Consider the following 57,671-nt stretch of genomic DNA (forward strand, 5'->3'; position numbering starts at 1 on the left):
GCTCAAAGTACTCGATCGTGAACAACGGGTCATTTATGTCGGATCGTTCTCACAAACGATGGTTGCATCCTTCCGGCTTGGTTACGCGGTTCTGCCACCCAGTCTGGTGCAGCCACTGATCGCTGCAAAAGCACTGTACGAACCCGTACCTCCTGCCCTTCTGGAGCAGCGTGCACTTGCGAAGTTTATGGCCCGAGGAGGGTATTTGCGCCATCTAAGACGGTTAACCCGTCTCTATGGGGAACGGCATGCTTTTTTTGTCAGTGAGATGAAGCGGGAATTACCGGAACCTTTCATCATGCAGCCTGGGGATGCTGGATTGCATATTTATGCTACGTGGAAAGGGGATATTGACAGTTACGAGCGGTTCAAGGCACTGGCTCAGGAAGAAGGTGTCGTATTCCGTGATGCGGTTCGTTATTGGCTGACTCCAGGTCCGCCGGCTGTGTGTTTTGGCTTTGCACATCTGGAGAAAGAGGAGATTGAAGAGGGGATAAGGCGAATGCGGTTAGCATGGGAGAAGTGCACATTTTCGTTTCGGTGAATTCCGCTGTATAATGGAATAAGACGTTTCGCTCCAGCAGGAGCAGAAATATATAAACACATATCGCATCATTTTTGATGCAGTATGCAAAAGAGATTAACTTTCAAGGGGGAGTGGCGACATGCTGCAGGCATCGCCGTCATCTTTTGTTATTTTGCCCGCCGTCGCCAAAATTGTCTGCGAACCGGGATGGAAGTGGCAGAAGCGGGAAAAACCGATGCAAAACTATGACTTATTTTATGTATGGAGTGGTGAAGGGACCGTTGTGCTGAATGACCGATCGTATGAAGTTGGCAAGGGTAGTTGTTTTCTGTTCAGGCCAGGCGATCATCCTACTGCAACACATAATAAGCAAAAACCGTTGGTACTAACGTATATTCATTTTGATGTAGATATACCCGTTAATGATGTTCCCCAGTCCTATCGTGAGGTACTGGAAACGGTGGAATTCGAGCACTTGCTGGCTCGTTATGTAAGACTGTTCCTATCCGATGTATATGGGCGGGATGAAGAGAGCCGACTGATTCTGAAACAGCTGATGATTCATTTGCTGCGCGCGGACACGGAAGCTCCTGTGGAGAAAAAGGTAAGCAACCAGTTGTCCGATGTCATCCAGGAGGTTGCTAACTATGTCCGTCAGCATCCGGGGATAACACATCGCGTGGAAGATCTTGCTGCAAGGGCTGGATTATCGCCGCGATACTTCTCGATCAAGTTCAAGGAATTGATTGGTTCGTCCGTGCAATCCTATATCATCCGCATGCGCATTGAGCGGGCTGAGCATCTGTTGGTGCATACCGGCATGAATGTGACCGAAGTGGCAGATGCCCTGGGGTACCGCGATATCTTTTTCTTCAGTCGTCAGTTCAAGCAGTATACCGGCAAAAGTCCGTCCGAGATTCGTTAGGGCCTCTCTGGCCGGTAGAATATGGTAACGTTTCAATTCTGGGAAGCAGGGGTAAGTATGTAGCATTCCAGACGATCGAAAGGGGGAACTTGTGATGAACGGAAAACGTCGGGTCCGCAACCGGGGATGCTCTATCAGGGGCTTTAATATTTTCCGGAACCGCCTGCGCCGCTCCAAACCGGCAGAGGAAATGCAGGACGTATGGTTTTAAGGAATGGTCAGAAAACCAATATGACGAAGCTTAGCTTCGTATTGCATGTATACATGGAATGGGAACGGTAATCATCCTGACTTCTACATAGCTCTGAAGCGGATAATCGGATTCTCTGATCGGCAAAAGGTACTCATAGCCTGGACACTTTACCCTTAAAAGGTGTTCCGGCTGTGAGTACCTTTTTATATTTATTTTTTTATATAGGCCAAAGTTCTGTGTAATCTGTTTCTTGAGATCAGAAATTAAAAAAGATGACTCCTGTTATTCAGGAATCATCTGCGTATTGCTCAATGGATTGGTTTTAACCGACCGAGCAATTCTCCCATTTTGACGGAGTCGCCAGGCTGCAAGCCTGGGTCCGGTTCGAATGTACCGCTCTGTGTTAACAGTACGACGGTGGAACCGAATTCAAAATATGCGAGATCATCGCCTTGTGCCCATGAACTTACATCCGCACCAGCGTACTGTATGCTGCTCACATTCATTGCGCCTACTTTCACGACAGCAACTTCTCCATAATCATGAGCAATATACGTAATGAGCCGTTCGTTCCGACTCAGCACCGATTTCATATGGGTCAGACCAAAATCATTTACGGGATAAACCTTGCCCTTAATATGTTCACTCTCAATGCGGCGACCGCTAACAGGAGCATGAATGCGGTGATAGTCGCGTGGGCTGAGATACAGGACAAAGGCATAACCGTGCTTGTACTTCTCCAGATGTGGTGAGTGGTTTAATAATTCAGCAAGTGTATAATTTTGTCCCTTAACATTCAGGAGCGTTCCAGCAGATACAGGACCGGCTGCCGTGATTTTGGCATCGACCGGACTGATCAGTGCATGTTCTGAAAGTTCAAGCGGGCGCATGCCCGGTTTAAGTTTACGGGTAAAGAAATCATTCAAAGAACGATATTCCTTCCAGTCTTTCTCAGCTTCCTGAACAGGGATGTCGTAGGTCCGGACAAAATAAGGGATAAATGCCTTGCTTCCCCGGCTCTTGGAGAAGGCTCCCACAGTCCGGGAGATCCATTTGCGAGAAGAAAGCTCGGTCATTAACCGCAACAGCGTTTTTGCCATGAATATCCCCCTTAGGGTTAGTGCGAACTTCAAGGCCGGCAGGGCCGGCCGTTCTGCATAATATTGACACAGAATGCCCACGAAATCAATATAGGCCACGATCATACGTCTGGGGCTGCCTTGGTATGCGCGAATTCTGCTCCAGCAGCAGACGTCCGTAAGCCATCGGCTGCCGGTAGCTGGCTTTCCAAGTCTCCGTCATTCCGGCCTTGCGGAAACCGTAGCGCTGATCCCTTCCGTTGCATTCGATAAAATAAATCTGGCCCTTCTCTGTGATCCCCAAATCAAGTCCGAGGTCCGCAAGATGAGGCAGGCTCGAAGCCAGCGTCCGTGCGATTCGGAGCCCGACAGACCGGATTCTGGCCTCCAGTTCAAGTGCATGCCAGTCGGTTGCCTGCAAGTCAAGAGCTTCAGCCAGCGTCATGACTTTGCTGCCTTGGGCGATATTCGTGACAAACGTATGCGCCGGAGCCACCTTGGCGAATATGCCTGTGATCGCCCACAAACCGTCACTTCCTCGTTGCACGGATACCCGCAGATCTACAGGTCTTCCCTCAAAACGAACCAGAGGTATGCGCTCTTCAATGAGATAGGCATGCCGGAAAATACGGCGCAGTGTGGCTGATGGCAGTTGTCCCTTATTCAGTCGAAAAGTGGCCCATCCCTTGCGTGAAGTCCTTGTCTCACATGTCAGTTTCCATTGACCGTCCTTTTGGAATATCCGCATAATGCCGTGACCGATGCTTCCGCTGCATGGCTTGATCACCAGATCATCGTAATGTTCCATCATATATGCCAAAGAATCAGGTGTAGCTTTGACCGCACGGGGGAGATGTTGCCTGAGACCGGGGTCCTGATAAAGCATCTCGTGAATGTGGTCTTTGCGGTATCGATTGCGTACATTGTATACCTGTATGCCCTGCAACAGCAGTTTGGTCACCTGATGCTGCTCCGAACGGCGAAGCTGGAGAGCCCGGTTATGAATAACGGAGGGCAATGGCATCCTTTGACGAACGTATATACCCTCTTTTTTTACATAAGCCATACAGGTTTTGTTGTCCGAATCCACGTCTTCCAGCCGCAAAAAACAAGGAGTTAATCCATAACAGGCCGCTGCCTGTTCAACATTCGCGAGTGATTCCTGACCCGTCCTTCCAGCCGGTATCCCCCGGTACATGCGTGAATCGAACAGAATACCGATCGTTTCTTGTAGCATGACCGTTCCTCCTTCAATGTTATCGCGACCATGGATCGTCCATCCATGGAATGCCGGCCTGTCACCGCATGGCTCTGACATCACGATAACGCAGACCGGATTCATGATGCTTCGATATGCATCAACGAGTTCTCCTAGCAGCTCCTTTGCATCATATGGATTTATGCAAATGGCTTACATGATATCGTATGACATCTCGGGAGCAGGGGCGTGGACAGCCGCCTTACATAAGTGAACGGGTACAGCCTATTTCAATAGGGACAGCTCGATCATTCATACCTTGAAGCTTGTGCAGAGATGAAATGCAACCCACTAAAGTCATGAATTACAGTGGCAGATGCCCATACTGACGCATATGATGCCGGAGACGAACGTTAGAGGAAGGAGCTAGCTGCATGAGTAAAAAAGGCAATAAGAAGGTTCCTACGCCAAAACTGCGGCATGTGAGTCCTAAATTTAAGGAACTGGATCTGACCAATCGACGGTCAGACACAATGGACTCAGGTTTCACTTCGAATAGGGAAGAACGCTTGAATACAAATAAACGGAATTCGAAGGCCATTCAGGCATCAGAAGAATTCCTATCCGAATCAATGGAGCTACCTGCTTCAACGAACGAGCTGGAAGACCTGGAGATCGTAACCAAAGCCATCAAACCGGAACCCGTAGAGTCTGATAGCGAGAAAGTCGTCGAGACGCAAGATATCCTGGAAAAGCAGATTCAGGTTAGCAGCGTGGCTCCGCTTGTTCTGGAAGAAGAGCTGGGTATCAACAAGCAAGAAACAGCAAGCAGGGACCGGTTGCAGATCCTGAACCAGAACCAGATGCCTGGTCATACCGGACACTATATCTACACGGACGACTTGAGTGAATTTGCTGTTACGGAGAGCAAACTGGCTCCTTTCTCTGTGGATGCCTCCAAGCTGAAACCGGATGCGGTCGGCAGTGAAGCATTGCAGGATTATGCGGTGACCAGCATTCACATAGCAGACGGGGCCATTGTTTCAGCGAAACTTGCGGAAGCGTCTGTATCTGAGGAGCACCTGATTGACGGCTCTGTGTCTGGTCATAAAATACGAAATGCTTCTATTGCAGGTGAGAAAATCAGAGATGGCAGCATTACTTCTCAGAAGCTTGGCAACCAGGTCATCGATTCGGCCAAAATTGCCGACGGTTCCATCGGCACAAGACATCTCAGCCGCATGCTGGTAACGGAAGAATTAATCAAGAATCATGCCGTAACTGGAGACAAGATTGCGATTAGCGGGGTGGATACAAGACATCTCACGGGGGGAGCTGTGAATACCTCCAAACTGGCTGACGATGCAGTGACTACATCCAAAATTCGGGAAGCTGCTGTCACAGGCAGCAAAATCGAAGAACTATCCATCGAGTCTCACCATATTCAGGCAGGTGCTGTTAAACAGACACATCTGGCAGAAGGGTCTGTCGGTCGTTCACAACTATTAAATGGCAGTATTGGAAGTGACCAGATAGAGGATGGGTCCATACAAACAAGACATTTAGCTGAGGGTTCACTAAGTGGAAGACATCTCTTGGACGGTTCAATCGGATCAAGCCAGATTCGCGCTCATTCCGTTGGCAAGGAGCAGATTGGCAATGGAGAAGTGGGCAGTGAGCATTTGACGGAAGGTGCAGTAACCAGCAGCAAACTGGCAGACCAGTCTGTGGGAACAGCAAAATTGCTGGAGCAGTCCATTACGGCATCCAAGATCTCTGATCAGAGCGTCATTTCTTCCAAAATTGCGGATGAAGCCGTACAAGGTAAACATCTTGCCAAAGGGTCCATTCGTGCGGAACACATTGCGAATCGGGGAATTACACCGGTACATGTGGACAATTCCGCAATTCACTCCATTCACATTGCAAGTGGGAGCATCGAGGCAACTCATCTATCTACCGCAAGTGTGTCCGGAGATGCTCTCGCAGACGACGTGGTGTGTGAGCGGCATCTTGCAGAGTCGGCCGTGGGTACGTATGAATTGCAGGATGCTGCCGTTACAGACGTTAAACTCGCGGATGGAAGTGTGACAACAGAAAAGCTTGGAACGGCATCGGTGAGTAGCAGAGCGCTTGCCCCGGGAAGTGTTATATCCTCGCATCTTGCGAGTGGTGGAGTCACAGGTACACATCTGGCTCCAGGCAGCGTGGGTTCCGAGGCCCTGAGACCTTATGCAGTGAAATCGGAACATCTGACAGAACATGCCGTAGGTGTACCTCATCTTCAGCCAGGCAGTGTTGAAACGGATGCGATTGCACGGGCCGCGGTCACAACAGATAAATTGGCTATTGATAGTGTAACTTCAGCCCAGCTGGCTGGCGGGTCCATTTTTCCGCCTCATCTAACAGATCATGCGGTTACCTCCCCCAAGCTTTCACCAGAGAGTGTTGCCACAGATAAACTGGCGGATTTTGCTGTCACGTCAGCTAAACTGGCAGACGGCAGCGTGACTTCTTCCAAGATTATGGCAGAGAGCATTAACGCCAAACATATTCCATCAGGAACCATTCGCGGATATCACCTGAAGCAGCATGCCGTTTCCTTGGAACATTTGTCGGAAGAAATACGCTCGCCGGAATTATTCGCTGATGGCAGTATTACCGGCAACAAACTTCGGCATGGCTCCATAAGTGGGGACCATTTGACAGCAGACTCGGTATCGGGGACAGAACTACAACAGGCTGCTGTAGGTAGCGAGCACTTGCAGCCATCCGTTGTACAATCTGTCCATCTGGCTGAAGGCAGCGTGAAATCTGACCATTTGGGAACTCAAGTAGTGAGCTCACAGCATCTGAAGGCAGACATCATTCATGAGGAGCATATTGCTGAACAGGTGGTCACATCGCATCACTTGGCACCTGGATCTGTTGAAACAGACCATCTGGCACCTTTATCCATTACAGCGGCTCATCTTCAGCCAGGTTTAATTAGTGGTTTGCATCTTCAGGCAGAGTCGACAAGTGCTGTTCACCTGCAGCAAGGAGCTGTGCATTCCCGTCATATTCAAGATGGTGAAATTCTTCCTCATCATATCCATGAACGCAGCATCGGAACGTCTCATCTGGAAGAAGAAGCGGTAAGTACGATTATATTGCAGGATGAATCTGTAACACGCTCCAAACTAGCAACTGGTAGTGTGGATGGCAGTAAATTAGCCGCAGGAACCGTATCGGCTACTCACATTGCCAATGAAAGTGTGCAGACCCGTCATATCCAAGAAGGAGCAATCCTTGCTGATCATATTCAAGAGTGCAGTATTGGCTCAGTTCATCTGGATGAGGAGTCTGTAAGTGCGGTTCATTTGCAAAATGGATCTGTAACAAGTGCCAAACTGGCGGATGGCAGTATAAACGGCAGCAAATTGCTTGAAGGAACCGTATCGGGGATTCATATTGCGTCCGAAAGCGTGCAATCCGAGCATATTCAGGCAGACGCCATTCATGCTGACCATATTCAGGAGCGGAGCATCGGCACAACCCATCTGGAGGAGGAAGCAGTAAGTGCGATTCACCTGCAAAATGGGTCTGTCATCAGTGCCAAACTGGCCGACGGCAGTGTAACCGGCAGCAAGTTGATCGAAGATGCGGTGTCGGGAATCCATATCGCCTCTGAAAGTGTGCAATCCCGCCATATCCAGGCAGGAGTAATCTTTGCTGACCATATTCAGGAGCACAGCATTGGCATGCTTCACTTGGAACAGGAAGCAGTAAGTGCCATTCATCTGCAAAATGGATCTGTAACAAGTACCAAGTTGGCCGACGGCAGTGTAACCGGCAGCAAGCTACTTGAAGGAGCAGTATCGGATATCCACATTGCAGACGATAGTGTGCAATCCCGTCATATTCAAGAGGGAACAATCCTTGCTAATCATATTCAAGAGCGGAGCATCGGCACAGCACATTTGGAAGAGGAATCGGTAAGTGCCATTCATTTGCAAAATGGATCTGTAACGAGTGCCAAACTGGCGGATAGCAGTATAACCGGCAGCAAGTTACTCGAAGGTACGGTATCCGGGATTCATATCGCCTCGGAAAGTGTGCAATCCGAGCATATTCAGGCAGGAGCCATTCAAGCTGATCATATTCAGGAGCGAAGCATAGGCACAACCCATCTGGAAGAGGAAGCAGTAAGTGCGGTTCATCTGCAAAATGGGTCCGTAACGAGTGCTAAATTAGCTGACGGTAGCATTAGCGGCAGCAAATTGCTCGAAGATGCTGTATTGGGGAGCCATATCGCGTCGGAAAGTGTGCAAACTCGCCATATCCAGGCAGGAGCGATCCTTGCTGATCATATTCAGGAGCATAGCATTGGTACGTCCCATCTGGAGGAGGAAGTAATAAGTGCGGTTCATCTGCAAAATGGGTCCGTAACGAGTGCCAAACTGGCCGATGGCAGTGTGAGCAGCAGCAAACTGCTTGAAGATGCGGTGTCGGATGTCCATATTGCCAATGGAAGTGTGCAATCCAGTCATATCCAAGAGAGAGCCATCCATGCTGACCATATTCAAGAGCGAAGCATTGGAATCTCCCACCTCAAAGCGGAATCGGTCAGTTCGATTCATCTGCACAATGGTTCCATAACAAGTGCCAAAATGGCTGACGGCAGTGTAAACGGTAATAAATTGCTTGAAGGTGCGGTATCGGCTATCCACATAGCAGACAAAAGTGTGCAATCTCGGCATATTCAGGATGGAACGATTCTTGCTGATCATATTCAGGAACGCAGTATTCGCACAACCCATCTGGAAGAGGAAGCAGTAAGCGGGATCCATCTACAGAATGGGTCCGTCACAAGTGCCAAATTGGCCGATGGCAGCGTGAACGGCAGCAAACTGAGTGAGCAGAGTATTACCTCTAATCATTTGAATGCGGGGATTGTAGGTCCGGCGCATTTGAGCGAAGAGATATGGAATGCGATTCGTCAGTTCAGTGGAGAAACGCTGGAACAACTGGCAGCTATCAAAAGACAAGAGGGATTGCTTCAAACAGAAAATGAGGCAGTACCGCCATCACAGCCGGCAATTGTCGTGGAACCCTCAAGTGTCGATCTGAAGGAAACGCAGTTTATCCAGACGTCGGGTCAGGAGCTGGGGCAACAACAAGAGCATCCATCGCAAGCTAACCAGTTTGGAGATTCATTGACGACAGCTGGCACGGTCCAGCCACAGCTACCGCTACCACAGCCTGAATTTTCACATGAGATCGATGGAATTAAGGAGTTCAAGCTGAGGGAGCAGGCAGTTAAGCAGGAGCATTTGAGTGATGGAGCTGTTGGAAGCAGCCAGTTGCAGCATGGAGCTGTGGGTCCTGAACACCTGTCATTCCAGCCCGTACGAAGTGTCGGCCGTCAACCTGTGGTGCAGCAGTTCGGTATGGAGGCCTTTATATTGCCTGAGGATGAACAGTGCGTGGAAGTAACGGTAGCCTTTGAGGAGTCGTTTATATCGGAGCATTATGTGATTGTAGCCATGTGTAATGATCGGGGATTCCAGGTGTCGCTCCTCTCCCAGAGTGAGGATGAAGCCGTACTGGAAGTGTCACGAACTACGGGCTCCACACACACCTATGGATTGTTGTCATGGATTGCCGCTGGGCCTTCCGTGTAAGAGTGCGAGATCATGTGTCCTCATTCAAGACATCTGTAGACGAATGATTTCACATGTTTAAATAGACAAAAGCGGTTCCCGGATATGTCCGGGACACCGCTTTTTTTCATATATAAGCTTGCTCCGTTCGGACGATGAGGGGTGCCTGAACGATTTAATATGAGTTCAATAACGAATGATTCTTACAGTCCTACAGCTTGATAAGCTTTGGTAATTGCAGTAGCTTCAGCAGAAGTCGCTCCGTACAGATCTTTGGCTGCTTGGATTGTCGCTGTTTTGGCAGCAGCAAATTTGGATGTAGGTGTCAGATAGTTCACGAGTGTGCTGTAGAAAATCTGAATGGCTTTATCACGCCCGATTCCTGTTACTGTCACACCATTATGTGTGCCGCCTTGGGCTGCAAGATAGTACGCTTTGTTAATGATACCGCTGTTGGTATGAACGCCTCCGTTGTCCGCTGTTCCAGTATAACGGTCAGCGTATTTGTCAGGTTGTCCATACAATGTAGGGTTGGATAGGGAGCGCAGTGCATCACCTGCAATGTTAGGGGTGTAGACATCGTCGCCAAGCAACCAGTTTTTGCTTTGGATCGTATTTCCGAAAATATCAGCGAAGGCTTCATTTAATGCACCTGGCTCATTGCGGTACTCCAGATTGGCTGTATACTCAATGACACCGTGAGTCAATTCGTGGCCTACTACATCCAGATCACCAGATAGTGAACGGAAAGTCGTTCCATCACCGTCACCAAATACAATCTGTACTCCGTTCCAGAATGCATTATTGTAGTTAGAGCCATAATGCACAGTGGATTTAATGAGCAAACCGTTGCCATTAATACCGTTGCGGTTGAATTTGTTTTTGTAGAAATCATACGTGGCAGCAGCATGGGCGTGGGCATCTACGCCTGCACGATCAGTCCATACGTTATCGGAATCTGTCAGGAGTGCACCTGGAATGGAGGAACCATTGTTTGCAGTGTAAGTTTCAATCCCATTGCCGCGAGTGGTATCTTTCAGTTGGAAGGTACTGCCGGATTGGGTGGTTGTAAGGGTTTTGGTATCACCAAGTACACCTGTACCTGTTCCTGTTGCGAAGTTGATGAGGTCATATTGAGATACGATACTGCCGTCAACGGCATTCACGAAATATTTGGTACGTAATGGGGCGGGATCCAGCACATTGACTTCCGTAATGTAAACAAGGTAGGTTTGGTCATCTTCCTCGTTGTGGTAAATGTTTAGTTCCGCTTCAGGGGTTTTCTGTGGTTCGCCAAGCTCTCCAACGCGGGAAGTGGCTTCTTCCGATGCAATCTTGATCGCATCTTCTGCACTGATTTCAGCGACACCGTCATTAGGAATGGCTTGTTCTTCAACCGGTGGGAGATCTCCGAGTGCGGATGAAACCTGGCCTGTTTTGTCTAGATGGATCGTTTGCTCGGCACCGTAGACTGGAATGCCCTTAATGTACTGCTTCAGGCGGAAGTGTCTTACACCAGAGGTGTCCGTAGTTCTTTTAATAATTTTGAGTTGGGATTTCACGTCGGAATTCAGGAATTGTTCCTGTTGTCCAAGGAAATTAAAGATTGTTTCGTCAGAACCGCTGTTCAACTGGATACCCTCCTCAGAGGCATAAGGGGCCTGCAATGGAATGGACTGATCAGACAATGGAGCTGCAGCAGCAGAAGATACGGAAGCGAGCAAAAGAGCTCCTCCAAGAATTGTTGGCATAACTTTAGCAAATTTCATAGTAAACTCTCCCATTCTCAATATGATTTTTTTGGAAAATACATAATTATGCCAATCTCGGTTGGAGTTCCGTCTGCAACTTGGGCAGCGCGGAGTGTGGGGCTGAATCTGAAACGTGGAATATGACAAGAAACGATAAGGAACAAAGTCGGCAGAGCCTGTATGCCTGTGGTTGGGCGTGTCAAAGGAGTACCGTTTATCCGGTTCAGCCATGAGGCTTAATCGTTCATTGTGGTTCCTCTTTCAGAAGCCAGGGGTCTTGTCCACTTGCGAAGCAGAAGATGTTCTTACGGAGCCGGGGTGTTCGTTCCGGGTTCACATAATAGAGCCTGAACTACGTATTGAACGGCATCACTCCTCTCAAGGTACATGCAACAGAGCAAAAACAGCCTCTTGTATCATTCTGTACGCATAATTAACCCCAGGTCAATTAACAGGAATGAAAAAAGATTACTAAGGAACGTTTGTTCCTCGTTAGGATTTTTTTGTCAATCCACTGCTTGCAACGTATATTATCACAATGTAAAAGTTTGGAAAAGATGCAATTTTAAATTTTTTTTAAAATTGTGTCTGAAGTAGGGGAGCCGTAGCATATTTCGCATATTTTGACGAATTCTGTCTAAATAAATGGATTGACTGAGCCGGGTGGCAGACAGAACCTGCTCGGTTCAAGGACATACGCCGTTTCCACTGCTCCATGAATACATAGAATAACGTGTACTCCCTTTGCATGCCGATGATGTACACCCGGGAGGTGACTGTGTTGCAAAAACGCGGCAATACAGCTTTTTATGCAGCCAAATCGAATCTGGCTCCAAGAAAAGCGCAATTAAAGAAGCGTCGTTTGAAATCTGCTTACAAAAAGGGTACAAAGGCCTACAAGTACGTAATTCCACCCGTGGAGCAAACGGAATTGCCAGCATTCGGAGCTGAGCATGCGATGAGAGAGACACTTGCACAGGATTCGACGTACTCGCATAAACCACTGCTTTCGGTCATTATACCTGCCATGAATGAAGAGCGAACCATTGGTGCAGTCGTGCGTCAGTCGCTGCGGATATGCCGTGATGCTGAAGTGCTTGTTATTGTGAATGGTTCAACGGATGGGACGGCAGCAGCGGCAAAAAGGGCAGGGGCACAGGTGCTTCGTTATGCCGAAGCTTTGGGACATGATGGAGGAAGAAGAATCGGTGCAGCGGCAGCTCGTGGCAGGGTGCTGTTGTTCACGGATGCAGACATTCCAATTCCGGCAGAACATCTCGCGCCTTATGTGCGAGCGGTTCTGGACGGGACAGATGTGGCGCTGAATGATTATAACGGACCGGTGGCGCGTATCCCTGTTCACCCTGTGGTAGAGGCCAAACATGCGCTGAACAGCATGCTCGCGAGACCTGATCTGCAAGGGGCTTCCATGACAGCCATTCCGCATGCATTAAGTCGCAGGGCACTTGAAGTGATTGGGACGGACACACTGGAGATTCCACCGTTGGCACATGCAAAGGCGGTTACCAACGGGTTGAAGGTGCGTGCCGTCCATCATGTGCCTGTAGGCAAAATGAACGCAGTTCGAGTCAAGAAACGAAGCGGACCTGACCCGCTCAGTCAAGTGGTCTGGAATGATCATCTGACAGCGATCAGGTGGATAACCGATACACTTGGCCCACGCGGAGGACATTCCGATCTGCAGCGTGTTCGTAGCCTGACGAGGTGAGCATGTTGCCTAAAACAAGAAAGAAACCTCGTCAAAAGATGCAGCATGCTGGAGGTGAGGAAATGAAGGAGCGTTCAGGGGGTGTCCGTCGTCAACGGACAGCAGGCAGACGAACACCAAGGAACAGAACCAGAACCATTGGCAGGAAGAGCCTGACTAAATCGCCGCTAAAGAGTTCAGCATCGAGCAGGTCGGCAATGAACAAGTCCGTATTGCATGAAGCATTCAGCGCAGGGCAACGGACAGGACGCATGACGTTGGAAAATGAACAATCAATTGAACAACATGCGCGTTCAACATGGCAGGAGCATGGGGCTGCGATCTCAGCGGAGCTAAGGAGTTATTCTGCTGCAATGCAGGCAGGGAAAGCATTCATGCAGGGTTATGCTCAAGCTGCGGGACGCTCATTGAATATTATTCCACTTGCCCTGAATAAACCTGCCGCTGCAGTCGTCTGTGCCTGCAATGAGGAACTTACGCTGGGGCAAGTACTTGTACAACTGAAACGTTTACCGCTGACAGATATCGTTGTGGTATTGAATGGAACAACGGACAACAGTCTGACACAGGTGCTTGAACAGTCTGGCATCACGCTGGTCTATGAACCTGACCGGGCGGGACATGATGTAGGCCGCGCCTTGGGGGCCAAAATGACGGAGGCGGAGACCCTTCTCTTTGTGGATGGGGATATGGTCGTCCCGGCAGAGCAACTCGCCCCGTTTCTGTATGCGGTCGACCGGGGAGATGATGTGGCACTGAACAATCTTTCATCGCTGTTGCCTCCATTTGCCCGCCAGGATGAAGTGAGCCGGATCAAGGCATATCTCAACCGTGTGCTTAATCGTTCGGATCTGGGTTCCAATTCGTTGACGGCTGTACCTCATGCCCTCTCACGTAAGATGATCCAGATCGTAAAACCGGAGGCGCTGGCCGTTCCTCCCAAAGCGCAAAGTCTAGCCATTCAGCATGGATTAAAAGTGACTGCACCCAGTCAAGTGGATGTCATTCGTTCCAATCGCCTGCGTTCCACCAATACGGGCAGCGGCAACGAAGTCGCCCGATTGATCATTGGCGACCATCTGGAGGCGATTGCAACCTGGCTGGATATGGGCGGCAATAAGTCACAAGCCCGATCCATTTCTCGTGCTGAAGTGGCCTACAGGAGGAACGCCAGATGACACTGACGAGTATTATTATTCCGACGTACAACGGGCTGGAACTGCTGAAGCCGTGTATCGATGCCATTAGAAAATATACCGATTCTCATACACCTTATGAAATCATCGTTGTGGATAATGGTTCGGTTGACGGAACAGCAGCGTATTGTGCACGGGAACGAATTCGTTTTGTTCGGTTGCCGGACAATCGGGGTTTCCCGGCGGCTTGCAATGCCGGGCTACGTGCAGCCTGTGGTGATGAGCTATTGCTGCTGAATAACGATGTTACAGTTACCATTCGCTGGCTCGAAAATCTGCGGGCAGCCCTCTACAGTGAAGCAAACATTGGCATTACAGGTCCGGTGACCAACTATGCAAGTGGTATCCAGCAGGTAGAGCTTGAGTTCCGGGACATGGTACATTTTCAGGAACTGGCTGCTGCCAACAATATAGTCGATTCTTCCAGATGGAAGGAAGTCAGACGAATTGTCGGCTTATGTATGCTCATGCGGCGAAGTGTGATGGAGGACATTGGTGTGCTTGACGAAGTCTATTCGCCGGGACACTATGAAGATGACGATTATTGCTACAGGGCCTGCCAGAATGGGTATCGTTTGCTGGTATGCGGGGATGTCCTGGTACATCATCGCGGCAGCGCGAGTTTCCTGAAGACCGATCCTGTAGCATGGAAACAGTTGCTTGAGCGCAATCGATCCATTTTTATCAACAAATGGCATGTCGATCCCCTTAAATATATTGAGACATCCGATGAAGGAGGGATAGTGGAATGAAAGGTGTAATTCTTGCTGGCGGAACAGGAACACGACTGTATCCTCTCACCCGGCTGATTAACAAGCATCTGATTCCAGTCGGCAAGCATCCGATGATTATGTATGGCATCGACAGACTCCGCCAGGCAGGCATTGAAGAGATATTGATAGTGATCAACAAACATTCCGCTGGGTTATACACGGAGTATTTGGGTGGTGGAGCAGATCATGGCGTCAAGCTGACGTATCGGATTCAGGAAAAGGCAGGCGGGATTGCCGAAGCATTGGATCTGGCGACATCGTTTATCCTTCCTGGAGAGAAATTCGTTGTGCTGCTGGGAGACAATCTGTTTAGCGACGATTTGAAGCCTTTTGTGGATAAGTATATGCAGCAGCCTGCGGGTACAGCTCGTGTCTTGCTCAAAGAAGTGGACGATGCACGGCGGTATGGGGTGCCGGTGTTTGATCCACAGCATCCGGAACGAATCTCATACATTGAGGAAAAACCGAGTGATCCCAAGACCTCTTATTGTGTTACTGGCATATATATGTATGATGACCATGTATTCAACCTCATTCAGAACATTACACCTTCTGCACGCGGCGAACTCGAAATTACGGACGTGAACAATCATTATGCAGCAGCTGGAGGACTGGAATACGATATTTTGCAAAAATATTGGAGTGATGCCGGGACGTTCCAATCGCTTCAGGAAGCAGCCATCCGCATGAAGGGTCAACTGCCCTAAAATATATGCGCCTGATGCTGCCGCTGTGAGAGGTCCCATGAGAGCAGAACAACCTGCGCCGGAGCCGGAAGAATGCTCCGGCGCTTTGTGCAGCGGCGGCACTCCTCGTGCATGCCAAGGGAGGGAATGCCGTGAGAGTAGCAAAACGCAGCGACTTGGGCAGGAAGAAGACACTGGGCGGTCATGCCGGCTCCTTGTACGTATCTGTGGGAGTGCAGCCCAAAGCAAGTTCGAATCACGAATGGGGAAACCAAGGCGCGAAGCAGGGGAATGTGGAACTCGCAGGAATAGAGCGCAAGCTTCTTGCAGAACCGAAAGGCAAAGCCAGCGGGCGCACCGGTGCAAGACGTGGTAGTAGCGCAGGAGCACGAACCAAAACAGGGGCAAAAACAGCTGAAGGGCGAGGCAGTGCAGGCACCCGCGTAAAATCAGGCGAGCGTGCAGGCGTGAGCCGTGGCCGTAAAGGGGCGCGAGCCAAAAAGGGCAAGCGCGCAGCGGCAGGCCGCGGGCATGCTGCGCCGCGGGGCGGGCGGGCCGCAGGCGCCCGCGCCAAACAGCGCACGGCTGCGCAGCGTGCGCCCGGGCCAGCACCGCAAGCCAGCACGCCAAAGGCGCTGCCTGCCAGCGGTGCTGGCCCCGCCCCGCCGCAAGCGACACACCGACACGGTGGTGTCGCTCCCGCGGGGCGGGAAAGCGCTGCCGCGCATGCTGGCAGCACAAGGGCAATGGCGCCTGCGCAGCCGGCAGCAGCGCCCGAGAGCGGCTACGCCGAGGGCTTCCGCGACGGCGTGTTCACGGGCGGGGAGGCGCTGGTGGCGCAGCACATCCCGCCTGATCATATTCTGCCTGCCGTGGCGGCGGCAGATCTGATCGAGGCGGGATTCCGCCAATATGCGCCCACCCTAACCCGGCTGGCCAGCCCTCATGAGATGGCTGTCCATATCCAGGGGGCGCTGGATGCGCAGCGCCCCCTGTCTGTCGTTCGCCTCGGAGATGGCGAACTGCTGACCCTGGCAGCTGATACGGTGCTGCCAGGCGAGCAAGTGCAGGAGCTGGCACCGTTTCTGCCTTATGCAGGTGTGCCACGCTCCACCCCGGACATCCGCGCTGAGCTCGCGGAAGCCATTCGCGGCGCGGATTGGATCGGTGTCCCCATCTCGCGTGCGCCTACTTTTCAGGGACTTTTATTTCCAGTATTGCGCCATTTCGGCATTGACTGGTCCCGTCTGAATCTGACCAGTTCCACGATTAACTACAGCCTGCATCATTCGGGTCTGTTGTTGCCTGTAGTACAGGGGCGACGGGTGCTGCTGATTGGAAGCCAAGCTGCAGAGCTTGGGGCATTGTTGAACGGCCACGGGGTACAAGTGACAGGCATCATAGGTACAGTGGAGGGCGTTGCGGATATCCCGAGGGTGATGCAGCAAACTGCGGAGCATTCGTTCGATATCGCTCTTGTAGCAGCGGGAATTCCGGCCGTCATTCTATGCCGCCGAATCGCTGGTGAGCTGGGGCGGGTTGCCATAGATTTTGGACATTTGGCTGACAAATTGGTTACAGGAGAGCTTCATCTCTAATGGACGGTCTGGTGCGACGTTCATCGTAACGTGCATCCAGACGAGGGGAAATGGAGGAAGCAACATGAGCACATCAGGCAGAAGTTCAAGACAGCGGAAAGCATCGCAATCCGAAACCGTTGTTTTGCATGCAGCTCGAAGCCGGAGTGGAGGGAAGATGAGACGCCAAGGCTCAGGTAAACGGGCAGCCAAGAACGCAAAACTGTATAAGCAGGGCTACCATAGAGGCTATGATGAGGGCGTACGGCAGGGGGAAAGCTCATTCGGGCTGGTATTCGAAGGCGTAAGCATTATTATTCCGACGTATAACCAGCGCGAATATGTTCTGCAATGTGTGTCCAGTATTGAAAAGCATACACCGGCCCCCTTTGAAATTATTGTTGTGGATAACGCATCCAAGGATGGCACGGCGGAAGCCATGCTTCGCAAAGGTGGCATGGTAAGGGTCGCTGCACTCGATAAGAATCGTGGTTTTGCCGGCGGTGTCAATCATGGACTGATGATGGCGAGGGGGCGACATATCGTCGTGCTGAACAACGATACACTGGTCACCCCGGGCTGGCTGGAAAACATGATGACCTGTCTTGACAGTCATCCCGAGATGGGAGTTGTGGGTCCGGTTACGAATTACATCGGCGGAGATCAGCAGATTGAAGTCCCGTACAGTGATGTGGAGGACATGTGGTCTTTTGCTGCCCGACATAATCGTCCGGATACCACGAAACATCAGGAGACCGAAAGACTGGTCGGATTTTGCTGGCTGTTCTCACGGGAATTGCTGGAGCGGGTAGGTTATCTTGATGAAGGTTACGCTGTGGGCAATTTTGAAGATGACGACTGGATCATCCGGGCGAAGCTGGCGGGATACAGGCTGGGGGTAGCCGGGGATGCCTTCATACATCACTACGGAAGTGTTAGCATGAAGGCGCTGGGAGAACAGGATTATGAAGTCGTGAATAAGGATAACGAACAGTTTTATACTCAAAAATGGGGAGATCCCCATGCGTTGGTTGCCGATACTTCCCGGCTCTCGCTGCGTGCCAAGGTGTCGACCAGTCAGCAGGAGAACAAGACGCCCCTGGGCAAGACAGACACCCCTGACCTGCGACAGCGCATTTCCACTAAGGGCAGCAGCGATGTAACTCATAAGCTGAGACGCAGTACGGACTTTTACCCGGAGGGTTGTTTCATCTCTGATATCAAGGGCGATGTTTATCGACTGATGCGTGGACAGCGACGTAAGCTGAATATCCCGGTTCCACGCGGCATTTCTCCTGTTTTGGTTTCGAAACCGGATCTGCTCGGCGTACCCGCAGGTGAGCCGCTGGTATCTGCGGGTGAGGTACAGGGCTGGCCCCTGGAAAGAAGTCATGTTCATGCCCAACCCGTTCAGAGCAACCGGGATGCGCTGGAGGAAGGCATGATTGTGGCCGCGACGAATGAAAGGGATACATGGTACCAGATTAGTGGCAATAAACGCAGGAGGTTTGCAACCCCTTATGCTGCGGAACGGTGGGGGGTGCAATTCGGGCATATTGTTCATGTATCTGCGAACCAATTGCGTACGATCGAAGAAGGCTGGCCCATTATTGCTCCTCCTCAGCTCTTGAACGAAGATTTGTAATGACCGGGTTCGGCTGCCTTGTATATCGGCACGACAGCTTGATGCGGAATGTGATGTACAGCGTATCGTATTGCTATACATCTATCCGCATCCGAACTGTACATATATCACGAATCACGAAATGTAACGATAGAGAGATTAGCAAATTACTTTTACAAGAGCATTTTGTATAAACTCCCAGAGCGTCTTCCGAACATTTTTAACATGGTTAGGGATGCGTTTAAGGGATAATGGGGGCTCTTGCAGAGCTCTTTTCAAATTTAAAATTTAATCTTTCTATCCTCTTATAGGTTTATTCTATTGGCAGATCCATTGACGCTTGAAGAGGTGAGGAGTACATTTATAGCCATAATTCTTATTTAACAGATAGGAATTAATGGTCTGGGTGGTGATCCATCCCTGATCTGACAATGAATCAATCAGGAGGTATGCCGATGTCTTCTACATCGAAAAAAGTAGTGCTCTGGAGCAAAACAGGCTGTCATTTCTGCGGGGAGGTTAAGGCGTTCCTAACGGCCCGCAACCAGCCTTTTGAGAACATTGAAGTGCAAGGCAACGATGTGCTGAGGGACGTGCTTGAAGCTAAATATGGCATTCGACATGTACCTGTCATTGAGGTGGGTGGAGACGGCAAGTATGAAGCATTGCTGGAGCCCGATCTGGAGAAACTGGTGGAACTTCTCGCCCAGCCCGATGAAGCAGCAGTCTGACCGGACGTGGCGGATCTCTTGATAAAGCAGTTTCCGGCTGCTAAAGGCTGACATATCAGTGTGCAGCAGTCGGGGACTTTTATAAGCTCTAATCCATCCTCTTATTCAGATATCCAATCCTTATATAGAAAAGTTCTATAAGCAACGCTGTTGACCGATGTGCGGGGCAGTGATAAGATTTGTGAAATTAAAGCTGACCAAACTCATAGGAATAGTTAACTTTTGAATTTTCTTCATTCGTAATCCATATCAGATCGGACTTTAGAAATTTCTTGATATATCCTAATCCAAGGAAGGCGGAATGTAATATGACGGCTCAGCGCAGTTTGAAATTTGGAGCGATTGTCCACGGTGTCGGAGGTAGCATGACGACTTGGAGACACCCGGAGATTCAATCGGATGCCAGTGTGAATTTTGAATTTTACAAACGCCAAACGTTGAAGGCAGAAGAAGGCAAATTCGATCTCGTTTTTATCGCTGACGGTCTTTATATTACCGAGAAATCCATACCTCACTTCTTGAATCGATTTGAGCCAATCAGCTTGTTGTCCGCCCTGGCCGCCATTACGTCACGAATCGGTCTGGTTGGAACACTTTCCACCTCCTATAGTGATCCATTCACAGTTGCCAGACAGTTCGGTTCCCTTGATCTGATCAGTAATGGCCGCGCTGGTTGGAACGTGGTTACATCCCCGCTTGAAGGCTCAGCCAAAAACTACAGTAAAAGCAACCATCCTACCCACCCGGAACGTTACCGGATTGCAACCGAATATTTGCAGGTGACTAAGGGCTTGTGGGATTCGTGGGAAGACGATGCTTTTGTAAGAGACAAAGAAAGCGGCGTTTTCTTCGATCCATCCAAGCTACACACACTCAATCATGAAGGAGAGTTCTTCTCCGTACAGGGTCCACTTAACATTGCACGTTCAAAGCAGGGGCAGCCGGTTATTTTCCAGGCAGGTTCTTCAGAAGATGGCAAGACCCTTGCTGCCAAAGAAGCGGATGCTGTTTTTACAGGACATGATTCAATTGAGGATGCACAGGCCTTCTACAAAGATGTCAAAACCCGCGCAACAACCTACGGACGTTCCACACAGGATATCGTCATTTTGCCAGGGATCAATCCAATCATTGGACGGACAGAAGAAGAAGCAGAACAGAAATATCAGGAGATTGCCAGCCTGGTCACTATCGATAAAGCGCTGGACTACCTGGGACGTTTCTTCGAGCATCATGACTTCTCCCAATATCCGCTGGATGAACCATTCCCTGAATTGAATGGCATTGGAAGCAACAGTTTCCGCAGTGGTACGGACAAAATCAAGCGGGATGCCAAAGAGCAAGGGTTGACGCTGCGTGAAGTAGCCCTGCGTGCAGCTACACCGAAGAGCAAATTCCTTGGCACACCGGAGCAGGTGGCTGACAAGATCCAGGAATGGTTTGAAGCCGAAGCGGCGGATGGATTCATTATTCATTCCGAACTACCAAGTGGATTGGCCGATTTTGTGGAACTGGTTGTTCCGATTCTGCAAGAGCGCGGCATCTATCGCACCGAATACGAGCATGACACATTGCGTGGCAATCTCGGTGTGCAAATTCCCGTGAATCGTTACACGGCTGCTCGGGAGCAAGTTGGAACCGAGGCTTAAGAAACTGTAGTCTAGGAATGAGGTATCCGGATGAAATATTCGGATTGCATATGCGGAAGGTGCCGAATGATGACCTAAAACCAAGTTAACGGATAGGTTATGTTGATAAAAAATCTATAATTCATTAATTCAATGAATCAATGACACCTGTATACACAGAGGGGGAAGCTATATGAACAGGTCTATCTCATGGATGAAATATATGGCATTGGCGGCAGTATTGGTGCTGGTATTATCCGGTTGCGGAGCGGCAGGTAACTCGAACGGTGCAGTTCAGGCTTCTGGTGGGGAGCAGGCGGCTGGGCAAGCAGAAGGGGGAAACCTGACCTACGCACTCGCCACATCGCCGGATACGCTGGACCCGCATCGCAGTGGCCTTGCCGTAACTGTACGTGCGATCCGAACGATCTATGACAATCTGGTGGTACAGTTGCCGGATGGTTCCATCAAACCTTGGCTTGCCAAGGAGTGGAGTGTATCGGAGGATGGCAAAAGTTATACGTTTAAACTGCGTGAAGATGTGAAGTTCCATGATGGCACACCATTTAACGCGGAAGCCGTGAAGTTCAATCTGGATCGGGTGATCGATCCGGCTACCAAGGCCGCCAATTCCCTTGCCCTGATTAGACCTTATAGCTCCTCGGAGGTCATTGATGAATACACCATTAAGGTGAATCTGGAACAACCTTCGCAAGCTTTTCTCGGTAACTTGAGTCAGGCCCTGCTGGGAATCGTATCACCTGCAGCAGCCAAGAAATATGGGGATCAACTGGGTAAAAATCCGGTGGGGACCGGTCCGTATACCTTTGTGAAATGGGATGAAAATGCGGATATCGTTGTCGCCAAGAACAAGGATTACAACTGGGCTCCCGCAACCGTTGAAAATGAAGGTGCCCCTCACATTGATACGATTACATTCAAAATTGTACCGGAAGAAGCAACACGCATCGGCAGTGTACAGAGTAAGCAGGTACTCGCCGCCGAGACCGTTCCGCCGCAAAATATTGCTGCGTTGAAGAACGATCCGAACCAGCAATTGCTGCAGGCCAATACCGTTGGTTTGCCATATACGCTCTTCTTCAATCTGCGCAAAGCGCCTTGGGATGATGTGAAAGTCAGACAGGCGGTGCAATCTGCAGTTGATGTGGAATCCATCGTGAAGACATTGTATCTGGGCAACTACGAACGAGCTTGGTCTGCACTGTCTCCGGGAATCCTCGGTTATAATGCTTCTCTTGAAGGAAGTATCAATCCTGATATCAACAAGGCGAATCAGCTGCTTGATGAGCAAGGTTGGATCAAGGGAGCAGATGGCATTCGTGAAAAAGATGGCAAGAAGCTGACCCTGCATTATGTGGATGGTTCGCCGAACCGGGAGAAGCGTAACGACATTGCAGCGATTATTCAGCAGCAGCTCAAGCAGGTGGGTATCGCTGTTGAGGTTGAAATTACGAAGGACGTTGCAACTGTCATCTATCAGAACTGGGATTATGATCTCTATGGCAACAGCCAGGTCAATTCTGATCCGAATGCGCTCTATGCCTTCTATCATACGAGTGCAGAAGGTGAACGTCCGACCTTATCCGGTTTATCTGATCCGAAAATCGATAAACTGCTCGAACAGGGAGCGGTGGAGAATGATCCGGATAAACGTGTGGATATCTATAATCAGATTCAGCAATATCTGATCGAGCAGGCTGTAATTTTGCCTATCTATGTGTTCCCTTATACGGTGGCTGCATCCAAATCGGTACAGGGTATCAAGTTTGATTCACTCGGTTATCCGTTGTTCAACGATGTTCGGATTCAGCCATAATACGAAACGTCAATTATGCAGACAGGAAGGAGACGACCCGGTATGGTTCAAACGATACTGACAAGACTTGCTACATCGCTTCTGGTTATTTTGGGAGCTTCGGTGTTGGTGTACTGCATCATGTATCTGCTGCCGGGTGATCCGGTCCTGCTTATGCTGGACCCGTCATCGGCAACACCCGAGATGATTCAGAACCTGCGGGTTCAGCTGGGTCTGGATCAGCCGTTTTACATCCAGTTTGCCAACTATTTCGGAGACATGTTGCGCGGCGATTTCGGCAAATCAATGATCAATTCCGACCCGGTGCTGCCCAAAATACTCGAACATTTCCCTGCCACACTGGCGCTGACCGCGCTCAGCTCAATCATAGCGATAACCATTGGTATTACGCTCGGCGTATTGTCTGCCATTCATCGTAATGGCGTGATTGATTTCATCGCCCGGCTCGTTGGATTGTTTGGCATCTCCATGCCGACCTTCTGGACCGGCATTCTGTTGATCCTGTTGTTCTCGGTTCAGCTCGGCTGGTTCCCGGCGATGGGCTCCGACGGATTCAGTTCATTGGTGCTTCCTGCTGCAACACTAGGCCTCGTCGGTGCGGGTTTCATCGTACGTATGGTGCGTAACAGCATGCTGGAAGTGGTAAACGAGCCGTTTATCGTAGCATTGCGAGCAAAAGGTCTTTCACAGCGAACCATCATGTACGGTCACGCGCTGCGTAATGCGCTGATTCCTGCGGTGACGGTCATCGGCATGTTGATTGGTGATCTGCTTGCAGGAACCGTCGTGGTGGAGACGGTCTTTTCCAGACAGGGCATAGGCAGAATCATCGCGGATGCGTTGATGGCCAAAGACCTGCCTGTTGTGCAGGGCGTAGTCTTTTTCACAGCAATTATCTATGTCGTGTTGAATTTACTGGTGGATATCTCTTATGTGTACATTGATCCCAGAGTTAGGCGTGCAGTCCGAACGTGAGGACGGATGGAACAGTCTGAAACATCTGAACGCATAGTGAGGAAGGAGGAGTCTTATGAGCATGAAACCATTGGTGGGTGACGAAAAAGGTTGGACGGCCAGAACAGGGCGTTTACGCCTCTGGAGTCGCCGTCCCCTGCGTCACCGCGTCTCATTCGCGGTATCCCGTTTATTCTTTTATGCAGCTTTGCTGGTCGTGGTGTTTACCGTCACTTGTGCAATCGTGCCGGGATGGATTGCTCCTTATGATCCAACTCAGATGATGACGGATGCCATCCTGCAGGCTCCCTCTGCTGCGCACCTGTTTGGGACCGATTATTTTGGCAGGGATATCTTCAGTGTGGTTGTGCATGGAAGCAGAGATTCACTGCTGATTGGATTTGCCTCGGTGCTGGTGGGTGGTATTGTGGGCAGTGCCCTTGGCATTATTGCCGGCTATGCAGGAGGTGTTTTGGATACCATCACCATGCGGGCCGTCGATATTCTGATGGCTGTTCCAGGCGTTTTACTGGCATTGTCCGTCGCGGCAGCGTTGGGGCCTGGACTACTAAACATTGCACTGGCTGTTGCGGTATCCTCCATTCCGGGGTATGCGCGGGTGATGCGTGGGCAGGTCATTTCCGTTAAGGGTTTGCCTTTTATTACAGCTACACGTTCACTTGGTGGCTCCAATGCCCGTATTTTCTGGAAGCATGTACTGCCTCATTCCTTATCACCGTTGCTGGTTATGGCGACGCTGGGCGTTGGTACATCCATTCTTACAGGCTCCGGGCTCAGCTTTCTCGGACTTGGTGTGTTGAAGGAAATTCCCGACTGGGGAGCTTTGCTCTCGCAAGGGAGAGGTTATCTGACGGTTGCCTGGTGGATCTGTACCTTCCCGGGGCTCGCGATTACTATGTTTGTGCTGGCGGTTAATCTGATTGGAGACGATATTCGCGATCGGTTGGACCCCAAAGTAAATGGAGCGGCTTGACCGCTATTCCAAGGAGGAATCATGATGTCAAATGTCGTTATTATTGCCGGATCGCCTTCCAAACGTTCGCGCCTGACAGGCCTTACGGATTACAGCAGCAATAAATTAAAAGAGGCGGGTATTACCGTTGAAGTGATTCATGTGGCCGACCTGCCAGCGGAAGATTTGGTGCAGGCCAAGTTCGATAGCTCATTCATTCGGGATGCGCTCGCTGTTGTTGAAGCCGCGGATGCAGTCATCGTGGCAACACCGGTATACAAAGCATCATACTCTGGCGTGCTGAAGCTGTTCCTGGATCTGATTCCACAGGAAGGACTGCGGGGCAAGCTGGCTCTTCCATTAGTCATCGGCGGCTCGATTGCCCATCTGCTCGCCATCGATTATGCATTGAAGCCTGTTCTGGCAGCACTTGGCGGAAGACATATTCTTGGTGGAGTATACGCAGTTGATCAGGGAATTGATCGACTTGATGACGGGAAATATGTGCTTTCGGCGGACATTACTACAAGATTGGATCGTTCCCTGGAAGAATTGATATTGACTCTGGAAAAGAATGGTATTACGATATCATAAAACCAAGTAAATTCATTGGATAAATAGATATAGAAATTGAACTACACATTTACACAAGAACGTAGAGGACAGAAAAAACCTAAAGAAGCGGAGCGTTCGCCTTTATCCCCGGATTTTCCCCTTTAAAAAGGAACGAAAAAAATCTGGGGATAACAGCGATCGGAAGGTTGTTCTGTCATCGGAGTGGCAAGTGTAAATCTTCTTCGTTCAATTTGTAATTCGGGGGGCGCTTATGAATATTGAGAACATTGAAGCATTTGTATACATCAATCATTACGGAAGCTTCAATAAGGCTGCCGAGGTACTCTTTTTGTCCCAACCTTCTGTCACCGCTCGTATTCAGTCCCTTGAACGTGAACTCGGCTGCAAATTGTTTGACCGTCTTGGCAAACAGATTGTGCTCACGGAAGAGGGGAGAAAGTTCCTTCCCTACGCCCAGCAGGTGCTGCAAGTGATTCAGAAGGGCAGACAGAAAATACAGCAACGCCGTACGACGCCCGATGCACTTCGACTCGGCAGTACGGTATCCGTATCTAACTATGTCATTCCCGACTTTCTGCCCAAAATCAAGGAAGCTTACCCTGAGGTGAACATCAAACTGACTACAGCGACGACGGACCAACTCGTCGCCAAGCTGCTGGGTCAGGAAATCGATCTTGCTTTTGTGCGGAAGGTCATGCATCCTGCGATCCGTACGGTTGCTTTTTATGAAGATCCAATTCAGCTATACGTGTACAAAGGCCATCCATTTATTGAACGCGGGCATGTCAGCATGGAGGCGATCAGGAATGAGCAGCTGGTCTTTTTTGAATGTGGTTCACTGGACTGGCTGCGCATTCACCGGGCCTTTGACTCGCTGGAACACCCGCCGGATATTACATATCACGTTGATAATTCGGAAACGGCGAAGAAGCTGGTCAAGCAAGGAGCAGGTATTGCGTTTCTCCCAGGTCTGACAGTGCAAAAGGAAGTGCAGGATCAGGAACTGTTCCCCATTCAGGTACATGAGGTTGCAGGTGTATCGTTGCAGATCAGCGTCGTTACGTTAAAAGAAGAACATTCGCCTTTTGCAGAGCCATTCGGGGAACTGCTGCGGCAGCTATAGAGACTTATTAACGAAGTAAGAACGGATTTAAAACGTCAGGTTCGGCATGATCGAAGGAGGAGAATATGATGGGTATTCGTGTTGGCATATTGGATCAAACCCCGATCTATGAAGGGGAGACGCCGATTGATGCTTTTCGGCATACGATTGAATTGGTACAGCGGGCTGAACAGCTTGGATTTCATCGTTTCTGGGTATCGGAACATCATGATTCAGGTCATGTTGCGGGCTCCTCACCCGAGGTACTCATTTCCCACTTGCTGGCGCATACGGAGCGGATTCGTCTCGGTTCTGGCGGGGTGATGCTGCAACATTATAGTCCTTACAAAGTGGCCGAGAACTTCAATGTGCTTTCTGCGCTTGGCCCGGGGAGAATTGATCTGGGTATTGGACGTGCACCGGGAGGATTGCCTCGCTCCACGCAGGCACTACAGCAAGGGATTCAGGAGGCCGCTTCACTGAAAGAGAAAATCAATCAGGTGAAGCAGTTCATTCATAATGAACCGCATGAAGACGAAACACATCCTTTGGCCGGCTTGAGCGCTGCGCCGGTATCTGAAATCCCGGCCGAGCTCTACGTGCTTGGGGCAAGTATCGATAGTGCAGGCATGGCGGCAGAACTGGGATTGCCTTATGTATTTTCATTGTTTATTAATAGCAACACGGAGGTTGCTCTGGAGGCTCTGCGAACTTACAGGGAACAATTCGACCGCTCACATGGACGGGAGCCATATGCCATCCTCGCCATATCATTGATTGTTGCGGAGAGTGCGGAAGAAGCCGAAGGACTGGCAAGTGAACATATGCTGGTCAAGATCCATCTGGAGAATGGCAAGGTATTGACGGTTGGTTCCGTTGAGCAGGCGGAAGAATTCGGACGGCAGTCAAACGAGAAGTATCGGATTGAAATTCTGGAGCCGAGTGTGACGAGAGGTACGAAGGAAACGGTTGGTTCGGCTCTGGCGAAGTTCCAGCAGGATTTTGCCGTGGATGAACTGATAGTTACTACAGCCACACGTGATTTTGCCAAGCGCATTCGTTCATTTGAATTATTGCGGGAGGCGCTGGATGAACAGGGGCTGGGCGAATTTGCGAATGAGTCGACACCTGCGCAAGCTGTGATCGGTTAGGCACATACATGGTATAGAGCATACCTGTTGAAGTGAAGTGACCCGTGTATTATATTAATCCATCTTACATGGCACATACGATGATAAAAGGAGGCAATATCGTGAGCAGTGATCTGAAACAGCCTGAGCAACAGGCAGAGCAAGAAGAACAGAGCCGCAAGCATGAAATTTACGTTGGGCAGGATGAAGGATTCGCAGAGCACTTAACCGCGATTCGGCGACATTTGCATCGTAACCCCGAGCTATCCGGAGAGGAACGGGAAACGACAGAAGCCATTCGAGGCTGGTTGGTGGAGGAAGGGGTACGGATTGCAGATGAATATTCGCTGCGAACAGGCCTTATCGCTGAAATTGGGCAGGGCAATGGCCCGGTAGTGGCCTTACGCGCAGATATTGATGCCCTGCCGATCCAGGAAGAAACGAAGCTGGAGTATGCCTCGCAAATCGCTGGCCGAATGCACGCCTGCGGTCATGATGCACACACCGCCATTCTGATCGGTGCTGCACGATTGTTGAAACAGCGAGAGTCCCGGCTGCCGGGCAAGGTTCGTTTGATTTTCCAGCCTTCGGAGGAGAAGGCGACGGGGGCACGGCAGGTTATTCAGAGCGGAGCGCTATCCGAAGTTCAGTCTATTTTTGGGTTGCATAACAAGCCGGATCTGCAGGTCGGTACGGTAGGTATCCGTGAAGGGGCGCTGCTTGCAGCGGCAGATGGTTTTGTGGTTAAAGTGGAGGGTGTCGGAACCCATGCGGCAGTGCCGGAAGCGGGCATTGATCCGATTGTGGTTGCCTCTCATATTGTGACTGCATTACAGGCTATCGTGAGTCGTAATGTCGGAGCACAGGAGAGCGCCGTGATCAGTGTGACCAAAATTAATAGCGGCACCGCCTGGAACGTCATTCCCGAAGAAGCCATATTGGACGGCACCGTGCGTACCTTTGACGAGAAGGTGCGTGCCCGGATTCGCGAGCGTTTCAATCAGGTAGTTTCCGGTGTCGCAGCAGCCTATGGGACACGGGCTACCGTGCGCTGGATTCAGGGACCACCTGCCGTCGTCAATGATGCTTCATTGGCTGCTGCGGCTGAGCAGGTCGTGAGCGAGGTTGGACTGAATAGTATCCGACCGATACCCTCCCCGGCTGGGGAAGATTTTTCCTTTTACCAAAAGGAGGTTCCGGGTCTGTTCCTCTTCCTCGGAACGTCAGGTCCGCACGAATGGCATCATCCTGCATTCGATGTGGACGAACGGGCACTGCCGCTTGGCGCACATCTTCTGGCAGCGCTAGCTGAAGAGTCACTGCAAAAATTGCAGTTAAATGGAGAATAAGCGATAACTGCTATGTAAATGCGCGAATAATGAATAATTAATAAGATAATATGCTAATACAATAGCGAATGGACGCAAAAAACGGTGACCTCAATCAGGTGACCGGTTTTTGTTGTTTCCGTATTTTTAATTTAGTAGTTGTGGTTCAGCTGAACCGTTGGTTGCACTGGGGGATACCACTGTTCTGGATGAAGTGCTCAGTTCATTGGATGTTTCCGTTCAGGCTCAGATTCTGGAATTGCTTCGTTCTCTTCAGCATGAAATGAACATGACCTATCTCTTTGTTGCACATGATCTTCAGGCCGTGGCGAATCTGTGTGATCGGGTACTTTTTCTGTATCGGGGAACGATCGTGGAGGAGCTTGAACGGAATAGTCTCTCGGATGCCAAGAATGAGTATGCAAAAGCTTTGCTGGCATCCGTTATGCCTTTTAATCGTGGCTGATGTATCTCTAATTGCAAAAGTTGGGCTAAATAGGTTTGACGCAAATACGTCAGCTCTGTTCCCGTTTGCGCATAAAATTACAGTCAAAATATCCTCATTTGATATGGAAATATTTGTTGACGCTCCCAAGTGGGATGTGCTATATTTTTCTCGACCTTTAATCGTAATTATTACTATTAAATAATTATAGCTAAGTGAGTTCAGGCTTAATTCCATCACAAGAATAGGAGTAGCGGCTGCGATGAAACAGGAGATTGATTTTATCAAGTTTAATCCCACACAAAATATGACGGTTCTGGTGAAGACGATTCATCCAGCAGAGACATATCCACACATCGCCGCCCAAATTATGTCCTATGACAACGTATATGCAGAACAAGTGGGGTTCATTGGCGGAGCGATAAAACGGGAGGCCGCTGCCCATTTGGAAATGGCCGGTGGGGAGTTCTGCGGGAATGCGTGCATGGCCTTGGCTGCGTATATCGCATCCGAGAACGAGTTTATATCCACCGATTTCAGAGAAATCGTCTTGGAGGTTTCCGGGACAGATCAATTAATCAGATGTCAGGTGAAGCAGCAGCAGAATGAATATTTTTGCCAAGTCACGATGCCCTTGCCTGAGCAGATTGAACAACGAACCATCAAATATGAGGGAATCGATATGGATATGGTGATCGTGCGGTATCGGGAGTTCATCCATATCGTCATCGAAGTGGAAGCGTTTGATGAAACGATGAGAAAGAGGGCTCAAGCGCTGGCGCGATTATTAGGCTTAACCTTGGGAGATAAGCTGATTGGCATTTTATTATACAAATCCCAATCGGAGGAGCTGGCACCGCTCATATTTGTCCCACAGCTGGATAGTCTGATCTGGGAAAGAGGGTGCGGTTCAGGTACAGCCTCGGTGGGAGCCTATCTGGCATGGAGCAGGCAAAAGGAAATCGTTCAGCATATCAAGCAGCCTGGTGGTGCGATTAAAGTGATGGCTGAGTGGAATGGAGCAGAGGTTAAACGAATTACGATCGAAGGATCGGTTGGAATCGTGGCCCAGGGCAAAGCATTTATAGATGCATGACCATGACGAGATATAGGAGGAAGAGGAATGGAGACATTGATTGATTTTCAAACAAGCTTGAGTGAATTTTCTGAGAAATTCGATGAGCTGGCAGGTAGATATGATCATACAGTTCAGCATAGCTCAGAGCTGGAGGCTTTAATTGATGACTATTCCACGTTTATAACGGACAAGCAAAATGAACAAATCTGGAAACAACTCGCTCAAGAGGAATCAGGTAGCATGCACCAGCTTGTCCATGATCTGCGAGATAAATCTGCACGGTGTGTGGCGGTCATGGAGAAATATCGGGCATTGAAGCTGCAAGACGGAGATGTGGAAATCGCGGATTATTTCAGAAACATAGAAGAATGTATTGAAAAAGAGTTTGGCGGCTTTCATGTCACCTCGGACTCCAAAGTGCTGCTGGTAGGCTCCGGGTCATTTCCCATGACGCCTTTGTTTATTGCCAAGCGAACAGGGGCAGAGGTGGTTGGCATCGATATTGATGCAGAAGCTATTACACTCGGGCAGCAGGTTGTGGAGAAGCTGGGTGCGGGCTTGAACATCCGTTTGGAGCAAACATTGGTGCAGGACCTTGCTTTTACGAGAAAAGCAACACATATCATTTTCAGTTCCACGGTTGCGAATAAGTATGATCTGCTCGATCAATTGCACGCATTGACGAATGCAGATGTGGTGGTGGCGATGAGGTACGGTAACCAGTTAAAGTCGTTGTTTAACTATCCGATGAGAGAGACCAACAGCAGCAAGTGGAAAATGGTCGACAATATTCTGCGTCCGGATGATGTGTTTGATATTGCATTATACCAAAAAGCATAGCTCGCTAGAGCTTGGGAAAGAGAGGTCCATATGAGCGGATTTCAACGAGTGCTGTTGCTTGGAACAGGCCCTGCATCCATTCAGCTGGCAGTATCGCTCAAAAAGCAATTCAATTGCACCGTAGGCATAGCGGGAAGAGAATCGGTGCGCTCAGAATCTTTTTATGAAGCAGTTCGGCAAAGTGACGGATTCATTGGAGCAAGCATTCAAAATGAAAAGCATCGACCGTTGGCAGGTGAATGCTTCGTCGATCAGGTGTTTAAGGGATACGAGACCATTGAAGGCGAATGGGATACGCTCATTGTCGCTGTGACAACGGATGCTTATGTCGATGTATTGAAGCAAATGAAGAATAACTTCATCAAACAAGTGAAATACATTATTTTGGTCTCTCCAACCTTTGGCTCCAACATGCTGGTAAGCCATTATATGAAGCAGCTGCATGCGGATACGGAAGTGATCAGTTTCTCTACCTATTTGGGGGATACCCGATGGATGACTGACCAACCGTCCAACCATGTCATTACAACTGGAGTCAAGAAAAAGGTCTATATCGGTTCTACTTCATCTCCTTCTGAACATGTGGACGGACTTTGTAGGATGTACGAGCAATTGGGCATTGCGCTGGAAGTTATGCCATCTGCACTCGAGGCGGAAACGAGAAATATTTCTTTATATGTGCACCCGCCATTATTCATGAATGACTTTTCATTGGATGCTATCTTTGGAGCGTCAGACACTCGGAAATATGTATATAAAATCTACCCCGAAGGTCCTGTAACCCAATATTTGATTCGGGACATACGGACACTGTGGAACGAAATGATGACGATCACGGATAGGCTCCGTATCCAGGGTGTCAATCTACTTCAATTCATGACGGATGATAATTATCCGGTACGATTGGAGAGTTTATCACGCCACGATATAGAGAATTTCAATCATTTGCAGGACATTCATCAAGAGTACTTATTATACATACGGTACACCTCGTTGTTGATTGACCCCTTTTCGGAGCCCAACCCGCAGGGCAAGTATTTTGACTTTTCGGCTGTACCCTTCAGGAAGATGTTTGTCAATCAGGATGGAGCGTTGGACATTCCCAGAATGCCCAAGGAGGATTATTATCGCATCAAAATCATTCAGGGCATTGCGAGACATTTGCAGGTAAGCTGCCCAACCATCGATTTGTTTATTGAAACTTATGAGGCGAAGATTCAAGAAGTCGCTCGCACTCACCCGGATCAGGATCTATCCGATGCATTTGTCGTTCAAACCTTCAATGAAGATATTCGGATGATCTGCACAGGGCTGGCGAATAGCAAGGTTTAATTATATCTTCTCTAGGGGATAACAGCGTGCGGAGGGTTGTTCTAATCGCGCAGTAGTCTAGTGTAAAGTCATTGGTTTACTTGTTTGTATCTTTTTAATTATCAGGAGGAAATGTTGTGAAAAAGGGTAGTGTTTTGGGTTTAATGTTGCTGTTATTGTCTGTCATTACCGTGCTCGCAGGATGTGGGCAGGATGGGGGGACAACAACGGAGTCAGCAACTAGCGAGGTCAAGTCTGACCTCATCTATGCATCCGCGAAGGATATTAATGATATGAATCCTCATTTATACACCGGTTCCATGCCCGCACAAGGGATGGTTTACGAATCCTTGGTCGAAAACACGGTCGTTGGAATCAAGCCATTACTGGCAGAATCATGGGATATTGCCGAAGACGGGAAAACGTACACGTTCCATTTGCGACAGGATGTGAAATTCCATGATGGTGAACCGTTTAACGCCGAGGCGGTCAAGCAAAATATCGATGCGGTTCAGGCGATTGCCGAAAAACATGCCTGGATTAAGCTATCCACCAAAATCGTAAGTACAACAGTCATAGATGAATACACATTTGAACTGGTACTTTCCGATCCCTATTATCCAGCTCTGGTGGAACTGTCCATGACCAGACCATACGTATTTATATCACCCAAGGATTTTACGAATGGTGGCACAAAGGACGGGGTAAGCGGCTATCACGGCACAGGGCCGTATAAGCTGACAGGTCATAAAATCGATGAGAATGCGACATTTGAAGCCAATGAAGAATACTGGGGCGGCGCACCTAAGATCCAAAAAATCACGTCCAAGGTTCTCCCGGCAGGGGAAACGACATTACTGGCATTAAAGAAGGGCGAGATCAACTTTATATTCACCGATGATCGGGGTGCGGACAGCATTGATGTTGAAGCCATGAATCAGTTGGCTGAATCGGGTGATTTTCAAGTGGTCCGAAGTGAAGCGATGAATACGAGTATGATCGTAGCCAATAGCAGCAAAGTGGATAACCCTGTCCACGAAACGGCTGTTCGTGAAGCGATATGGACTGCCATTGATCGGGAAACGATCAGCAATGACATTTTTAACGGAACTCAGACCGTAGCGGACACCTTATTCTCGTCCAATGTGAACTATGCGGATGTTGAATTGAAGAAGCGGGAGTATAGCCCGGAGACTGCAAAAGAGCTTTTGGAGAAGGCAGGATGGACATTAACAGACGGCAAGGCTGTGAGGGCAAAGAACGGCCAGCAACTAGCCATGACATTGTATTATGACAGCAATTCATCCTCGCAAAAAACACAAGCTGAATTGATCCAGCATGCTTTAAAAGGATTGGGCATTCAGCTGGAGATAGTCGGTGAGGAATCCACTTCCATCGCAAACAGAAGGGCAATCGGGGAATATGATCTGCTGTTCAATCAAACCTGGGGACTGGCGTACGACCCACAGAGCACTATCTCTGCGTTTACTTCCGATTCCGCCTATAAACACACAACAAGCGGCATAGCCCAGGCGGATGAACTATATAAGAAAATTGATGAAGTCATGGTCTCTACAGATGAGGCATCCCGCCAATCCCTGTACGCCGATATTATGAAAATGGTTCATGATGAAGCGGTGTTTATTCCGATTACCAATGGGCGGGTTACTGTCGTGGCTCCCAAAAATCTGGACGGAATCACATTCAAACAGACTCAATATGAATTGCCATTTGAGCAAATGAAATTTAAATAGAGCGGGGATGGATATGGGAAGTTATATAGTCAAACGGATATTACTCGCCATACCTCTGCTGTTCGTCATTTCATTGATAACGTTTGTTCTCATTAACCTTTCGCCCCTGGATCCCGCCGTAGTTGTATTACAGGCACAGGAGGTTCCTCAGATCACGGATGAATTAATCGCCCAAACGAATGAAGCATTGGGGTTCGATAGACCATTCATCATTCAGTATGTGAATTGGTTGATTGCCTGTATGCAGTTTGATTTTGGCAGCTCGTATGTATCCGGTGAACCGGTGTGGTCCTTGGTTGGTCCAGCATTCCTGAACACATTAAAATTAACGCTGGTATCATCGGTGTTCATTATTGGATTCTCCATTCTTCTGGGTGTGATCTGTGCCATGAGAGAAGGGAAAGTCGTCGATAAATCAGTCAGAGGCCTATCGTTTATCCTGACAGCTATGCCATCCTACTGGCTCGCAGCCATCCTGATCTGGTACTTGTCCGTCAAGCTGGACTTGCTGCCTACGAGCGGAATGGATTCGTTGAAGAGTTATATTCTGCCAGTGATTGTGATCACGGTGAGTTATACAGGCATTTATTTTAGGACGGTCCGGAGTTCCATGTTAAGCAACATGAATGAGGATTACGTGCTCTATGGAAGGGCGAGTGGCTTAAGTGAGCGGAAGGTGACCCTGCATATTTTGCGTAATTCGCTGCAAGTGGCGGTATCCATATTTTGCATGGCGATTCCCATCGTACTGGGCAGTACCGTCGTGATTGAAAATGTGTTTGCCTGGCCGGGACTCGGAAGATTAAGCGTGCGTTCCATTCTCAATCGGGATTTCCCGATCATTCAGGCGTATGTTCTTATTTTGGCCGTAACCTTTGTGATGTTTAATACGATTTCTGATGTGATCAATGCGGCGATGAATCCCCGATTAAGAAAGGATCTCTAATGCGACTATTAAGAAATTTGGGCAAAGACAAACTTGCGATGACATCGCTGGCTGTCATTGTGATCATTGTTGCTATGGGCATATTTGCCCCGTTGTGTGCACCCCATGACCCGGAGGAAGTGAATATGAAACTTCGATATGCTACTTCCTCCTGGAGTTATTGGTTAGGAAATGATCATTTGGGCAGATGTGTGTTATCCAGACTCATTTATGGAATTCGTCCCAGCGTGCTATGGGTTTTGGTTGCCTTACTGATATCTGTTCTGGTCGGAGCTGTCGTCGGATTTATCGCAGGGTACTTTAAGGGGAAGACAGATGCCTGGATCATGAGACTTTGTGATGTCATGCTGTCTTTCCCGGGATACGTCATGACCCTGGCAATGGTCGGCATTTTGGGTGCGGGACTTGAACATATTCTGATTGCGTTTGTGGTCATGAAATGGGCATGGTTTGCCCGCGTCATTCGAACATCTGTAATGCAGTTCTCCGAGATGGAGTATGTGAAATTCGCCAAAGCCTCTGGCATCGGTAGCTTTAGAATTATAACCAAGCATATTGTTCCGGTTACATTTGCCGATATTGCGGTGATTGCCAGTGGTTCCATGTGTTCGATGATGCTGCAGATCTCGGGACTTTCTTTTCTGGGTTTGGGAATCCAGGCCCCTCATGCCGAATGGGGGATGATGTTGAATGAGACAAGGGAAGTCATGTTCTCGAGACCGGAGTTAATGCTGGCACCTGGACTAGCCATTGTGCTTGTCGTATCGGCCTTTAATTTTTTATCGGATGCGCTTCAGGTCGCTTTGGACCCCAAATTAATGACTTCCCAAGGCAGGCTTCATAAAAAAGAGGTGGGAAAAGCCATTTATGAATATAGTAGAGGTTAAACATTTGAAGATCTGGGATGCCAATACGGACAAGGTCATTATTCATAACAGTTCATTTCAGGTCAAACAAGGAAGCTGTCTGGCCATTGTTGGAGAAAGCGGAAGTGGCAAGTCCGTCACATGCAGGTCCATTATGCGTTTGAATAAACCCTGGATTCGCCAATCCGGAACGATTCTCTTCAAAGGCGAGGACGTGAACCAGCTTTCTGAACAAGAGATGAGACAAAGAAGAGGCAAAAACTTGTGCATGATTCTGCAAAATGGCATGAGCGCATTTGACCCTTCTTGTGTGATCGGCGTCCATATCCGGGAAACGCTAAAGACGCATTTCGACTGGAATAACAAAGAGAGCGAACGGAAGATCATAAGCGCCATGGAAAGCGTCAGGTTAAAAAATCCGCAGGAAATCCTGAATCAATATCCACATCAGCTATCCGGTGGCATGTTGCAGCGCATTATGATTGCATTGGCACTTGTGCTGGAGCCGGATCTGATCATTGCGGATGAACCTACAACAGCATTGGATACGATCTCTCAATATGAGGTGGTTGAACAATTGATTCGACTACGCGAGCGAATGGGTTGTTCCATGCTTTTTATATCCCATGACCTCGGTGTAGTCCAGAAGATTGCAGATGAAGTGATGGTCATGAAAGACGGTGCCATTGTCGAAAGTGGGCCTATTCGGTCTGTTTTTAAGAAGCCGAAGCATGCCTATACTCAATATTTGGTTTCCACCCGGTTGGAGCTGAGCAATCATTTCAGGAAATTGATGCAGGGAGGGGATACAGATGCTCAAGGTGGATGGGATAGAAAAGTCCTATAAACAAGGCGGATTGTTCTCCAAACAAAGGCAGCAGGTGTTGAAAAGAGTTGCATTTGAATGTCAGCATGGCGAATGTCTGGGCATCATCGGTGAAAGTGGAAGTGGCAAGTCGACATTGGGCCGTCTGATCCTGGGTATCGAGAAGCCTGATCGCGGGCGTATTTTATTGGAGGGGAAAAACGTGAATGATCGCCGCGTGAGAAGGGGCAGCATCAGTGCCGTATTTCAAAATTATACGTCCTCCATTAATCCATTTCTCACGGTGGAGGAAGCCATTATGGAGCCTTTGAAGGCTCAAAAAAAAGTGGAAGCAGATATGCAAATCAAGGTGGATACGTTGTTGCATCAAGTGGGATTAGACTCGTCCTACAGGCTCAAATATCCGCATGAATTATCCGGTGGAGAGGCTCAGAGAGTATGTATTGCGAGAGCTATATCTACTGAACCCCGATGCATTGTATTCGATGAAGCGATCAGTTCTCTGGACGTGTCTGTGCAGATTCAGGTGCTGCGATTGTTAAAAGAATTAAAGCAGTTCTATCAGATGAGCTATGTGTTCATTACGCATGATATTCAGGCGGCAGCCTATATTTGCGACAGAGTTATTATTTTCAGGGACGGTCAGATTGAGGAAATGGTGCCTATTGAGCAGCTGAAGGATGTTCAGTCCGATTATGCCAGGAGGTTATTAACCTATTTAATTACGTTCCAGGGGGAGGACCAGGGATGAGTGGAGCGATGTCATGGCCGTTTCTGCGTTTGTACATCCTGGTTCTTCTGTATTTTAGTGCAAATGCAATTCTTAATGTCATTATTCCTTTACAGGGTGAATCCTTGGGGGCGAGCAGTACAACCATCGGGCTGATTATGGGTGCCTATATGTTCACGACCATGTTTTTCAGGCCATGGGCAGGTCATATCATTCAAAAGCGCGGACCGATCAAAGTACTTCGTTTTATTCTGATTATTAATGGTTTTGCCCTTATTTTATACACGTTTACAGGGCTTGGAGGTTATCTGGTTGCTCGTATTTTACAGGGGGTATCAACTGCTTTCTTTTCCATGGCGCTGCAGATTGGCATTATTGATGCCCTACCGGAGAAAGACCGTTCCCAGGGCATTTCCTATTATTCGTTGTTCAGTTATATTCCCGGCATTGTGGGACCTGTCTTGGCGCTAGGGATCTGGCAGACAGGCGGCATGGATTATTTTACGGTTGTGCTCATCATTATTGCCATCTGTACAGGTGTCTTTGGGTATACCGCCAAGATGGACAAGAGTCAAGAGCAGCATCCTGCTGAAAATTCATCGGAGCAGAACGTAAGCATGTTTCAATCCTTTCGTCAGTTGGTGAAAAATCCATTCTTGTTTAGATGCAGTGTACTGATGCTAAGTGCTTCCGTTGTGTTTGGTGCCATTACGACCTTTATTCCACTGTACGCCAGTCAATTGCCAAGCGGCAATGCGGGTGTCTATCTGATGCTTCAGGCAGGAACCGTTGTGCTCGCCCGGATGTTGTTACGTAAAAAAATCCCCTCCGATGGCAGAGGGCATGCACCTTTTATCATGGGAACGATGCTGCTGTTGGCAGTAGCCGCACTATGTGTAAGCTGGGCAATCACAGGAGGAGCTGTCCTTTTGTATGTGGGGGCCATTTTGATGGGTATCGCTCAATCCATTCTCTATCCAACGTTAACCACCTATTTATCCTTTGTGCTGCCGCAGTTGAATCGAAATGTGTTAATCGGTTTATTTATTGCAACAGCAGATCTGGGCGTATCTCTGGGCGGTGTGTTGATGGGACCGCTCGCTGATCTATCCTCCTATTCGTTTATGTACATGATTTGTGCTATTCTAGGGGCGGTCATGATTGCTTTTGCCTATGAACGAAGAAAACCAGTCACAGATGTGTCTGTGATCGCACGAGAAAAACAAAAATGATTTGACAACATCGTTCAACAGGATTATAGTCATTGTTGTTAATCGTAATAATTACTATTAAGGTCGAAAGCTTATTGACCACAACCATAAGGAGTAGATAGACATGACACAAAAGCAGGTTCCGGTAACTGTTCTTAGCGGTTACCTCGGTTCAGGTAAAACAACCGTTCTTAATCACGTACTGCACAATCGGCAGGGGCTCAAGGTCGCCGTCATCGTTAATGACATGAGTGAGGTGAACATCGACGCCGCTTTGGTGAAGGGTGAGGCGACATTGTCGCGTACCGAAGAAAAGCTGGTGGAGCTGTCCAATGGCTGCATCTGCTGCACCTTGCGGGATGATCTGATGCAGGAGATTGAGAAGCTGGTGAACGAAGGCAGGTTTGATTATATCCTGATTGAATCCACAGGCATTAGTGAACCTGTTCCGGTAGCGCAGACCTTTACATATGCCGACGAGGAGTCAGGTATTGATCTGACAAGTCTGGCGAAGCTGGATTGTCTGGTAACTGTCGTGGATGCCCATCGATTCTGGCATGATTTTGCCTCAGGGCAGAGCCTGCTGGATCGGAACCAGGCCACAGGTGAGGAAGATACCCGCGATGTTGTGGACCTGCTAATTGATCAGATAGAGACTTGTGATGTTCTGTTGCTGAACAAATGTGATCTGGTCGATGACGTGGAGCTGAACAAGCTTGAAGGTGTCATCCGCAAGCTTCAGCCTAACGCCAAAATCATTCGGACTGTAAACGGCCAAGTCAACCCGTCTGAAATTTTGAATACAGGTCTCTTCAACTTCGAGAAAGCAAGCATGTCCGCCGGGTGGATTCAGGAACTGGAGAAGGAATCACATACACCGGAGACCGAGGAATACGGTATTGGTTCCTTCGTGTATCGTCGTCGGAAACCATTTCATCCTTCTCGTCTGGCTGAATTCATGAGCTACTGGCCGGAAGAAGTGGTGCGTGCCAAAGGGCTGGTCTGGCTCGCGGCTGAAGGAGATGTGGCTGCAAGTCTGAGTCAGGCGGGATCGTCGATTCAGTTTGGCCCTGCCGGACATTGGGTTGCGGCATTACCGGAAGCGGACAAGGAAGAAATTTTGCGTACGGAGCCACATGTACTGGAGAAGTGGGATGCGCAGTGGGGAGACCGTCAAACCGAGCTGGTCATGATCGGGATTGAAATGGAGCGCGCCATCATTGAAGACGAACTTGACCAATGTCTGCTCAGTGATGAAGAAATGCAGGCCGATTGGGGGCATTTTGACAATCCTCTGCCTTGGCCAGTTGAAGTCGTATAAAAAATAAATTCATAAAGGAGCTGTAAACCATGGCCAAAAAATCAAAAGTGGTGCGTGAAAAACAACGTCAGGCAACCGTAGCCAAATATGCGGAGCTGCGCCGGGAACTGAAAGAAAAAGGGGATTATGAAGCGCTGCAGAAACTGCCGCGCAATGCTTCCCCGACACGATTGAAAAATCGCTGTGAACTGACAGGCCGTCCGAGAGGATATTTGCGCAAGTTCAAGGTATCGCGAATTGTGTTCCGTGAGCTGGCTCATCAAGGGCAAATTCCGGGCGTCACGAAGTCAAGCTGGTAAGACACATGCATGATCCATTTGATTATGATTGTGTAATTGTTGGAGGGGGGCCAGCAGGGATCGGCATGGCCTCTGTCCTGCAGGATTTGGGAATGCCACGTATTACCGTGCTGGAACGCAGTGAGGTGGGGGCAACTTTTCTGGCGTGGCCGGAGGAAATGCGTCTGATCACCCCTTCGTTCACAAGCAATGCCTATGGCATGATGGATCTGAACGCCGTGGCTTTGAATACGTCTCCAGCGTACACACTGGGAACAGAACACCCGACAGGGTTGGAGTATGCGAAGTATTTGCAGGTGGTGAGCCAGTTCAAGAAATTGCCTGTGCAAACGGGAGTAGATGTTTCGGAGGTTATTCCGGAGGAGAAAGGCTTCAGGGCCGTGACATCCAATGGACAACTGCGGACACGCTATGTCATCTGGGCAGCAGGTGAATTTCAATATCCGAGACTGGACTTGTTTCCTGGGGCTGAGTATGGTGTGCACAGCAGTTTATTTTCCAGCTGGACGGCGGTTCAAGGAGAAGAATGTGTCATCGTTGGTGGCTATGAGAGCGGTGTGGATGCAGCTATTCACCTGAGTAAACTGGGGAAAAACGTAACGGTAATCGACCGAAACGGAAGAGGACTCGCCAAGGGCAGCAGTGATCCAAGTGTGGAACTAAGCCCCTATACGAAGGATCGCCTGCGCGCGGCGATGATGGATATGCGAATACACATGATGCAAGGTTATGAGGTCAAGTGGATTGAACCGGATGAACCGGGCGGTTATGTTCTCTATTGCGAGAACGATTCCGGAGAGTCCCACTTGCTTAAGACGGGTCAGGCTCCTATTCTGGCGACCGGGTTCCGCAGCAGTTTGCATCTGATTGAAAATCTCGTCGAGCGCAACAAGGAAGGTCAGCTGCAATTGGGAGCGGCGGATGAATCGACGATTGCCCCCGGACTGTTTATTACTGGACCACAGGTCATGCATGGTCAACTCCAATTTTGCTTCATTTATAAATTCAGACAGCGCTTTGCGGTTGTGGCCCAGGCCATAGGTGAGAGTCTTGGGTTGGATCTGGCTCCGCTGGAAACCTATCGCAAAGAAGGCATGTTTCTTGATGATCTGTCCTGCTGCGGTGAAGACTGCACATGCTGAATTCGGTTGTGGAGCAACCCGAAGAACTTCGTAAAGTGGTGCTGGTTGGCTTCGAATCCGCGGGCAAATCGGCTCTGTTTCGGGGACTTACGGGCAGAGATACGGGTGAGGAATCCAATGTACGGGGCTCCACGGTAACAATCCGCAGAGCGGAGTTGCTTGAGCACCAGCTTGAATTGCTCGATACACCTGGAATCCGGATGAAGGATGATAGCGTAACGACCATGCTGACGTTAAAACAGCTCGCAGCCGGTGACACAGTAATCTTGGTCATCCGCGGCACGGATGTGGTGCAGGAACTGCCTTTACTGCTCGGTATGCTGGATGTCACAGGCAAAAATGCTGTATTGGTGCTTACGTTTGCCGACAAATGTGGTCCCGGATTATCGGCTCAGGTTAACTATTACCGCAAAGGTCTGGGCATTTCCGTTCTGCCGATCAATACAAGGGAAATGCACGGAAACGCCCAAGACCTGATATGCCGGGCGATTGTTGCCGCCAGACCCATGAAGAGGCAACCGGAGCTTGCATCACCTCCTGAATCCTCTGTGATCGAACCGCAGACAACGATGTTTGAGCATACGGTTTGGGGACGTTTTGTGGCTTTGGCTGCATTGGTAGTATTATTTGCTGCTCCGGTGTATGTGGCCTATCTGTTCTCCGGCTGGATACAACCGCTCGCAGATGCCTGGATTCTTGAACCGCTCCATCGCATGACTGCGGGATTATGGAACCCGCTGCAGGCGATAATGCTTGGAGATTACGGCATAATTAGTCTGGGCTTGTATTCGTTTATATGGGCATTTCCGGTCGTATTCCTGATTGGGTTCAGTGTGGCGGCGACGGAGGAGAGCGGACTGAAAGATCGGATTACCGACTCGCTGGATGGGTGGATGCGCAAAATCGGCATGAACGGCAAGGATCTGATTCCGGTCCTCAGTGGTTTTGGGTGCAATGTCGTGGCTGTGTTCCAGAGCCGTACCTGCAGCTCCTGTACACGAAAGGCCTGTGTTTCAATGATTTCCTTCGGTTCTGCTTGCAGCTACCAGATAGGAGCTTCTCTATCCCTATTCAGTTCCGGCGGCAAGCCGTGGCTGTTCTTTCCTTATATGCTTGTACTGGTACTTGCGGGCGCAATTCATACACGTCTGTGGAATCGAAATCGACTGGATGACACGCTCCCGTTACATGCCAATCGTACATTTCTGCAAAAGCCATCATGGCGCTCTGTTAGCTGGCGCGTTCGGTCTGTCATGAAGCAGTTTCTCGTGCAGGCGATGCCTATTTTCATCGGTATTTGTGTGGTGGCTACGTTGCTGGAGCAGACGAGGGTATTGTCTGCCCTGACTGGCGCGTTGACGCCGGCACTTGCGATCTTTCATCTGCCGGGCGATGCCGCAGGCGGCATTCTGTTTTCCATTTTGCGAAAAGACGGGTTGTTGGTGCTGAATCAGGATCAGGGTTCCTTCGTTGAAGACTTGAGCGGCGGGCAGCTGTTTATTCTTGTGTACCTGGCTTCGACGTTAACGGCATGTCTGGTAACGATGTGGACCATTCGCAAGGAGTTGGGAGCAGTCTTTGCCATGCAACTGGCAGGCAAACAGCTCGTAACGTCACTGGGCAGTGCATTTGTAATGGCATGGCTATGGAACTGGATTGCATAACGATGTTGATGAAAGGGTGTGATCTCCATGCTGGACTCGTTTACCATTCGGAGAATTCAATCGGTGATGAACGGTTATATCCATGAGAAGGTCCCGGCACCACTGCGCACCATGGTGAAATTAACGTATGAGATGAATGACAATGAACTGATTTTGACCGAGGAAAGGCCCGCTGAAGAACGATATCAGTGGGACAAACTGCATATTGCCCGATTTTACTGGGAAGAGAATAAGTGGAAAGTATATGCCAAAGACGAACACAGTAGCTGGAATGTGGTAGACGTTATCAAGCCTTGTCCTGATTTTGAAGATCTGCTGGAGCAGGTTGAGCGGGACGAAGCGGGTCTGTTCTGGCGCTGAAGGCACGGTTTTTAACGCAAGTATGTGCTGGAGGGAGGGTTTGTAATGCAAAAGGTACAACAGAATAACAGGATTAGCCGAGTAGTGAACGATTCTTTTATCATGCCGGATAAAGCTGAGCGCTTGCGGTTATTCGGCTCCGTTGATCCGATACAGGGAGATAAGCCTGTACGGAAAGAAGAGATGCAAGATTTGCAGAATAGCAAAAATGATTTTCTATTTGAGCTGCAACAAGTTGGTATTGATCAGGTGAAGTATCCTCTGGATGTCATTTCGGCCAAAGATCCCGTTCGATTGTCCAGCATCGGAACGTTCCGGCTGACGACTTCGCTGGATCGCGAATCGAAAGGCATTAACATGAGCCGCTTGATGGAGCAGCTTCAGCACAGTCGCGGAGAAGGGTTAAGTGACCGGATTCCGGATCTGATTGCGCTGACGCAACAGATGGCTGAACAGATGAATCAGGCGAAGGCAGAGCTGAAAGTGACCTATCCCTGGTTCTACGAACGAACCGCCCCCGTAACCGGTTTGTCTGGACTAAATCATTCTTTGGCTACGGTTCATGTCATCTGGGAAGCTGGGAAATCCCCTGTTCTGAGAACAGGTTTACATATACAGGTCACGACGTTATGCCCATGTTCGAAGGAGATCAGCGAATATAGCGCGCACAACCAGCGGGGGTTATTGCGTATCCAGGTACAAGCCAACCCGGGAGAAGCGCTGCCGGGCTATTGGAAGGAAGAGCTGCTGAATGTGGCCGAATCCAATGCAAGTAGCTGTCTTTACCCCATACTCAAAAGGACTGATGAGAAACGGGTCACGGAACGTGCATATGAGAACCCGCGATTTGTGGAAGATATCGTACGGCTGGTGGCGGCAGATCTGTATGAGAAGCACTGGGTAAATAAATTTAAGGTAGACTGCAAAAATGAAGAGTCCATTCATCAACATGATGCCGTAGCTCGTATCGTATATGACAAGTCGAGATAACGATAGTGTGAGGGCAAAGGAATTCATTTCATTTTATATCACTTTACAATATGAAGAGAAAACAGAAGAACCACCGTCAGAGCTTCAGCGGCGGTTCTTCTGTTTTTTTAGCGATCCCATGAGCAATTCAGGTGCCATTGCGCTAGACTTCGTACAAAATTTCACCCGTTCGGGATACATCATATCCTTCAAATGATTGCAGTTCCTGCCTGAATTCCGGTGATTGCAGAATGCGCAGTACCGATTCGATCCACGCTTCGTTCCCTTGTTTCTTCAGCATGACCAGATCATAACGTTCCTGGACAAGTGGAATAAAATCAACCTGACCGACAAGTCGTGCGGCCTTTTCGCTGCCGATTCCTACATCGGCTTCACTGGAACTGACCTTGGCAGCTACACCCATGTGACTGGTTTCTTCCACGTCATACCCAATCAGCTGGGAAGCAGGGATACCATGCAGACGCAATTGTTCATCCAGTAATACACGTGCACCCGAACCTTTCTCCCGGTTAGCCAATCGCAGCTCAGGCTGCTTCAGATCTGTCCAGTTCTGCAAGCCCCGCGGGTTACCTCGTTGCACATACAAACCGGCAGGCCGTGTTAGGAGATTCACGACTACATATGACCAGCCAATCAGGATTTTGCGAATGTAGGGCAGATTATATTCTCCTGTATCTCCATCCAGCAGATGGGTACTGACCAGATCGGATTCCCCGCGGTACATGGAGATCAAGCCGTCGAGACTGCCCATGAACGAACGCAGTGGACGAATATCCCGTGTGTGCTTTTCCATATATCGCATGAGAATATCGAGGCTGACATCCTGTCCTGTAATGACCAGATGACGGGCCGAATGCGCTGTCGATGGGTTGCTCGTCATGGAGCTTGAAGCTGCGAATGTCCCTCTGGATAGAGGAGTAGCACTTGCAGCGGAATGAACGGTATGATTGGTCGGATCACTTCCCGTCCCGGAATAAGACTCAGAAGGGGGAACTGAATCCACAGCGGCCCGGTGCGTTGGCGATTGAAGCTGCTTGGAGCGCTGTTTATAAGCCTCCAGATCGGTGGCGTCAACACGCATTTGTTTGCCGACGCGATAAGCGACGAGGTCTCCCTTTTTAATCAGATCGTAGACCGTTAGTTTGGATATTTTGAGTAGCTTGGATATTTCTTCGGTGGTATAGGATTGCTCCTCCGTCATCAGTGAAGATCCTCCTTCAAGGTACAGATCATATAACGTTTCGTTCATCAACGCTCATCGTCCCGGATAAACGCTGGGGTCTCCTGTACTATACCATTAACAGCCAGAGGGGATAAACTCGCCCACCACAATTCAGCTATCGATGGTTTGGCTTTCAACAGACGCGCCAAAGACTACCTTCCTATTTCAATGATCTTATGTATAATGAAATATAATTAATTATATCTAGTTATAACTAAACATAACATCGGGGGAGAAGTAGATGAAAAAGAGTATTGGATATGTGTTGGGGAGTATGTCACTTGGACTGGCTCTCGTACTGGCCGGTTGTGGTGCAAGCACGGACAGTAAAGATACATCCACAGCAATGGAACAAACGGGTACAACACCAGCGACATCAGGTGAGAGTTCAACGTCCGGGGCAACAGATCCTCAGGAAAAGGTGGAGCTAACGATCTCAGCGGCAGCCAGTCTCACGGATGCCATGAAGGAAATTGAAACGAATTTTGAAGCCGCGAATCCCAATGTGGAGCTTAACTTCAACTTTGGTGCATCCGGTGCATTACAACAGCAAATTGAACAAGGCGCGCCAGCAGATGTTTTTGTATCGGCTGCGACCAAAAATATGAACGCGCTCGTGGATGAGAAGCTGATTGCATCCGGTGATCAGACGAATTTGCTGCAAAATTCATTGGTAGCCATTATTCCAGCGGATCGTTCAGATACCGTAACAAGCGAGAAGGATCTGACGGCTGATTCCATCAAGACCGTAGCGATTGGTATACCGGAAAGTGTGCCTGCAGGAACCTATGCGAAGGAAGCACTGACCAATGCCAAACTGTGGGATCAGTTGGAAGGTAAGCTTGTACAAGGCAAGGATGTCAGACAGGTTCTGCAATATGTAGAAACAGGCAATGCGGATGCGGGGTTTGTGTACAAAACGGATGCACTCACTTCTGATCAGGTGAAAATTGCATTTGAAGTGGACAAGAACAGCTATACACCAGCCAATTATCCAGTAGGGATTATTGAAGGTACGAAGCACCGGACAGAAGCAGAACAATTCTACACGTATTTGCAAACGCCTGAAGTGCTTGATGTATTTGCCAAGTACGGGTTCTCCATTCCGGAATGAATGTGAGCGCAATAGACTGGGCGGTATTCTGGCCACCGGTTCGTCTATCCCTTCAAGTTGCGCTGTTGTCCAGTGTGATCGCAGCAGTGTTTGGCATCGCTGTGGCCTGGAAGATGTCCCGTACCTCGTTCCGTGGCAAAATTGTTCTGGAAACGGCATTTATGCTTCCGCTCGTGCTTCCGCCGACCGTGGTCGGATTCATCTTACTCGTGTTACTGGGGCGTAAGAGCCTGCTCGGACAATGGATTGAAGCTATTTTCTCCGCACCTGTCATTTTCTCCTGGTGGGCTGCCGTGATTGCCTCGGTAGTGGTTGCTTTCCCATTGGTATATCAGACGATGAAATCCGGCTTTAGCGGGATTGATAAGGATCTGGAAGATGCAGGCCGCTCCATCGGAGCGAATGAATGGCAGGTATTTCGTTATATCTCACTTCCGCTTGCAGGGAGAGCGTTGATGACAGCTTTCATCCTAGGTTTCGCTCGTGCACTGGGGGAATTCGGGGCCACACTCATGATCGCAGGTAATATTCCAGGCAAAACGCAAACCGTACCCACTGCGATCTATGTTGCAGTGGATTCGGGCAATCAGACGATGGCCTGGATGTGGACTGGCTCTATTATTATCATTTCGTTTATCATGCTGCTCTTAACCAGACAGCCGCGCGACGGGAAAGCATAATTTGGGCCGTTTAAAGTGAAAGTGATAAGGATTAGCATTCAAAAACCCGCTCAAGGAATCTTCCCTCGGAGCGGGTTTTCATTTGCGCAGGCCGCATATATGGGATATCATGTATGTTTACTTTCATCCAGCCGATTTTTGTTCAGCCTGTTTGAACAGAAGGTGTCTTATAACGGGCAGGGTCGAGCGTTTTGATCATAAATACAATCTCTTCCTGCCGTTCAGGTGTCTGTACTGTTTTGTGGTGAAAGGGTTCATATCCCCGGCGTTCATACATGGGAGCAAGCCAAGGATGGCGGGTCGCCGTTGCCAGAAATACGGCAGGGGCATCAAGCTTCTGTAGAATGATATGTTGCTCAACCCAATCCAATAGTTTAGAGCCATATCCCTGGCTTTTATGGGCCGGACTTACCGCGAACCAGCGGATGAAAGGATAGGGGCTGATGGCTTGCCGTTGTACATCTTCGGCTCGATCAAGGGTAACCGTGGCAATGATTTCTCCGGCTTTTTCAAGAATATAGCATTCATGCTGTACAATATTATTCTGGATAACTTCCAGTGTAGCGTGTCCGGCTGGAAAAGGAATGTTCAGGGCCCGAATTGTCTCATAGGCATCAACGGTAACAGCCTGCAATTGTTCGGCATCTTCAAGTGTAGCCAATCGGTATTGTTCGGTCATGGTCGATCAATCCCTTCTATAAAAATTAACTATTCCAACCTGTTAAGTTGGTTTAATATTTTGGTGTTATTTTATCATGAAATTCATGGTTGGAATATAATTCTCGAATCAGATCTGTCTATAAGCCCATCGAAAGCTTCTATATGTAAAAATGACAAAACTTTTTCCAATTTTACTCGTTTCAGGACTCGCCTAAACCATGCTCTATCCTGTAAAATAGAACTAACTGATTCCAGCCAAGAACTGAAATAAGGAGAGACGACTAATGAATACGAAACCTGATTGCGGTATATCGTTGCAAATCGACGACTATCTGGATCTTTTGCATTTTGCCATCCAAATCAAGGATCAGGAATGGCAGCAGTCCCTTATCCACCAGCTCAAAATATTTCAGCCGGAAGCGGAGCAGCGCACACCTGAAGAAGAATTATGGATGAGATTTGATTATATCAACAGTAAACTAACAGGTCTCTGCCACCAGATTCACGCGGCCCATTCAACGGATGAACGTAAGAAGTTTGAAGAACGAATCGGACTCTTGCAACTGCAGCGTATAGAAGTAGCTCGTAAGATTAAATGGGCTAGTCGCAGATAGATGCGTATTTGAATTTAATATGATCTGCAATTGAAGAAGCGATCCCCAGCCTGGTTGGAGGATTGCTTCTTTTGGTTTACTTTTGGATCAGGGAACGGGTGAAGCATAGAGAAGTTCTATAACGTTATCAGGATGTCCTATTAACATATATATTGCCTAGGTATGACATACGATGCTATTCTTTGTTCAACCTAATTCCGACTATACAAGTGTGAATGGTTAGTTAAATCAAAGATGAGGAATGGGAGTACACATCATATTGGCTGAAATAACAGCCTGTGGAGGAGATCGGGAATGGTTAATCAATGGGGGATTCAGAAATTCCGGACAGCATTGCTGTTCATTACTATGTTGGTGGTACTGGCGGGTTGCAGTTCAGGCAATGCATCGAATGAATCGGATTCCGCATCTGCGTCCGGTCAAGATAAAGTGAAGAAGATCATTGTGGGTACAGGTACTCAATTCCCGAATGTTTGCTTTATTGATGAGAATGGCAAGCTGACGGGGTACGATGTAGAACTGATCCGCGAGATTGATAAACGATTGCCTGAATATGAATTCGAGTTCAGTACAATGGAATTTAAAAACCTATTGCTTAGTCTTGAAACGAAGAAAATAGACCTGATCGCTCACCAGATGGAAGTGAATGAAGAGAGACAGGCCAAGTTCCTTTTTAATGACGAGGCATATAACATTTTCCCTAATAAAATCGTTGTAAGCGAGAAAAACCAGGATGTAAAATCCATCGAGGATCTGAAAGGTAAAAAACTGATTGTTGGCGCTACGAGTAATGCGGCTGTACTGGCTGAGAAATGGAATGCAGCGAATGGAAATGCCATCGACATTGTGTATTCCGGAGCAGGAGAAGATACGAATACCCAGATAAAAACAGGCCGAGTGGATGCAACCATCAGCACGCAGTTTGCCATCGATTATCAAAATAAAGTGGTGGATGCACAGTTAAAAACTGTGGGAGAGGCTCTGTCCAATTCCAAAGTGTATTTCATTCTGAACAAGGATGAGGAAGAGCTCAAAACAAAAATTGATGAAGCGCTCAAATCAATCAAGGAAGATGGAACATTGAGCAAATTGAGCACAGAGTGGCTGGGGGCCGACTACACGGTTGAGGAATAGTTCGTTGAGAAAGGTGAGCGACGGTTATGGGTAAATCATTCGATCTGTCATTAGTTCTGGATTTCGTCCCTGAACTGCTGCGATATTTGCATATTACACTGATTGTACTGGGCGGTTCCATTGTGTTCGGTTTGGTGGGCGGTGTGCTTCTGGCGGTTCCGAGGTTATACCGGATTCCGGTGCTGAGCCAGCTCGCGACCCTGTACGTCTCTTTCATGCGGGGCACACCGATTCTCATCAAGTTGTTTCTGGTCTACTACGGATTACCTGAATTGCTCAAGCCTATAGGCGTCGATCTGTCCAGGACCGATCCGCTGGTATTTGTCATCGTGACTTATGCGTTAAGTGATGCAGCGTCCTTTGCCGAAATCTTTCGCGGAGCTGTACGCAGTGTGGACAAGGGTCAGACGGAAGCGGCTTATGCTGCGGGCTTGACCACGTTTCAGTCGTTTCGGCGCATTGTGGTTCCGCAGGCGCTTATCGTTGCTTTTCCAAATATGGCGAATACGTTGATTGGCTCGTTAAAGGATACGTCACTTGCTTTTTCGATTGGGGTCATGGACATGGTGGGCAGGGGGCAAACACTGATCTCGGCTACATCGCATGCACTTGAAGTGTATATCAGTCTGTCGATTGTCTACTATGTTATCGTGCTTGTACTTGAAAAAGGGTTTGCTATCGCAGAACGCAGACTCCAGCGTCATGAACGTAAGAAAGAAGTACCTGGGCCAGTGGTAAGAGCTGAACGCCTGAAACGAATAGCGGGGTGAGCGAATGTCTATTGATTTCAACTTTATCTACACATCTTTTTTTCAGATTCTAAAGGCATTGCCACTGACACTCGTCATTACGATTGTACCGTTGATCGCAGGCTTTGGCATTGGTCTGGTTACTGCTTTAATCCGAATTTATAAGGTTCCCTGGGTCTACCGGATCGCTGATTTCTATGTTTCGTTTTTTCGGGGGACACCAATGCTGATGCATTTGTTTCTAATCTATTACGGGATTCCGTTGATCATCGACAAGCTTGCAGCCCGGAACGGCTGGGCCTTTCAGTCTTCCTCCATTCCGATTCTGGTGTTCGTGCTCATTGCCTTCTCGTTGACTGCCGGATCTTATATGTCCGAGATTATCCGTTCCGGTATTCTTGCAGTGGACACTGGGCAGATGGAAGCTGCACATGCCGTGGGCATGAGTACCTCCCAGGCAATGAGACGCATTATTTTACCGCAGGCGGTGGGTGCGGTTCTGCCGAATCTGTGCAGTATGTTTGTTGGTTTCCTGCATGGATCAACACTCGCGTTTACCGTATCACAGATGGATATTCTCGGGAAAGCGGATGTGGTGGCTTCGGTCAGTCTGAAATTTCTGGAGGCTTTCATTGCTGCCGCATTGATCTATTGGGGTCTGACGGTGATTGTCGAACGGATTACAGCTTTGCTGGAACGCAGAGTTGCCGTGTACAGCAAAGGAGGGGTGTCATGATATCACTGACGAATATACACAAATCTTTTGGTCAGCAGGAAGTGTTGAAAGGTATTGATCTGACTGTGGAGCAGGGGGATGTTGTTGCCATTCTTGGACCAAGTGGCTCCGGCAAAACGACATTGCTGCGCTGTGTGAATTTTCTTGAACGTGCCGATGAGGGCAAGGTACAGATCAGCGGATTAACCGTAGACTGCAAGCATGCCCGCAAACATGATATTGTGCAGTTGCGGCGAAAAACGGCGATGGTATTCCAGCATTATAACCTGTTCAAACATAAAACGGTGCTGGATAACGTAACGGAAGGATTAATCATCGCCCAGAAAATGTCCAAAGCCGATGCACGTGAACGAGCCTTGCGTGTACTTGAACAAGTGGGCCTGTCCGCCAAAATTAATGAGTATCCCAGCATGCTGTCAGGTGGACAACAGCAGCGGGTAGGCATTGCTCGGGCGCTTGCACTGAATCCAGAGGTCATTCTGTTCGATGAACCAACCTCGGCGCTTGATCCTGAACTTGTAGGGGAGGTGCTGTCGGTCATTCGATCGATTGCCCAGGAGGGCATCACCATGATTGTTGTCACCCATGAAATGGGTTTTGCCCGCGAAGTGGCGAATCGAGTTGTATTCATGGACGGGGGTTCCGTAGTGGAAGAAGGAACACCGGAGGAAGTATTTGTGCGGCCCAAACAGGAACGTACTCGCCAATTCCTCAGCCGTTACTCATCTGATTGGAGTTATGTCATCTGACGATATAGGCGCAAGCTGGAGTAACTGACGATCCCGGCCCGGCATATGCTGTAGCAGGCAAATGCTGATAGGCCGGGTTTTTCTATGGGTGAAGCAGGCCGTGACGGTAAGGAGGAGGACCATGCAGAGCAAAATCGATGAAATACTCACACATATTGCACATTCTCACCAGCAGGTTGCGCGTGTACTGGATGCCAAACGTCAAGTCGCTGTGCGCATGTCTGAAATCATCAATCATTTGCCGGATATCGAACCGGAGCTGGATGGCGTTGACGGTCTGCTGGATAGCTCGGGACAAATCAACAAAAGCATCATCTCCTATTTGGGAGGCCTGGCAGACCTGGAAGAAGCCGTAGCCGAAACGCTGACCCAGGTGATGCGGGAGATGGCGGGTCAAGAGGAAGAATAAGCCCGGAAGGCGGGTGAATGGACATGAGCAGAGAACAAAGTCTCATACTGATGCTGGATGCAGCAGCCAAAATGCAGTGGAATATTGCCCTGATATTGGAGGCCAAGGCGATTGAAGCCGAGAAGGTAAGGAACTGGGCGTTAAATCATTTGAATGGTGAGTCTTTTCTGACGCATAGCGATCAGGTGGCAGAGCCACTCAAAATGCATGATCAGCTGGTGGAAATACTGGAAGGATTGACCCGAATGGAAACCGGATTATGCAACAACCTGAAGGCCATCATGGTGCAGAACGATGGTGAAGAAGGCGGCATGGACGGTGGCATGTTTGGCGGCATGGATATGGGGGATCTCGGAAAATGAGTCTGTTGCGGCGTGAGCAGGAAGCGAAACTGTCCCTCATTGAGTCCATTGCACACAGTCAGCAGGCGCTCGCCCGCATTCTGGACAGTGTGGCCAGCGTGTCTGCCCACTCGGAAGTATCCGCCCGCAGTCTGGCCGAGAACATTCGTTTGCTGAGCCGTTATCAAGAGGAGATGTCCCGGATGGTTACGGGGATAAGGCTGGCCCGAATCCAGCATGGGGAGCCTGGTATGCCATGGCTCAAAGACCCTGGATATGCGATACGCATGGTCCGGAACATACAGGAGGAATGTTGACATGTTAAAGAAGAAAAAAATACGTCTGAGAACCAAAAGAGCTCTGCTTGCTCGCGGGACCCGTCTGCGTAAAATCCGTAAACTGCGTGCGGTCAAAGGCAAACGTGTACTGCACAAACGTACCCTCAAAGGACGCAGTGCGTGGCTTAAAAAAAAGAAACGTGCGGTACGACGGCACCGGAGTGTGAAGCCTGCACAACCGTTCGTCCCGGCTACCCCTACCGATCCGAACCCGGACAGCGCCTACAGCCAGGGGTACAACGAGGCGTACAACGAGGGATTCAACGCGGGTTTCGCCAAGGGATTCGAGGACGGACATCAGTTGGCTTACAAAGCGCAATAACAGAATAGGTGTGCATTTTCGGATGACTATAGATGCATGTCCAGTGACAACGATTGCCCGGGGGGACGGATCCCTCCGGGTTATTTGTATCGCCGCAAAAGCGGACATGCCCGTGCAGGCGGATGTGGAGGGCAGACGCCAATTTTGCGCCTTGCAGGACACCCGTCCATGATGCATCTGACCCCGGGGCATATCCTTTAGAGGGAACACCAATCTCGGGGAGAATCTGAAAGTGGGATCTCCTGAAGGAAGACAGGGTGAAGGATGTGGCAAAACGACGACACCGGCCGCCTACAGAAGCGGAGATAGCTTACCGTGGCGGATATGCAGAAGGCCGCAGATTTGGCGGCTGTCAGGCCATGATGGAGAGAGTGCAGATGTATGAGCCGACCGTGCGGAATATGAAAGTGCTGTACATTCCGCAAGGATTTGATGCCATCGATGAAGGCGTCATTGGAGCCTTGCAGCAATCTGTTCGTGAATGTGTTGTCGGATCGCCGGCAAACATGCTGCAGGAAGCCAGCCAGCACAGGCCTGACCTGGTGCTGGTTATGAATGGACTACACGTATTTCCCCCCGATCATCTGGAACAGGTGAATGGCATAAGGGGACTGGGAATTCGAACAGCAGTATGGTTTGTGGATGACCCTTATTTTACCGAAGATACGACAAGCATTTGCCAGCATTATGATGTTGTGTTCACGCATGAGGAAGCGGCTGTGCCGTTCTATACTGCACATGGAGCGGGTCGGGTGGTCTATATGCCGCTGGCAGTGAACCCGGGGATGTTTCAGCCAAGGCGTACGGGGCCGCAGCATCAGTATGACATTTGTTTTATCGGTACCGGATTCTGGAATCGAATTGCACTGTTCGACGAGCTGGCTCCTTTTCTGGCGGACAAAAAGGTATTCATTGCCGGCAGTCAGTGGAACCGGCTGAAACGCTTCGACATCATGGGCCAATTTATCCATGAGGGCTGGATTGATCCGGGAGCAACAGTGGATTATTACAATGGCGCCAAAATCGTGATTAACGTTCACCGGACTTGCGAGAATGGGGAAGACAATCGCAATACGCATCATCTTCAAGGTCATTCCATTAATCCGCGGACGTATGAGATCAGCGCCTGTGGCACGATGCAGATAACGGATGCACGCAATGATCTGCCACGCTACTACCGGCCTGGATATGACATCGAGACCTTTACAACCGCGGCTGAACTTCAGCGCAAAATCAAATATTATCTGCACCATGAAGAGGAACGGCGAGCCCTAGCTTGGCGTGGGCTGCTTACCACACTGAACCAGCATACGTTCACTCGTCGTATTGCTCAGCTGCTGGAACACGTGTAAATCACTTTCTGCAGAACAGCAAGAGTTAGAGAATCCTATCCCAAAAATAAAAGGAGTGGCGGTATGTCTCTCAAACACCGTAAAACGAGAAAGTCTCATGCACCAGTGCTCAGTCTGGCTGACCAAGCACGCAAAAACGGGCAACATGCCGGATATGATGCGGGCAAGGAAGAAGGATATTTGCGCGGCCGTGCCAACTATATCGTCAATTGTGCACAGGAACCACTGCCTTTCCGGCAGCTTCACGTGCTGTATGTATCTTCGGGTAAAGGTTTCCCATATTCCCCACTGGACGAAGCTATCATGGCAACATTACAGGGCATGGTTGCCCAGGTAACTCTTTCCGATCCACGCCAGCCTGTTTCTGAAATTGCGCTGCAAACCCGCCCTGACCTGGTGCTTGTACTGGATGGTATGGATATTCCACTGGAACATCTCGATGCAATCCGCCAAGCAGGCATTCAGACGGCAATTTGGCTCACGGATGATCCGTACTATACGGATATGACGCTTGAGACAGTGCAGCATTTCGACCATGTGTTCACATTGGAACTGAACTGTGTCGAGTTGTATCGACAAAACGGCTGCCCTTCAGTTCACTACCTGCCCTTTGCTGCATTCACTAATCATTACTTCCCAATCACGACACCTTCTCCGCTCCACCGGGAAGTCAGTTTTATCGGATCGGCCTACTGGAACCGGGTGTATTTCTTCAACCCAATCATGGCACAGCTGATGTCACACAATACCGTATTTAATGGCATCTGGTGGGATCGCCTGCCTGACTATGCTGCTTACGGTGAGAAGATTGAATTGGGTCGTTGGATGAGTCCTCAGGAAACGAACGATGTTTATAACGGTACCAAAATTGTCATCAACCTTCACCGTTCCCACGAAGACGATTCCGTTAACAACAACCATGTTAAAATTCCACCAGCCTCCCCGAATCCGAGAACATTTGAAATTGCAGCTTCCACGACCCTTCAATTGACCGATGCACGGGATGATCTGGCACGTTTCTATAAACCAGGTGTAGAAATCGAGACTTACTCTTCTCCTCAGGAGCTGCTTGATAAGGTTGAATACTACCTCACTCATGAGAAAGAGCGCCGTGAGATTGCACTTCGAGGACTGGAACGGACATTAAAGGATCACACGTATGGCAAAAGAATCAACGAACTGCTGAGTATTATATTCCCTTAATCCTGTCCGGAAGGAGGTGTGCACAGAACCCTGATATTCGTATTCAGGGTCCGTGCAGCCATGGCGACTAAACCTAAACTCATGTTGTTTTCCCATGTGTGCAACACCCGCAGCATTACGGGTGCGGAGAAGCTGTTGCTTCATTTTATGAGAGAGATGGGTTCCATCTTTGATTGTGTGCTCGTGGTTCCTCAGGAAGGAAAGCTTGCCGGACTTGCACGGAGATTCGATATTCAGGTCAAAGTATGCTTCCTGCCGATGCTTCACGGTGTGTACACACCTTACCGGGGGATTGCAACGGATGCAGAACAGCTTCGCCATAAACCAGCTTATCAGGACGTGGTCTCCCTCATCAGGGAGACTGCACCTGATCTGGTGTTAACGAATACCTGTGTCAATGTGATGCCTGCCGTAGCAGCTAAGTCTCTGCAAATTCCGGTGATCTGGAAGATTACCGAGATTATTGCGTTGAATGAACATACAAACGAAGCTGTACAGATGATTGAGCGTTACTCCGATTGGATCATAGGCATATCCGAAAGTGCAGTAGCACCATTCAAACAAGCCGGCATGAGTGCCAAATTAACCGTGATCTCCCCAACCTGGGACCCGGCCTTACCGGACCCGGAGCGATGGGTTCACTTGAGGGAACGCAAACGCAAAGAGCTTGGTTTTAAGCCATCACAGATCTGTATCGGTTACATCTCTTCCTTCATATATGATGCCAAAGGTCTGAAACCTTTTGTGGATATGGCTTTGCAATTGTGTGAAACCCATCCGCGCTGCCGTTTCTGGATTATTGGTACATCAGCGGACAAAAAGTACTATGACGAATGTGTATCACGGGTGAAAAAATCCGGTTATTATCGCAGATTTACCTTTACGCCGTTTGAAGAGAATGTATCTCTAGCCTATACGGCTATGGACATGGTGGTCATTCCGAGCATGGTCAAAGAAGGATTTGGCATGACCGCGCTGGAGGGGCTTTATTTCGCCAAACCGGTTATCGCTTTTGCCCAGGGCGGACTCAAGGAATTGTTGGAATCGGTAGGCAGCGGTGCATTTTTGGCCCCGGCCGGGGATTCTCAGGCGCTTACTACTCTG

General features: G+C 49.1%; 53 protein-coding genes and 1 pseudogene (1 of these 54 running past the window's edge). 49 read left to right on the forward strand and 5 right to left on the reverse strand.

Going from position 1 to position 57,671, the window contains the following annotated elements; translation table 11 throughout:
- Positions 1-544 (forward strand): annotated as a pseudogene (locus gpAD87_RS00780) (PLP-dependent aminotransferase family protein); the annotation flags it as partial.
- A 121-nt stretch (positions 545-665) separates the two neighbouring features.
- Entirely contained in the window at positions 666-1,451 is a 786-nt protein-coding gene (locus gpAD87_RS00785; RefSeq protein WP_053783204.1) for a helix-turn-helix domain-containing protein, read from the forward strand.
- A gap of 501 nt (positions 1,452-1,952) precedes the next feature.
- Here gpAD87_RS00785 and asd read toward each other — a convergent pair.
- On the reverse strand, positions 1,953-2,744 hold the full coding sequence (gene asd / locus gpAD87_RS00790) for an archaetidylserine decarboxylase (protein ID WP_063566074.1): 792 nt from the start codon (positions 2,742-2,744) through the stop codon (positions 1,953-1,955).
- An 85-nt stretch (positions 2,745-2,829) separates the two neighbouring features.
- Complete coding sequence (locus gpAD87_RS00795; protein WP_064635742.1) at positions 2,830-3,960, reverse strand: YheC/YheD family endospore coat-associated protein; 1,131 nt, start codon at positions 3,958-3,960, stop codon at positions 2,830-2,832.
- Positions 3,961-4,355: 395 nt separating this feature from the next.
- Here gpAD87_RS00795 and gpAD87_RS00800 point away from each other — a divergent pair, with 395 nt between their 5' ends.
- On the forward strand, positions 4,356-9,587 hold the full coding sequence (locus gpAD87_RS00800) for a WIAG-tail domain (RefSeq protein ID WP_064635743.1): 5,232 nt from the start codon (positions 4,356-4,358) through the stop codon (positions 9,585-9,587).
- Between the two features lie 182 nt (positions 9,588-9,769).
- On the opposite strand, the gene gpAD87_RS00805 is transcribed toward gpAD87_RS00800, so the two are convergent.
- Positions 9,770-11,335, reverse strand: a complete 1,566-nt coding sequence (locus tag gpAD87_RS00805) for a M4 family metallopeptidase (RefSeq protein WP_064635744.1) — start codon at positions 11,333-11,335, stop codon at positions 9,770-9,772.
- Between the two features lie 760 nt (positions 11,336-12,095).
- On the opposite strand from gpAD87_RS00805, the gene gpAD87_RS00810 reads away from it, so the two are divergent.
- The 31 genes from gpAD87_RS00810 to folE2 all read left to right on the forward strand — a co-directional run bounded on the left by gpAD87_RS00810 (position 12,096) and on the right by folE2 (position 44,944).
- A complete protein-coding gene (locus gpAD87_RS00810) occupies positions 12,096-13,046 on the forward strand; it encodes a glycosyltransferase family 2 protein (protein WP_231952396.1) in 951 nt (316 codons plus the stop codon).
- Between the two features lie 62 nt (positions 13,047-13,108).
- The gene (locus gpAD87_RS00815; RefSeq protein ID WP_231952397.1) at positions 13,109-14,224 is read left to right on the forward strand and encodes a glycosyltransferase family A protein; all 1,116 of its coding nucleotides are present in this window, start codon (positions 13,109-13,111) and stop codon (positions 14,222-14,224) included.
- The gene (locus gpAD87_RS00820) at positions 14,221-14,994 is read left to right on the forward strand and encodes a glycosyltransferase family 2 protein (RefSeq protein ID WP_064635746.1); all 774 of its coding nucleotides are present in this window, start codon (positions 14,221-14,223) and stop codon (positions 14,992-14,994) included. Before gpAD87_RS00815 ends, gpAD87_RS00820 begins: the two co-directional genes overlap by 4 nt.
- Positions 14,991-15,722 carry a sugar phosphate nucleotidyltransferase gene (locus tag gpAD87_RS00825; RefSeq protein WP_064635747.1) on the forward strand — a complete coding sequence of 244 codons (732 nt, stop codon included), beginning with the start codon at positions 14,991-14,993 and terminating at the stop codon, positions 15,720-15,722. The genes gpAD87_RS00820 and gpAD87_RS00825 overlap by 4 nt, the downstream gene beginning before the upstream one ends.
- 725 nt (positions 15,723-16,447) lie before the next feature.
- Positions 16,448-17,299, forward strand: coding sequence for a GT-D fold domain-containing protein (locus tag gpAD87_RS00830; protein ID WP_064640687.1), 852 nt, complete (start codon positions 16,448-16,450; stop codon positions 17,297-17,299).
- A gap of 64 nt (positions 17,300-17,363) precedes the next feature.
- The gene (locus gpAD87_RS00835; protein ID WP_082934959.1) at positions 17,364-18,923 is read left to right on the forward strand and encodes a glycosyltransferase family 2 protein; all 1,560 of its coding nucleotides are present in this window, start codon (positions 17,364-17,366) and stop codon (positions 18,921-18,923) included.
- A gap of 434 nt (positions 18,924-19,357) precedes the next feature.
- The gene (locus tag gpAD87_RS00840; protein WP_064635748.1) at positions 19,358-19,633 is read left to right on the forward strand and encodes a glutaredoxin family protein; all 276 of its coding nucleotides are present in this window, start codon (positions 19,358-19,360) and stop codon (positions 19,631-19,633) included.
- 308 nt (positions 19,634-19,941) lie between these two features.
- Positions 19,942-21,282 (forward strand): LLM class flavin-dependent oxidoreductase, encoded by a 1,341-nt coding sequence (locus tag gpAD87_RS00845; protein ID WP_064635749.1) that lies wholly within the window; start codon positions 19,942-19,944, stop codon positions 21,280-21,282.
- Between the two features lie 172 nt (positions 21,283-21,454).
- On the forward strand, positions 21,455-23,098 hold the full coding sequence (locus gpAD87_RS00850) for an ABC transporter substrate-binding protein (RefSeq protein WP_064635750.1): 1,644 nt from the start codon (positions 21,455-21,457) through the stop codon (positions 23,096-23,098).
- 42 nt (positions 23,099-23,140) lie between these two features.
- Complete coding sequence (locus gpAD87_RS00855; RefSeq protein ID WP_064635751.1) at positions 23,141-24,073, forward strand: ABC transporter permease; 933 nt, start codon at positions 23,141-23,143, stop codon at positions 24,071-24,073.
- 55 nt (positions 24,074-24,128) lie between these two features.
- The gene (locus gpAD87_RS00860; RefSeq protein WP_064635752.1) at positions 24,129-25,046 is read left to right on the forward strand and encodes an ABC transporter permease; all 918 of its coding nucleotides are present in this window, start codon (positions 24,129-24,131) and stop codon (positions 25,044-25,046) included.
- Between the two features lie 24 nt (positions 25,047-25,070).
- Positions 25,071-25,619: an NADPH-dependent FMN reductase gene (gene ssuE / locus gpAD87_RS00865; protein WP_064635753.1), complete on the forward strand. Its 549-nt coding sequence runs from the start codon at positions 25,071-25,073 to the stop codon at positions 25,617-25,619.
- A 232-nt stretch (positions 25,620-25,851) separates the two neighbouring features.
- A complete protein-coding gene (locus tag gpAD87_RS00870) occupies positions 25,852-26,724 on the forward strand; it encodes a LysR family transcriptional regulator (protein WP_063566647.1) in 873 nt (290 codons plus the stop codon).
- A 68-nt stretch (positions 26,725-26,792) separates the two neighbouring features.
- Positions 26,793-27,854, forward strand: a complete 1,062-nt coding sequence (locus tag gpAD87_RS00875) for an LLM class flavin-dependent oxidoreductase (protein WP_064635754.1) — start codon at positions 26,793-26,795, stop codon at positions 27,852-27,854.
- A 167-nt stretch (positions 27,855-28,021) separates the two neighbouring features.
- Positions 28,022-29,182, forward strand: a complete 1,161-nt coding sequence (locus tag gpAD87_RS00880; RefSeq protein WP_064640689.1) for an amidohydrolase — start codon at positions 28,022-28,024, stop codon at positions 29,180-29,182.
- Positions 29,183-29,339: 157 nt separating this feature from the next.
- Entirely contained in the window at positions 29,340-29,627 is a 288-nt protein-coding gene (locus tag gpAD87_RS00885; RefSeq protein WP_197521344.1) for a hypothetical protein, read from the forward strand.
- 241 nt (positions 29,628-29,868) lie between these two features.
- On the forward strand, positions 29,869-30,702 hold the full coding sequence (locus tag gpAD87_RS00890) for a hypothetical protein (protein WP_064635755.1): 834 nt from the start codon (positions 29,869-29,871) through the stop codon (positions 30,700-30,702).
- Positions 30,703-30,729: 27 nt separating this feature from the next.
- The gene (locus gpAD87_RS00895) at positions 30,730-31,524 is read left to right on the forward strand and encodes a nicotianamine synthase family protein (RefSeq protein ID WP_064635756.1); all 795 of its coding nucleotides are present in this window, start codon (positions 30,730-30,732) and stop codon (positions 31,522-31,524) included.
- A 30-nt stretch (positions 31,525-31,554) separates the two neighbouring features.
- Complete coding sequence (locus tag gpAD87_RS00900; RefSeq protein ID WP_064635757.1) at positions 31,555-32,856, forward strand: opine metallophore biosynthesis dehydrogenase; 1,302 nt, start codon at positions 31,555-31,557, stop codon at positions 32,854-32,856.
- Between the two features lie 143 nt (positions 32,857-32,999).
- On the forward strand, positions 33,000-34,589 hold the full coding sequence (cntA, locus tag gpAD87_RS00905; RefSeq protein WP_064640690.1) for a staphylopine-dependent metal ABC transporter substrate-binding lipoprotein: 1,590 nt from the start codon (positions 33,000-33,002) through the stop codon (positions 34,587-34,589).
- A 13-nt stretch (positions 34,590-34,602) separates the two neighbouring features.
- The gene (gene opp1B / locus gpAD87_RS00910) at positions 34,603-35,535 is read left to right on the forward strand and encodes a nickel/cobalt ABC transporter permease (protein WP_064635758.1); all 933 of its coding nucleotides are present in this window, start codon (positions 34,603-34,605) and stop codon (positions 35,533-35,535) included.
- Complete coding sequence (cntC, locus tag gpAD87_RS00915; RefSeq protein ID WP_064635759.1) at positions 35,535-36,422, forward strand: staphylopine uptake ABC transporter permease subunit CntC; 888 nt, start codon at positions 35,535-35,537, stop codon at positions 36,420-36,422. Before opp1B ends, cntC begins: the two co-directional genes overlap by 1 nt.
- The gene (gene cntD / locus gpAD87_RS00920) at positions 36,403-37,248 is read left to right on the forward strand and encodes a staphylopine uptake ABC transporter ATP-binding protein CntD (protein WP_064635760.1); all 846 of its coding nucleotides are present in this window, start codon (positions 36,403-36,405) and stop codon (positions 37,246-37,248) included. Before cntC ends, cntD begins: the two co-directional genes overlap by 20 nt.
- The gene (locus gpAD87_RS00925) at positions 37,214-37,978 is read left to right on the forward strand and encodes an ABC transporter ATP-binding protein (RefSeq protein ID WP_064635761.1); all 765 of its coding nucleotides are present in this window, start codon (positions 37,214-37,216) and stop codon (positions 37,976-37,978) included. The genes cntD and gpAD87_RS00925 overlap by 35 nt, the downstream gene beginning before the upstream one ends.
- Positions 37,975-39,189 (forward strand): staphylopine family metallophore export MFS transporter CntE, encoded by a 1,215-nt coding sequence (gene cntE / locus gpAD87_RS00930; RefSeq protein WP_064635762.1) that lies wholly within the window; start codon positions 37,975-37,977, stop codon positions 39,187-39,189. Before gpAD87_RS00925 ends, cntE begins: the two co-directional genes overlap by 4 nt.
- A gap of 103 nt (positions 39,190-39,292) precedes the next feature.
- Entirely contained in the window at positions 39,293-40,489 is a 1,197-nt protein-coding gene (locus gpAD87_RS00935; RefSeq protein WP_064635763.1) for a GTP-binding protein, read from the forward strand.
- A gap of 29 nt (positions 40,490-40,518) precedes the next feature.
- Positions 40,519-40,788: a 30S ribosomal protein S14 gene (rpsN, locus tag gpAD87_RS00940; protein ID WP_063566651.1), complete on the forward strand. Its 270-nt coding sequence runs from the start codon at positions 40,519-40,521 to the stop codon at positions 40,786-40,788.
- Between the two features lie 5 nt (positions 40,789-40,793).
- On the forward strand, positions 40,794-41,930 hold the full coding sequence (locus tag gpAD87_RS00945) for an NAD(P)/FAD-dependent oxidoreductase (protein ID WP_064635764.1): 1,137 nt from the start codon (positions 40,794-40,796) through the stop codon (positions 41,928-41,930).
- Complete coding sequence (locus gpAD87_RS00950; RefSeq protein ID WP_064635765.1) at positions 41,924-43,594, forward strand: nucleoside recognition domain-containing protein; 1,671 nt, start codon at positions 41,924-41,926, stop codon at positions 43,592-43,594. The genes gpAD87_RS00945 and gpAD87_RS00950 overlap by 7 nt, the downstream gene beginning before the upstream one ends.
- Positions 43,595-43,621: 27 nt before the next feature.
- On the forward strand, positions 43,622-43,954 hold the full coding sequence (locus gpAD87_RS00955) for a DUF3024 domain-containing protein (RefSeq protein WP_064635766.1): 333 nt from the start codon (positions 43,622-43,624) through the stop codon (positions 43,952-43,954).
- Positions 43,955-43,999: 45 nt separating this feature from the next.
- Positions 44,000-44,944 (forward strand): GTP cyclohydrolase FolE2, encoded by a 945-nt coding sequence (gene folE2 / locus gpAD87_RS00960; RefSeq protein WP_082934960.1) that lies wholly within the window; start codon positions 44,000-44,002, stop codon positions 44,942-44,944.
- A gap of 142 nt (positions 44,945-45,086) precedes the next feature.
- Here folE2 and gpAD87_RS00965 read toward each other — a convergent pair whose 3' ends face one another.
- Complete coding sequence (locus tag gpAD87_RS00965) at positions 45,087-46,145, reverse strand: substrate-binding domain-containing protein (protein WP_064640692.1); 1,059 nt, start codon at positions 46,143-46,145, stop codon at positions 45,087-45,089.
- Positions 46,146-46,407: 262 nt separating this feature from the next.
- Between gpAD87_RS00965 and modA the strand changes: the two genes are divergently transcribed.
- Complete coding sequence (gene modA / locus gpAD87_RS00970) at positions 46,408-47,280, forward strand: molybdate ABC transporter substrate-binding protein (protein WP_064635767.1); 873 nt, start codon at positions 46,408-46,410, stop codon at positions 47,278-47,280.
- Complete coding sequence (gene modB / locus gpAD87_RS00975) at positions 47,277-47,960, forward strand: molybdate ABC transporter permease subunit (RefSeq protein ID WP_197521345.1); 684 nt, start codon at positions 47,277-47,279, stop codon at positions 47,958-47,960. Before modA ends, modB begins: the two co-directional genes overlap by 4 nt.
- A gap of 142 nt (positions 47,961-48,102) precedes the next feature.
- On the opposite strand, the gene gpAD87_RS00980 is transcribed toward modB, so the two are convergent.
- Complete coding sequence (locus gpAD87_RS00980; protein ID WP_064635768.1) at positions 48,103-48,639, reverse strand: GNAT family N-acetyltransferase; 537 nt, start codon at positions 48,637-48,639, stop codon at positions 48,103-48,105.
- A gap of 265 nt (positions 48,640-48,904) precedes the next feature.
- Here gpAD87_RS00980 and gpAD87_RS00985 point away from each other — a divergent pair, with 265 nt between their 5' ends.
- The 13 genes from gpAD87_RS00985 to gpAD87_RS01040 all read left to right on the forward strand — a co-directional run.
- Complete coding sequence (locus gpAD87_RS00985; RefSeq protein ID WP_064635769.1) at positions 48,905-49,234, forward strand: hypothetical protein; 330 nt, start codon at positions 48,905-48,907, stop codon at positions 49,232-49,234.
- A 294-nt stretch (positions 49,235-49,528) separates the two neighbouring features.
- A complete protein-coding gene (locus gpAD87_RS00990) occupies positions 49,529-50,368 on the forward strand; it encodes a transporter substrate-binding domain-containing protein (RefSeq protein ID WP_063566660.1) in 840 nt (279 codons plus the stop codon).
- 26 nt (positions 50,369-50,394) lie between these two features.
- Positions 50,395-51,138: an amino acid ABC transporter permease gene (locus gpAD87_RS00995; protein ID WP_063566661.1), complete on the forward strand. Its 744-nt coding sequence runs from the start codon at positions 50,395-50,397 to the stop codon at positions 51,136-51,138.
- 4 nt (positions 51,139-51,142) lie between these two features.
- A complete protein-coding gene (locus gpAD87_RS01000) occupies positions 51,143-51,853 on the forward strand; it encodes an amino acid ABC transporter permease (RefSeq protein WP_064635770.1) in 711 nt (236 codons plus the stop codon).
- Complete coding sequence (locus gpAD87_RS01005; protein ID WP_064635771.1) at positions 51,850-52,602, forward strand: amino acid ABC transporter ATP-binding protein; 753 nt, start codon at positions 51,850-51,852, stop codon at positions 52,600-52,602. Before gpAD87_RS01000 ends, gpAD87_RS01005 begins: the two co-directional genes overlap by 4 nt.
- 121 nt (positions 52,603-52,723) lie before the next feature.
- A complete protein-coding gene (locus tag gpAD87_RS01010; protein WP_063566664.1) occupies positions 52,724-53,011 on the forward strand; it encodes a hypothetical protein in 288 nt (95 codons plus the stop codon).
- 23 nt (positions 53,012-53,034) lie between these two features.
- Positions 53,035-53,373, forward strand: a complete 339-nt coding sequence (locus gpAD87_RS01015) for a hypothetical protein (RefSeq protein ID WP_063566731.1) — start codon at positions 53,035-53,037, stop codon at positions 53,371-53,373.
- Complete coding sequence (locus gpAD87_RS01020) at positions 53,370-53,669, forward strand: hypothetical protein (protein WP_064635772.1); 300 nt, start codon at positions 53,370-53,372, stop codon at positions 53,667-53,669. The genes gpAD87_RS01015 and gpAD87_RS01020 overlap by 4 nt, the downstream gene beginning before the upstream one ends.
- Before the next feature lies 1 nt (position 53,670).
- Entirely contained in the window at positions 53,671-54,012 is a 342-nt protein-coding gene (locus gpAD87_RS01025; protein ID WP_064635773.1) for a hypothetical protein, read from the forward strand.
- A 36-nt stretch (positions 54,013-54,048) separates the two neighbouring features.
- Complete coding sequence (locus gpAD87_RS31690; protein WP_157258399.1) at positions 54,049-54,213, forward strand: hypothetical protein; 165 nt, start codon at positions 54,049-54,051, stop codon at positions 54,211-54,213.
- 56 nt (positions 54,214-54,269) lie between these two features.
- A complete protein-coding gene (locus tag gpAD87_RS01030) occupies positions 54,270-55,364 on the forward strand; it encodes a CgeB family protein (RefSeq protein ID WP_064635774.1) in 1,095 nt (364 codons plus the stop codon).
- A 63-nt stretch (positions 55,365-55,427) separates the two neighbouring features.
- Positions 55,428-56,567, forward strand: coding sequence for a CgeB family protein (locus gpAD87_RS01035; protein WP_231952399.1), 1,140 nt, complete (start codon positions 55,428-55,430; stop codon positions 56,565-56,567).
- 18 nt (positions 56,568-56,585) lie between these two features.
- Positions 56,586-57,671, forward strand: partial view of a glycosyltransferase family 4 protein gene (locus gpAD87_RS01040; protein ID WP_231952400.1) — the 5' portion only. Its footprint extends 558 nt past the window's final position; 1,086 of the gene's 1,644 nt are visible here — the first part of the coding sequence; its start codon is at positions 56,586-56,588; its stop codon lies beyond the right edge, outside the window.

Origin of the sequence: Paenibacillus sp. AD87 (genome assembly GCF_001659845.1) — a bacterium.
GTDB classification, from domain to species: Bacteria; Bacillota; Bacilli; order Paenibacillales; family Paenibacillaceae; genus Paenibacillus; species Paenibacillus marchantiae.

What these genes read in the sequence shown, in the direction of transcription:
- gpAD87_RS00785 (WP_053783204.1), top strand. Translation starts at nt 666, where the DNA reads ATGCTGCAGGCATCGCCGTCATCTTTTGTTATTTTGCCCGCCGTCGCC.
- asd (WP_063566074.1), bottom strand. Translation starts at nt 2,744, where the DNA reads ATGGCAAAAACGCTGTTGCGGTTAATGACCGAGCTTTCTTCTCGCAAA.
- gpAD87_RS00795 (WP_064635742.1), bottom strand. Translation starts at nt 3,960, where the DNA reads ATGCTACAAGAAACGATCGGTATTCTGTTCGATTCACGCATGTACCGG.
- gpAD87_RS00800 (WP_064635743.1), top strand. Translation starts at nt 4,356, where the DNA reads ATGAGTAAAAAAGGCAATAAGAAGGTTCCTACGCCAAAACTGCGGCAT.
- gpAD87_RS00805 (WP_064635744.1), bottom strand. Translation starts at nt 11,335, where the DNA reads ATGAAATTTGCTAAAGTTATGCCAACAATTCTTGGAGGAGCTCTTTTG.
- gpAD87_RS00815 (WP_231952397.1), top strand. Translation starts at nt 13,109, where the DNA reads ATGAAGGAGCGTTCAGGGGGTGTCCGTCGTCAACGGACAGCAGGCAGA.
- gpAD87_RS00820 (WP_064635746.1), top strand. Translation starts at nt 14,221, where the DNA reads ATGACACTGACGAGTATTATTATTCCGACGTACAACGGGCTGGAACTG.
- gpAD87_RS00825 (WP_064635747.1), top strand. Translation starts at nt 14,991, where the DNA reads ATGAAAGGTGTAATTCTTGCTGGCGGAACAGGAACACGACTGTATCCT.
- gpAD87_RS00830 (WP_064640687.1), top strand. Translation starts at nt 16,448, where the DNA reads ATGGCGCCTGCGCAGCCGGCAGCAGCGCCCGAGAGCGGCTACGCCGAG.
- gpAD87_RS00835 (WP_082934959.1), top strand. Translation starts at nt 17,364, where the DNA reads ATGAGCACATCAGGCAGAAGTTCAAGACAGCGGAAAGCATCGCAATCC.
- gpAD87_RS00840 (WP_064635748.1), top strand. Translation starts at nt 19,358, where the DNA reads ATGTCTTCTACATCGAAAAAAGTAGTGCTCTGGAGCAAAACAGGCTGT.
- gpAD87_RS00845 (WP_064635749.1), top strand. Translation starts at nt 19,942, where the DNA reads ATGACGGCTCAGCGCAGTTTGAAATTTGGAGCGATTGTCCACGGTGTC.
- gpAD87_RS00850 (WP_064635750.1), top strand. Translation starts at nt 21,455, where the DNA reads ATGAACAGGTCTATCTCATGGATGAAATATATGGCATTGGCGGCAGTA.
- gpAD87_RS00855 (WP_064635751.1), top strand. Translation starts at nt 23,141, where the DNA reads ATGGTTCAAACGATACTGACAAGACTTGCTACATCGCTTCTGGTTATT.
- gpAD87_RS00860 (WP_064635752.1), top strand. Translation starts at nt 24,129, where the DNA reads ATGAGCATGAAACCATTGGTGGGTGACGAAAAAGGTTGGACGGCCAGA.
- ssuE (WP_064635753.1), top strand. Translation starts at nt 25,071, where the DNA reads ATGTCAAATGTCGTTATTATTGCCGGATCGCCTTCCAAACGTTCGCGC.
- gpAD87_RS00870 (WP_063566647.1), top strand. Translation starts at nt 25,852, where the DNA reads ATGAATATTGAGAACATTGAAGCATTTGTATACATCAATCATTACGGA.
- gpAD87_RS00875 (WP_064635754.1), top strand. Translation starts at nt 26,793, where the DNA reads ATGGGTATTCGTGTTGGCATATTGGATCAAACCCCGATCTATGAAGGG.
- gpAD87_RS00890 (WP_064635755.1), top strand. Translation starts at nt 29,869, where the DNA reads ATGAAACAGGAGATTGATTTTATCAAGTTTAATCCCACACAAAATATG.
- gpAD87_RS00895 (WP_064635756.1), top strand. Translation starts at nt 30,730, where the DNA reads ATGGAGACATTGATTGATTTTCAAACAAGCTTGAGTGAATTTTCTGAG.
- gpAD87_RS00900 (WP_064635757.1), top strand. Translation starts at nt 31,555, where the DNA reads ATGAGCGGATTTCAACGAGTGCTGTTGCTTGGAACAGGCCCTGCATCC.
- cntA (WP_064640690.1), top strand. Translation starts at nt 33,000, where the DNA reads ATGTTGCTGTTATTGTCTGTCATTACCGTGCTCGCAGGATGTGGGCAG.
- opp1B (WP_064635758.1), top strand. Translation starts at nt 34,603, where the DNA reads ATGGGAAGTTATATAGTCAAACGGATATTACTCGCCATACCTCTGCTG.
- cntC (WP_064635759.1), top strand. Translation starts at nt 35,535, where the DNA reads ATGCGACTATTAAGAAATTTGGGCAAAGACAAACTTGCGATGACATCG.
- cntD (WP_064635760.1), top strand. Translation starts at nt 36,403, where the DNA reads ATGAATATAGTAGAGGTTAAACATTTGAAGATCTGGGATGCCAATACG.
- gpAD87_RS00925 (WP_064635761.1), top strand. Translation starts at nt 37,214, where the DNA reads ATGCTCAAGGTGGATGGGATAGAAAAGTCCTATAAACAAGGCGGATTG.
- cntE (WP_064635762.1), top strand. Translation starts at nt 37,975, where the DNA reads ATGAGTGGAGCGATGTCATGGCCGTTTCTGCGTTTGTACATCCTGGTT.
- gpAD87_RS00935 (WP_064635763.1), top strand. Translation starts at nt 39,293, where the DNA reads ATGACACAAAAGCAGGTTCCGGTAACTGTTCTTAGCGGTTACCTCGGT.
- rpsN (WP_063566651.1), top strand. Translation starts at nt 40,519, where the DNA reads ATGGCCAAAAAATCAAAAGTGGTGCGTGAAAAACAACGTCAGGCAACC.
- gpAD87_RS00945 (WP_064635764.1), top strand. Translation starts at nt 40,794, where the DNA reads ATGCATGATCCATTTGATTATGATTGTGTAATTGTTGGAGGGGGGCCA.
- gpAD87_RS00950 (WP_064635765.1), top strand. Translation starts at nt 41,924, where the DNA reads ATGCTGAATTCGGTTGTGGAGCAACCCGAAGAACTTCGTAAAGTGGTG.
- gpAD87_RS00955 (WP_064635766.1), top strand. Translation starts at nt 43,622, where the DNA reads ATGCTGGACTCGTTTACCATTCGGAGAATTCAATCGGTGATGAACGGT.
- folE2 (WP_082934960.1), top strand. Translation starts at nt 44,000, where the DNA reads ATGCAAAAGGTACAACAGAATAACAGGATTAGCCGAGTAGTGAACGAT.
- gpAD87_RS00965 (WP_064640692.1), bottom strand. Translation starts at nt 46,145, where the DNA reads ATGACGGAGGAGCAATCCTATACCACCGAAGAAATATCCAAGCTACTC.
- modA (WP_064635767.1), top strand. Translation starts at nt 46,408, where the DNA reads ATGAAAAAGAGTATTGGATATGTGTTGGGGAGTATGTCACTTGGACTG.
- modB (WP_197521345.1), top strand. Translation starts at nt 47,277, where the DNA reads ATGAATGTGAGCGCAATAGACTGGGCGGTATTCTGGCCACCGGTTCGT.
- gpAD87_RS00980 (WP_064635768.1), bottom strand. Translation starts at nt 48,639, where the DNA reads ATGACCGAACAATACCGATTGGCTACACTTGAAGATGCCGAACAATTG.
- gpAD87_RS00985 (WP_064635769.1), top strand. Translation starts at nt 48,905, where the DNA reads ATGAATACGAAACCTGATTGCGGTATATCGTTGCAAATCGACGACTAT.
- gpAD87_RS00990 (WP_063566660.1), top strand. Translation starts at nt 49,529, where the DNA reads ATGGTTAATCAATGGGGGATTCAGAAATTCCGGACAGCATTGCTGTTC.
- gpAD87_RS00995 (WP_063566661.1), top strand. Translation starts at nt 50,395, where the DNA reads ATGGGTAAATCATTCGATCTGTCATTAGTTCTGGATTTCGTCCCTGAA.
- gpAD87_RS01000 (WP_064635770.1), top strand. Translation starts at nt 51,143, where the DNA reads ATGTCTATTGATTTCAACTTTATCTACACATCTTTTTTTCAGATTCTA.
- gpAD87_RS01005 (WP_064635771.1), top strand. Translation starts at nt 51,850, where the DNA reads ATGATATCACTGACGAATATACACAAATCTTTTGGTCAGCAGGAAGTG.
- gpAD87_RS01010 (WP_063566664.1), top strand. Translation starts at nt 52,724, where the DNA reads ATGCAGAGCAAAATCGATGAAATACTCACACATATTGCACATTCTCAC.
- gpAD87_RS01015 (WP_063566731.1), top strand. Translation starts at nt 53,035, where the DNA reads ATGAGCAGAGAACAAAGTCTCATACTGATGCTGGATGCAGCAGCCAAA.
- gpAD87_RS01020 (WP_064635772.1), top strand. Translation starts at nt 53,370, where the DNA reads ATGAGTCTGTTGCGGCGTGAGCAGGAAGCGAAACTGTCCCTCATTGAG.
- gpAD87_RS01025 (WP_064635773.1), top strand. Translation starts at nt 53,671, where the DNA reads ATGTTAAAGAAGAAAAAAATACGTCTGAGAACCAAAAGAGCTCTGCTT.
- gpAD87_RS31690 (WP_157258399.1), top strand. Translation starts at nt 54,049, where the DNA reads ATGTCCAGTGACAACGATTGCCCGGGGGGACGGATCCCTCCGGGTTAT.
- gpAD87_RS01035 (WP_231952399.1), top strand. Translation starts at nt 55,428, where the DNA reads ATGTCTCTCAAACACCGTAAAACGAGAAAGTCTCATGCACCAGTGCTC.